Source organism: Paraburkholderia atlantica, from assembly GCF_000092885.1.
GTDB lineage: Bacteria > Pseudomonadota > Gammaproteobacteria > Burkholderiales > Burkholderiaceae > Paraburkholderia > Paraburkholderia atlantica.
The window spans coordinates 1-57,194 of the sequence record NC_014119.1 but is presented as its reverse complement, the minus strand read 5'-3'; the positions used below and the strand labels follow the sequence as shown (position 1 = coordinate 57,194).

Genomic DNA, 57,194 nt, shown 5'->3' with positions numbered 1-57,194 from the left:
GAGGAGGGCGCCTTCGTCTTCGTGTTCGGCCGCCGGCAGGATGCGCTCGACGCCGCTGTGGCCGCCCTCGGGCCCAATGCGCGCGCGGTGAAGGGCTCAGTCTCCGAGCTGGCCGACCTCGACCGACTCTACGCTGCGGTGAAGGCCGAGCGCGGAACCCTGGACATCGTCTTCGCCAATGCCGGGACGGGAAGCCCGCTTCCGCTCGGACAGATCACCGGCCAGCACATTGACGACACCTTCGACACCAATGTGAAGGGGACGATCTTTACGGTCCAGAAGGCGCTGCCGCTGATGGGCTCTGGCGGTTCGATCATCCTGACCGGATCGAGCGCGGGCACCACAGGAGCCCCGGGATTCACGGCCTACAGCGCGAGCAAGGCAGCGGTGCGCAATCTCGCGCGGACGTGGGCGGAGGACCTGAAGGGCACCGGCATCCGGGTAAACGTGCTGTCGCCCGGGGCGACGGCGACCGAACTGGCGAAGGAGGCGCTAGGCGAAGATGGCCAGAAGGCCTACGGTGCGATGACGCCGCTCCAGCGTATGGCCGATCCGGTGGAGATCGGAGCGGTCGCCGCCTTTCTCGCGTCGTCGGACAGCAGCTTCATGACTGCCAGCGAGGTCGCCGTTGACGGTGGCTTGGCACAACTCTGAGGAGAAAAATCAGATGACACAATCTCTAAAGGGCAAAACAGCTCTCGTTACCGGGGCATCACGAGGCATTGGCCGTGCCATCGCCGAGCGTCTTGCAAAAGATGGTGCGACAGTCGCGCTAACCTACAACGCCAGCAAATCCAGCGCGGACGAGGCGATCGCGGCAATCGAGAAAGCGCAAGGCAGCGCGTTCGCGATCCATGCGAATCTCGTTGATCCGGCGACCGTCCCGGCCTTGTTCGACAGACTCGACGACGAGTTCACCAAGCGGAACGGAAGCAAGGCCCTCGACATTCTGGTCAACAACGCTGGCAATTCCGGCTGGGTTGGCTTCAAGGACGCGACGCCGGACAGTTGGGACACCCTGATGGCGGTCTACGCCCGTGCGCCCTTCTTCATCATTCAGGCCGCTCTCGATCGTCTCGCCGATGGTGGACGCATCATCAACATTTCTTCGGCAGCCGCCACGAAGCCCGTGACGGCTGCGCCCGTCTACTCGATGGCGAAAGCGGCGATCAACACCCTGACCCATACGCTCGCAATCGAGCTCGGGCCGCGTGGCATCACAGCGAACGCCGTAGCGCCGGGCTTCACGCGAACGGATGCGAACGCCGATTTTCGGGCGAATCCCGAACTCGTCAAGGCGGTTGAGGCGCAAATCGCGCTGGGCCGCTTTGGCGAGCCTTCAGAAATCGCGGCTGTGGTGGCGTTCCTGGCCTCCGATGAAGGCCATTGGGTGACCGGCCAAACGATTGAAGCGAGCGGCGGTTACAAGCTCTGAGCACGCCGGGAAACGATGGAGAAACATATGAGTTACGCAATCATTGGCTTCGGCAAGATCGGCCACGCACTTGCCAGGGCGTTCGCCGGCAACGACATCGAAGTATCCGTTGCAACCACGCGCGACCCGGCAAGCTTTGCGTCCGATGCAGCAGCGATCGGACCTACGGTCATTCCCAAAACCCTGGCGGAAGCCGTCAAGGCGGACATCATCTTTTTGGCTGTCCGTTTCGAGTCGTACGCGGAGGTCGCGAAGGCGCTGCCCAACTGGAGCGGAAAGACCGTCGTCGACGTGATGAACACGTTCTCCCCGCCTGAGGAACTGGACGGTCTCCCGTCCTCGGCTTTCGTCGCGAACGCGTTCACCGGGGCCCGGCTGGTGAAAGGCTTCAATCACCTGGCTGCGGCCGTCCTCGGCCAAGACCCGGCCGTACAGGGTGGCAGGCGAGTCGTGTTCCTCGCGAGCGATGATGACGGCGCCGCAGCGGAGATTGGTGCGCTCGCGGAAAGACTCGGTTTCGCGCCAATCCAACTTGGCGGGCTTTCGGAGGGTGGACTGCTCGTGCACGCGCGCGGAAATAACTGGGGACGACTGATCTTCAAGGACTTCATCACGTTCGACTGATGACCGGCGGTTTCCGGATATTTCGCTAAATCGAGTGGCCGATTGCCGGGGCAAACCCGCGTCTGAGCGCCCGAACGGCAAAGCGCAGGAATGACCCATCATGGGGCCGGCTGTACTCATCCATCGAAGCCCGCGTGGTTTCCGTAACGGCGTCGCGTGGCGAGATTCGCGCGCCGATCGGGTCGGGGTCGTTGTCCACGTGGCCTGACCTCACATGTAAGCGCCGCTCAGCGCGGCCTCGGCTCGACGGGCGGATCGGCGCGAGAGCCGCCACCGAGCGCCTTCGTCAAGGCGATCTCCTGACTGATCATCTGACCGTCGAGCGTTAGCAGCGCGACGCGTTCGGCGATGACCGGCTGGCGCGCTTCGAGCGCGGTGAGCCGGCTCGCCAATCCTCGTCGGTAATGCGCTTCGGCGCTGTCCCTCGCGAACGCCACCGATTCGATCCGGCGCTTCTGCAACCCGGCTTCGGCGTCGAGCGACTGCAGACGGGTGCCCGTCAGGGCGACATCGCGCACCGCGTTGAGGACCGCCTGATTGTATTGCTCGATGAGCAGGTTGCTGGCCTCGCGCGCGCCGCTCAGGTTGGCGTTAAGCCGGCCGCCGTCGAAGATCGGCAGATAGAGGCCCGGAATCAGGTTGATCTACCATCGCATCGCCTGAAGATCGGGGCGCCGGGCGAGCAGCTCGTAGGAGAGTGTCGCGGGCAGCGCCGCGTCCCCGCGAAGCGCTGGTTCGCGTCGCTCATCAGGTAGACAGTGGGGGGCGTTCCCTTTCTGATGCCCTTCAATTCCGTCTCGCGGAAATTGGCGATCACGTACCAACGTCGTGTATCAATCAGCGTGAAGACCGGTTTGAGTGCCGTCGCAATCTGGCCGGTCGATGTTTTCAACCCGACGACGCGCCCGTCGAACGGCACGCGCACCGTCGCGTATTCGAGATTAAGTTCGGCGATCGCGATCTCCGCCTCGATGACGGCGCGTTGCGCGACGAGCGCATCGACGCCACTGACGGCCGCCACCGCCTGCTGCGCCTGCAACTGCGCGGCGCTCAGCTCGGCCTGCGTCGCGCGTTGCGCCGTGCGGGCGCGGTCGACGTCCTCCGCCGACACATAACCGTGCGACAGCAGCGGCTCCATGCGATGCAGCGTATCGGCGGCCTGATTCGCCGCGGCGCGCGCGCTCGACAGCCGCGCGCACGGACTGTGCGTTGTACTGCTGCGCGTTGACGGTGCGTTGCGTCAGGCCGATCTGACGATCGAGCGCGACGAGCGACGCCTTGCCTCGCGTGAGCGCATGCTGATACGGGCGCGGGTCGATGCGAAACAGCAGATCACCCTCTTTCACTGCCTGATTATCGCGCACGGCCAGCTCGACGACGCGCCCGTTCACCTCCGGCACGATATCGACGGTGTCCGCATAGACATAAGCGTCGTCGGTGCGCGGCGAGCGGTCGGCTTGCGAATCACGAGCAGCAGCAACAGCAGCGTCGCCATAATATAGGTCGCCGGGACAAGAGCGCCAGAAGCTCAAATAATGATCGACTCGCTTCCTCCCTATGAGCGACGCCTATACTTCCGAAAGCAATATCTTCGGCCTGGCAAACGTCGGTACCTATGAAAAAAAGACAGCTTCTCTGGTTCGTCGCACTTTGGTTGCTAGGCGTCGTGGGCACGGGTTTGCTTGTTCTGCCGTTTCACCTCCTTGTTACGGCTGCAATGCGACAATGAGCACTACGCATTCGCACTAGCAAAGAAGGAACAGATCGTCAGTGGTAGCCCGGGTCACGCCCGGTTACCTTTCCTCTGAACACCCGATACTGCATCGCGTTATAGACAAGAATAACGGGAAGCACGATGGCTGTGCCAATGAGCATGAAGAGCTGGCTCGAATGGGTGGACGAGGCTTCCCATATCGAAATCGAAGGAGGCACGATATTCGGCCAGATACTTATCACTAGTCCGCTGTAGCCAAGGAAGCAAATACCGAGAGTCAGCAAGAAAGGCGTTGCTTCATGCTCGAGGCGAACGGAGCGCAGGACGCCCAAAACACACGCCGCGACGAGTACAGGGACTGGAAGGAACCATACCAGGTTACCGCTCGCGAACCACCGATGCGCCACCGCGGGCAATCCGATGACCGTCCAGACGCTGACGATGCCGATCACCGCGGACAGCAGCCAGATCAAGCGCGTCATCAGGAACCGCATCTTCCGCTGCAGAACATCCTGGGTCTTCAATATCAGCCAGCCACAAGCCAACGTGGCGTATGTCACGAGTACGCCGATTCCGCAGAAGAGACTGAAGGGGGACAGCCATGCGAAAGCGCCGCCGACGAATTGACCGTTGAAGGTCTCAGTTCCTTGCAACAATGAACCCAATACGATTCCCTGACAGAACGACGCCAGAGCGGATCCACCCATGAATGCCAGATCCCAGGCGTGCTGGGTTCGCGTGGCCTTGCCTCGGATCTCAAAGGCGGCGCCGCGAAAGATCAGGCCAATGACCATCAGTATGAGTGGCATGTAATTCGCGGGGAGCAAGGTTGAATAGGCGATCGGGAACGCCCCATAGAGCCCTGCGCCACCCAGAACCAGGAAGGTCTCGTTACCATCCCAAACGGGAGCGACTGTGTTCATCATCACTTGCCGGTCCTGTGCGGCATCGAAGAAAGGAAAAAGAAGCCCGATGCCAAGATCGAAGCCGTCGAGCAGCACATAGATAAACACACCTAGGCCTATGATGCACGCCCAGACGATTGGAAGGTCGATCAACGTCACGTCAACTCTCCAGGTTTCATCGCATCGAGGGCACGATTGTTCAACGCGGGATGCTCGCGTGTTTCCTCCTGTTCGATGTGCGCCGACGGTCCACGCTTCAGCATCTGAAGCATGTAATAGACTCCGGTACCGAACACGAGCGTGTACACAAGAAGAAAAATCAGCAGCGACACGCCCACTTGCTGCGCGTTGACCGGGGAGGCGGAATCGGCTGTGCGAAGCACGCCATAGACAGTCCATGGCTGACGACCTACTTCGGTCGTGACCCAACCGGCCAGCAGCGCGACGATTCCCGACGGCCCCATCAGCAACATCACCCGTTGATACCATCGAGCTTCGTAGAGACGACCCTTGATGCGAAGCACGAGGCCGAGGAACGCCGTCAGCAACATGAGCATGCCTAATCCCGCCATGATTCGGAAGCTCCAGAATACGATCGGCGAGTAAGGACGGTCTTGTGGCGGAAATTCCTTGAGTCCAAGAATTTCGCCATCCCAACTGTGCGTGAGAATCAGACTGCCCAGATGAGGCACCTGCACCGTAAATCGCGTGACTTCGGCTTGCATATCCGGAAAACCGATCAGATTAAGAGGTGTACCGCCCCTTTCGGTTTCCCATAGTCCCTCGATGGCCGCGATTTTCGCTGGCTGATGCTTCCTCGTATTGAGCCCATGAGCGTCGCCCACCGCGATCTGCACCGGCGTGATTACAAGCAATATCCAAAGCGCCATCGAAAAGCTGGTCAGGATGGCCTTGTCTCGTCTTCCCTTCAGCAGATGCCATGCTCCGCACCCCGCAACGACAAATCCGGTGACGATGAATGCCGCGATCGTCATGTGCGCGAGCCGGAACGGAAACGATGGATTGAATATGACCTTCCACCAGTCGACTGGAACGATGCGGCCGTTCGCGATGACAAAGCCTTGGGGCGTTTGCATGAAGCTGTTGGACGCGAGAATCCAGAATGTCGAGACGAGCGTTCCGAGTGCGACCATCAGAGTGGCAAAAAAGTGTGCTCGTGGACTGACTCTGCGCCACCCGAAAAGCATTACTCCGAGGAAACCAGCCTCCAGGAAAAATGCAGTCAAAACTTCATAGGTCAGCAACGGACCCGTGACACTTCCGGCGAAGCTTGCGAACCTGCTCCAGTTCGTCCCGAACTGATAAGCCATGACGACACCGGAGACGACGCCCATGCCGAACCCAACCGCGAAGAAGCGCGACCAGAAGACGTAAAGCTCCTTGTACACGCTGTCGCGTGTGACGAGCCATCGCCACTCGAGCACGGCCAGGAAGCTGGCCATGCCGATACTGATTGCCGGGAAGACAATGTGAAAGGAGATCGTAAACGCAAATTGCAGGCGGGCGAGATGTAGGGCGTCGAGGATATTCATGGCAGAGTCGGCCGGATACCGTCTTGAGCCAGGACTCTTACGTTATAGGTACAAGCCTCGAAGTAGGCAACGACCGCCGAGGAGAACCCGGTGCGGACGCGCCTGCTCGGTAAACACGACGCCCGCGCCTTCGAGTGCATCGCGAAGCGGCGCCGTCGCATCTCCAACTCGTCGCGCGACAGACGTGCTTGCCCTGCGAGACAACGAACGTAAGTGATTCATTCAAGAAACCGTACTCGCCTGTCAGGGTGACCCGGGGCGGGCAATCGCCAGCCGCGGCAAGATGATCCGCAAAAGCCCAATGCAAGCCTTCCGAAACCAGGCACGGAAGCTGATGCCGAATGCCTCGGCAAAGCGACGATCCGAGGGCTCCTGGCGAGTTTGGCCGATCAGACTGCATCATGCTCACGTCTCACTCGCCGCTCTTCGACGTGCGCGGCATCCACGACGAGCTGCGCGAATTCCGACTGACCACGCCAACATTCACCAATACCGCCGCGGGCTTCTATAATCCACGTGGTGAGGGCGATGGTGACGGGTCTCATGATCCCGCGAGTCACGCGATGCCGACGAGCCCGCTGCCTGGCGAATCGCAGACTGGCGCCTACATCGGCATGATGCATGTGTTCTGAGTGCGGATTCGCGTCATTGCAGCCGGCATTCCTCGAGGAGGATTGCGATCATGACCAGTCCATCGAAACGGCCGGGCGTCATCGCCGTCATTTCACTGCTGTTCGCGCTGCTGACGGCGGTCTATCTGGTGATCGGCGGCGCGTGGCTGCTCTCGCTCGGCGGCTCGCCGTATTACGTGGTCACCGGCGTCGCGCTGCTAGTCTTCGCCTGGCTGCTGTGGCGCGCTAGCGCCTCGGCATTCGTGCTCTATGCGCTCGTGCTGATGGGCACGGTGTTCTGGGCGCTCTGGGAGTCCGGACCCGACTTCTGGGCGCTCGCACCGCGCGTGGACGTACTGGTGGTGTTCGGCGTGTGGCTGCTGTTGCTCACGCGCTGGCATCTCGAACGACCCTCGCAATTCGCCGTGGTTTCGCTCGTCATCGCGCTCGTCGTGAGTGGCGGTGTGCTCGTCTATGCGCACTTCAACGATCCGCAGCAGATCAACGGCACACTGGCGCGCTCCAGGGGCACGCCCGCGCCGAATCCGGACGGCATCCAGCCTTCCGAATGGCCCGCCTATGGCCGCGACGAGCAAGGCACGCGCTATTCGCCACTGCAGCAAATCACGCCTGCGAACGTGAAGAACCTCCAGATTGCCTGGACCCTCCGCACGGGCGACATGAAAGGGCCCAACGATCCGGTCGAGATCACCAACGAGGTCACACCGATCAAGATCGGTGATCTTGTTTACCTGTGCTCACCGCATCAGATCCTGTTCGCGCTCGACGCCAAGACGGGTGAACTCAAATGGAAGTTCGATCCCCGGCTCAAGGCCGATCCGTCATTCCAGCATGTCACTTGCCGGGGCGTGTCGTATATCGATCTTTCGGCGAGCGCGGCGAGCGCGAGCGACGCAGCGGCGCCTTCGGGCGCCGAGGCAGCTGCATCCTCGAGCGACCCTGCTTCTGCGACGCAAGCCGCGGCAGCGCCCGCGAGCGACACCACGGCCGCCGCGACACCATCCGCACCCAACGGCACCTGCATGCGCCGCATCCTGCTGCCCGTCAACGACGGCCACCTCTACGCGCTGGACGCGCTCACGGGCGAGCGGTGCACGGGCTTCGGCAACAACGGCGACCTCGACCTGCAGCACGCCATGCCTGTGACCACGCCGGGTATGTACGAACCCACCTCGCCGCCCGTCGTCACGAAAAAGCTGATCGTCATGGCAGGCGCGGTCGAGGACAACTTCTCGAACCGCGAGCCCTCCGGCGTGATCCGCGGTTTCGACGTGCGCACGGGCCAACTGGTGTGGGCGTTCGACCCGGGCGCGGCGGACCCCAACAAGATTCCGGGTCCGGGCGAGCACTATACGTGGAACTCGCCGAACTCGTGGGCGCCGGCAGCCTACGATGCGAAGCTCGACATCGTCTATCTGCCGATGGGTGTGAAGACACCGGACATCTGGGGCGGCGACCGCACGCCGGACATGGAGCGTTACGCGACCGGTCTGCTTGCGCTGCATGCGTCGACGGGCAAGCTCGCCTGGTTCTACCCGACCGTGCACCACGATCTCTGGGACATGGACCAGCCCTCACAGCCCACCCTTGCGGACATCACCGACAAGGATGGCAAGACGGTGGGCGTGGTGTACGCGCCCACGAAAACCGGCAGCCTGTTTGTGCTCGACCGTCGGACGGGCGCGCTCGTCGTGCCCGCACCTGAAATGCCGGTGCCGCAGGGCGCTGCGCCCGGTGACCATGTTTCGCCAACGCAGCCGTTCTCGCAGCTCACGTTCCGCCCGCTGAAAAACCTCACCGACGCCGACATGTGGGGCGCCACGATGTACGACCAGCTCGTGTGCCGCGTGATGTTCCACAAGCTGCGCTATGAAGGCACGTTCACGCCGCCTTCGCTTCAAGGCACGCTCGTGTTCCCGGGCAACCTTGGCATGTTCGAGTGGGGCGGTCTTGCGCTGGACACCGACCGCCAGATCGCCGTTGCGAACCCGATCGTATTGCCGTTCGTCTCGCGCCTGATTGCGCGCGGGCCGGGCAACCCGATGGAGCCGCAGGCGGGCGCGAAGGGTAGCGGCACGGAGGTGGGCATCCAGCCACAATACGGCGTGCCCTACGGCGTGACGCTCAACGCGTTCATGTCGCCATTGAGGCTGCCGTGCAAGCAGCCGGCATGGGGCTACATCTCGGCGATCGATCTCAAGACCAACCAGATCGTGTGGAAGAAACGCATTGGCACCGTGCGCGACAGCTCGCCGATTCCGTTGCCGTTCAGGATGGGCATGCCGATGCTGGGCGGCCCGATAGTGACGGCGGGCGGCGTGATCTTCATCGGTGCGACCGCGGACTACTATCTCCGCGCGTTCGACGTGAACGACGGCAAGCTGCTCTGGCAAGCCCGCCTGCCGGCTGGCGCACAGGCCACGCCCATGACGTACTCGGTCAACGGCCGCCAGTTCGTCGTTATCGCAGCGGGCGGGCACGGCTCGTTTGGTACGAAGCTCGGTGATTATGTGATCGCTTATGCGCTACCACAGTAAGTCCCCTGCGTTTGGGACATGTCGCACGGCAAGCACAGGGAAACTCACGACAGGACAAGTGATATTGAAAGGGGTTAAGCCGTTGTTCGAGGCGGCATAGGCATCCGGTTACTTTCGCATGTGCGTTCTTCGGCTACAAGGCGTTGCATGGACTTTCTAGCGGCCTCACGGCCTTCGAGGTTAGTCAGCCGGTGATCGCGGCACAGATCGCGCCACGCACGAAACCCGGACGCTCAGTGACGAAATCGTTTTGACGAAGGCGGTCGGTGTCGGCAAGCGCGCAAGCGCCTGTCGAACTCAGACCGCGCTGAAGCCATCACAAGCGTCTCATTCAGAACTGCTGGGCGCGCAGTGATTCGAATTCGGCCCGGCACGCGTCACTAAATTTCCCGAGAATGTCGATCGATCCATTCGCAAGCATCTCGCGAATCTCGAAGAAGGTTTTATCTGGCGCGAGGTAGGTGTCGACGATCTTGCGCCCGATCATATCCGCTTCATCCGCGACTTGACGGGACGATTGCAAGCGCATGCGGCTGATCTTCGCGTAGAGGTTCCGCAGCCCTGCGAGATCCGGCTCGTTGTGTTGCAGCGCATCGACATGGCACTTCGTCGCTTCTTCGATGAAATCCTTGTATAGGTCCTGCAGCCGCGCGCGCTCATCCACCCGCCACTCCGCGCGAACCTGTGTGCGTTGGGTCAGCCACGACGCGAGCACCGAAGTAAGCCCGCCTATTCCGGCGCCGACGAGTGCAGCGAGAGCGGATATAACCGACGCGTTCATGGAGCGACCTTTGTTCGGCTTGCGGAGCTCCCAATATATTGGCGCCGGTATTGCGGGTGCTCAGGCCCGGTCGCTCAAAGACGGTAGCTGACGCTGAGAAAGCCGAACGACGCGCTCGCGATCTGATCAAAACTGCTCCGGCTCGATCACCCACCGTCGGGGGAACAGTGCAAAACTCTTCTATCAAGTTCACATTCGCGTCTGCCGAGTTGAGAACGATGACGTTCTCAGCTCCCGGCACGCGACGGAACAGACATAGCCAAAGTCACCATAACAGCAGGAGGCGCATGCGACCCTCCCCTTTGCGCTTAAGGCGCGATGACGACTGGATGGAAGTTTGCCTGTTCGATTGCGTACGCAAGCTGCACCTGGTTCAACGATGGCGACTAGACCGTTACTGTTTTGGCTGCGACGTCAATTTGTACCTTCGCGGCCGGGTCCAGGCTCGCAATTGCCTTGCTGATCGCGCTCGCACATCCACCGCACGACATGTCCGCCACCTTGAATTCCATTTTCCTCTCCACGTGATAGATGTCTGTTTACAGCGTGAAGATTCCCACGGTGGGAATGTCAAGTAGACTCGCAACGGCCACACCGGAAATGTCCCTAGCCGAGAGCGTTGAGTCCGCCCGAGGCCAGCCTTCAGTTACGAAATGACGCCTTCGCACGCTTAACCAGGTCGTAAGCCCGTGCTAAACTTCGCGCCTATGTCCTACTGGCGCAAAATCATTCTCGTCGTGCTACTGACACTGAGCCTTCCGGTTCAGTCGTTTGCGACCGTCTCGATGATTTGTGCTGCTTCTGAAGCGGTCGGTGATGACACGACCGCCCCCCATGTCCATCGAGGCGACTCAGTCGACGGACACGCGCTGGTATCCGACGATGATGGCCATCATGGGCACGACCACACCGGCGTACACCATGCTCACGGGTGTTTAACCTGTGCCTCCTGCTGCGTCGGTGCCGCCATACCAGTCGTACCTGCAGCCTCCGCCTGGACTGACCAGGCGCACTTCCCCGTCCCTCCGTCTCCGGCTGCGCGTGTCGCGTCGTTCTTGACCAGCGGCATTGAACGTCCTCCCCGCCTGATTCTCGTCTAATCCTCGCACTCGCGGCCATTCGCTGCGACCAGCAAGCTCTTCCGGGGTCTTTCACAGACACCGGATGATTTATGACGAGAGCAATTCATGCGAACAATTTCTGCGGCGCTATTCGGCGCAAGCGCAGTACTGCCGTTGCTCGCGCACGCGACGGCTCTTTCCGACCCGACTGATGCGGCGATATCGGTGCCGGCCGTCACCGTGCGCTCCGCCTTTGACGGCTACCGGTCGTACTGGGACGGCGAAGCACCCAGTTGGCAGTCATTGAACCGCGCAGTTACACCCGGTCACGGCAGGGCCGGGATGCAGCAATGTCACCAATCAGGCGATGCTTCCGCCAGGAAGAAACACGAACACGGAGGCGAGTCGGAATGATGCGACTACTCGCGCACCGCCGCGCGACCTCTATCGCCCTCGCGACGCTGTTCATGGCCGGCTGCACGACCTTCTCGAAGGACGGTGGCTTTAACACCGTATCGTCAACAGCGTCGGAGCGCCTTGGCAAAGAGGTCGTCTACGTGAAAACCGACGAAGACCGCGAGGCGGTCTTCAGGCGCACACAGGAACTGCTGTCGAAGCCGCTCGGGATGGATGATGCCGTCCAGGTCGCGTTGCTGAACAACCGGGGACTTCAGGCATCGTACGGCGAGCTCGGCATTTCCGAGGCCGACCTTGTTCAGGCTGGCCGCCTGCCCAATCCGGGCTTTACGTTCAGCCGGACACACTGGAGCGATGGCTTCGGCATCAGCCGGACCTTTTCCATGGGCGTCTTAGGGATTCTCACGCTGCCGGTGGCGACACACATCGAGAGTCAACGGTTTGAACAGACCAGGCTCGAAACTGCCAACGCGATGCTCGCCGTCGCCGCCGACACCCGAAAGGCCTATGTGAGCGCTGTGGCTGCGGAGCAGGCAGCCCTTTACGCCGCTCAGGTCAAGGACTCCGCCGAGGCTGGGGCAGAACTCGCCCTACGGATGCGCCAGGCTGGCAACTTCAGCAAGCTCGACTATGCGCGCGAGCAGGCCTTCTACGCGGAGTCGGTCGCGGAAGTGGCAAAGGCAAGGCAGCAGTCAGTCATCGCTCGCGAAAAGCTCACCCGCATGATGGGCCTTTGGGGTTCAGGAACCCAGTTCAAGTTGCCCGAACGCCTGCCCGACCTGCCAAACGACAGGCCGCAACTCAACGACCTCGAGGGCTTCGCGATGCAGAACCGCCTGGACATTCAGGCGGCGAAGCAGCGCACGCAAAGCGTCGCCAGCTCTCTGGGGCTCAGCAAGGCAACCCGGTTTATCAATGCGCTCGACGTCGGCTATCTCAACAATTTCGAGACCGACAAGGGACATGAGCGCGGCTACGAAATCAGCGTCGAGATTCCAATCTTCGATTGGGGCAGCGCAAAGGTCGCGCGTGCTGAGGCCATCTACATGCAGTCCGCAAACCGCCTCGCCCAGACGGCGATTGATGCGCGCTCCGAAGTACGCGAGTCGTATTCCGCCTACGTGACGAGCTATGACGTCGCCAGGCACTACCGCGACGAGGTGGTGCCCGTGCGCAAAACCATCTCGGATGAAATGCTGCTGCGTTACAACGGCATGCTCGCAAGCGTGTTCGAGCTGCTTGCCGACTCACGCGAACAGGTCACTGCCGTCAACGGGTACATCGACGCGCTGAAAGACTTCTGGCTCGCGGAAACGGACCTGCAGCAGTCGCTTGGGGGGCGTCTTCCGCCGCTCGCCATGACGCGGGCATCGGACGCCCCGCGTAGCGACGCATCAGATTCCCCTGCCCCACAAACGCCATCGGCCCCGGCGCAGGAGTCGCCATTGTCGGCACCAACCATGCAACCGGCGTCGCCGACGAATTCAAAAGGTGAATGAAGATGGTTTCACGTCGAAGTTTTCTCGGCGGCTCGGGCGCAGCGCTGCTCGGCGCAGCGTTGGTCAGCAAGGGTGGCGCAGCGTCACTTCCAGAAGCGCCCACGATGGAAAAGACCGCCACACAGCCACCGCTGGTACCGCCCAATGGACGCCCCTATACGCCCGTGGCGACACTGAACGGCTGGACGCTGCCGTGGCGCATGAAGAACGGCTGGAAGGAATTTCACCTGACTGCCGAGCCGGTGGTCCGTGAAATGGCACCCGGCATGAAGGCGAATCTTTGGGGATACAACGGCCAGGCGCCAGGCCCGACCATCGAAGCGGTCGAAGGCGACAAGGTCCGCATCTTCGTGACCAACAAACTGCCTGAACACACCACGGTTCACTGGCACGGGATGCTGGTGCCATCAGGGATGGATGGCGTTGGCGGGCTGACGCAGCCTCACATTCCGCCAGGCAAGACGTTCGTCTATGAGTTCCAGCTTGAGAAGCACGGCACGTTCATGTATCACCCGCACGCGGATGAGATGGTGCAGATGGCGATGGGGATGATGGGTACGTTCATCGTGCATCCCAAGGACCGAAGTGTCATGCCGGTAGACCGCGACTTCGTGTTCCTGATGTCCGCCTACGACATCGACCCGGGCAGCTTCACGCCACGAGTCAACGAAATGACCGACTTCAACATGTGGACGTGGAACGCACGGGTCTTTCCCGGCATCGCCCCACTGCCGGTACGAGCAGGAGACCGTGTACGCATCCGCTTCGGCAACCTGACGATGACCAATCACCCCATCCATCTTCATGGGTACAGCTTCGAGGTCGCAGGAACCGATGGCGGGTGGATTCCGCCTTCCGCACGCTGGCCGGAAGTAACCGCCGATGTTGCAGTCGGTCAGATGCGCGCCATCGAGTTCACCGCGAACCGCCCCGGCGACTGGGCGTTTCACTGTCACAAGTCGCATCACACGATGAATGCGATGGGCCACCAGGTACCGAATTTCATTGGCGTACCGCAGAAAGACCTCGCGAAGCGCATCAACAAGCTCGTGCCGGACTACATGGCGATGGGCAGCGCAGGCGGCTCAATGGGGGACATGGAAATGCCGCTACCCGACAACACGTTGCCGATGATGACCGGAACAGGACCGTTCGGCGCGCTGGAAATGGGCGGCATGTTCAGCGTCGTCAAGGTGCGCGAAGGTCTCGGCCGGAACGACTACCGCGACCCGGGCTGGTTCAAACATCCGAAGGGGACGGTCGCCTACGAGTACACCGCTGAACTGCCGGATAGCTGATTTCCTGGCGAGCCGGACATGGCTCCGGCCGATATTTGTAAATCCAACTGTGGGAGAGAACATGATGAAGAAGGCGATTGCTTCTATTTTGCTGGGCTGTGCCGTCGCGGTGTCCGCGACCGCCTTTGCCGCAGATGACGCGGGCAACACGAACACGGCCAGCGGCGCACAACAGGACGCAGAAGCGACGAGCAGCATGTCGCATGGCGAGGTGAAGAAGGTGGATACCTCCGCCGGAAAGCTGACCATCAAACACGGACCGCTCAAAAACCTGGATATGGAAGCCATGACTATGGTGTTCAGGGTCAAAGACCCAGTCATGCTTTCCCAGGTGAAAGTGGGCGACAAGATTGACTTCGTGGCCGAAGAAATCGATGGCGCGCTCACCGTGACGAAGCTGCAGAAACAGTGAACATTTCAATGGGGGTGTCAGCGACGCAATACAGGCTACGCCCCGATCTGCTCTTGAGAGGAAACAATCGTGAATACCAATTTACGGAAACTGCTGGTCACTGCAGCAGCGACCACCGTCGTGCTTTCACCCGCTCTCGCGTTTGCCCACGGCAAGCTGGAGAGTGCCACGCCAGCGGCCGGCAGCGCAATCGACACATCGCCTGAAATGCTGCGTCTGACTTTCAACGAAGACCTCGAGTCGTCGTTCAGCACAATCAAGGTGGTCGATGCGTCCGGGGCGCCTGCGACAAAGGAGAAGGCCAACGTCGATTCGTCGAACCCACGCGAGCTCATCGTTGCGGTCCCGAAGCTTGCTTCCGGCTCGTACACCGTCCAATGGGCGGTCATGACGCATGATGCTCACAAGACAAAAGGCACCTACACATTCGCGGTGAAGTGATGAACGATGGTTTCCTCGGCATTTTGCGGCTCGCGTTGGTAGCGTTGCAGAACATCGGTTTCGCTGTTCTTGTCGGTGCCCTGCTGAGTGACAGATGGCTGTCCCGCAGCACTTCGCGATGGCAGAGCAGCGTCAGTGGCCGCCTGCTTGTCACCGTGCGCATCGCTTCCTTTAGCACGCTGATGTCCAGTGCGTTCGCATTCTGGATTCATTGCGCGCTGATGAGCGAATCGACGCTCGCAGAGGCAGGTCCCGCTATCCGTTCAATGCTGGTGGAAACCGACTTTGGCCATGCCTGGTTGGCAGGCGCAGGGTTGATGCTCGTGGTGGTGATTCTGTCGTTCGCACAACGTCGTCGCCCGATTCATTCAAGGCCCGCTCTCTGGCTGGCCATCGCCGGCGTTGCTCTGGCGCGCAGTCACGGCGGACACCCTGTGGATGCTGGCGTCTTTAGTTTGCCGGTGTGGGTGGACTGGGTGCATCTGCTTGCCATCAGCGTGTGGGTGGGCCTCGTCCTCGTTACAACGTACATCGTGGTGCCCCGCGTATTTATCGCGCCCACCGCCGAGCGTGCCAAAGCCGCGACGTTCGTTCAGTCGCTTTCTGACGCCGCAACGTTCGCGCTGGTCATCCTGCTTATCACCGGCGCGTACAGCGGCTGGCGCGGAGTCACTGCACTTGAGCACCTGTGGGCGTCCACATACGGACAAGTCCTGCTGGTTAAGCTTGCTCTCGTAGTTACTGCCGCCGCGCTTGGGGGGCACAACCGGTTCTTCGAAATGCCCGGGCTACTCTCGTCCCTGAAAGACAAGCGAACTGAATTCACAGCAAAGCCGTTGAAGCGGTTCGCAGTCATCCTGCATGTCGAGTCAGTTGTTCTGGCAGGCGCGCTGGTGGCCGCTGCGGTCCTTGTTTCCAGCCCGCTTCCCGGGACAACGTAGACTCCCCGGCGGGTCCCGTGGCGCATCGTTAAGCTTGCTGCGCCGTTGACTTCGCGCGCTCAAAAAGCTCGTAGACGGCCATGCCCGCAACCATGGCAGCTACAAAACCAACGGCCTTGGGGTAGCCCGCGCTCAACGCAACCGGCGCAGGTCCCGGGCAAACCAGCCAGACCCCAGCCGATACCAAAGTCGGCGCTACCCAAGACGAGCCGCAGCATGATGGTCTTGCTGGCTGGAGGCTGCATCGGCAACCCGAGGAACGCGCTCCATAAATGTTCAACAGTATCCCGAAGGACCGCCATCAAGCTTCAACTGTGCAATCGCGATAGGCAGCGAACTTCGAAGTCTTTCCGATGCCCGGATTCAAACAATTGCACGGGTCGAGCTTCCTGTAGAACTCTGCGAGTTGCGGCTTGGCCTCGTACAGATGCCCCACGTTGTGCTCGGCGGGATACTCGGCACCGCGAATATCGAGCAACTCGAGCATCTCGTGTTCGAGTGCGAGACAGTCGTTGCCTTTGGCGACAATGTAGTCCTGGTGAAAGACGTGACACAGGAAGTGCCCGTAATACAGCTTCAGCACAATCGCGCGCTCGGTTTCATTCGGCAGCCGCTCGAACCAGTCCCGATCGTTGCGTCGTAGCGCGATATCGAGCGCGACGATATCCTCGACCTCGCGATGATGAACCGCGCGGTATCGCACCGCCGCGCTCGCCGCCGCGAAGCGATGCAGAAATGCCTTGCGGCCTTCTTCTTCGGTACATTCGAAATACGCGCCGCCGGATTGCGCGAAGCGTTTCGACAGGAAGGCGCGCGCTTCCTCGATGCCCGCCGCCGGCACCTTCAGCATCAGATGATGCTCGTACTGCTCGCGATATGCGTTGAGCCGTGCGGGCAGATGATCCGGCAGACGTTCGCTGATCCATTGCAGCACGCGATCGGTCAGATGCTTCGGTATGAAACCGAGGCGCTCGAACAACGCGTCGCAGCGCGTTTTCAGATTGAAGAACGTCGGCAACCGGTCCGTGCCGAACCTGTCGATGATGACGAACAGATCCTTCCCGTACTTTCGCGCAACATCGAACGCATCACGATGCAGATATTCGCCGGCAATCGGCAGGTGCGCGAAATTCGCGAGCGCATGGCGTCGGATGTCGGTCAGCACGCTCGTGTCGTTGGTGCCGATGTAGAACACCTTCGCGCCCTGCTCCGCCGCAAACGTGTCGAGACGCACCGCGAATACCATCAGCTTGCCAGCGCAACCGGAAGCTTCGAACAGGCGTCGCGGATCGGCGTTAAAGCGCGCAGGCGTGGGCGCATCGACATTGCGCACATGAGTGGCGTACTCATGATCCGAAGCCGCCGCATCGTTGCGAATGTCCGCGTCGGTGAACGTGCCGTCTTCGACGCGCGACAGAATCTCTTCGGGTGTGTTGCCGAGTTCGATTCCCAGATGGTTGACGAGCCGCAGCTTGCCCGAGGCATCGACGGCGGCAAACACCGCCATCTCTGTATATGCCGGTCCGCGATGCACCAGCGAGCCGCCCGAATTGTTGCTGATGCCGCCGAGCACCGACGCGCCGATGCACGACGAGCCGATCACCGAATGCGGCTCGCGTCCGAGCGGTTTCAGTGTGCGTTCAAGTTGATCGAGCGTCGTGCCGCCGATGCAGACAACCTGACGCCCGCCGCCGATCAGATGCACGCGGCGGATACGCGTCGTGCTGACGATGACAACGTCGCGGTCGTAGTCGTCGCCGTCAGGCGTCGAACCCCCGGTCAGTCCGGTATTCGACGCCTGCGTGATGACGATCGCCCGCGCCGCGACACATGCGGCTAGCACCTGCCATTGTTCGACCAGCGTGCCGGGGCGCGCCACCGCCAGCACGCGGCCGTTCCCAAAACGGTAGCCGGTGCGATAGCGGCGCGTTTGCGCATCACTGGTGAGCACGTTGCGCGCGCCGACGATATCGCCGAGCGACGCAAGCAATGTTCTACGCGTATCCCTTGGGGAAATCGCGGAATAGGCTGTATCGGACATAACGGCCTTCGATCACATGTCAACGCAAGAGTGGCATCAGGCCCGGCTCGGCTGCGCCGCCGGTGTCGTTACGGACGGCGCGCGCTGAGTCAGCGCCAGCACCGCACCGACGAACAGCGCCCCCGCGACGACCATCAGACCGGCGTTGGTGCTGTGCGTCACGTCCTTCATCCATCCGATAATCGACGGGCTGACGAATCCGGCGAGATTGCCGATCGAATTGATCATCGCGATTCCGGCGGCGGCGGCCGTGCCGGTCAGCACGCTGCTCGGATACGTCCAGAAGACCGGCATCATCGACAACACGCCAGCGGTGCCGAGCGACAGCGTGAACAATACGAGCGCGAGATTGCCCGCATGGAGCGTACTTGCGTAAAAGCCCGCTGCCGCGGCAACGGCCGCCATCGCGAGATGCCAGCGGCGCTCGTTGCGACGGTCGGAACTGCGCGCGACCAGAATCATCGACACGATCGCGACCGCATAAGGCACCGCAGTCAGCATGCCGACATCCAGCGCTTCCTTGACGCCCGCCGCCTTGATGAGCGTCGGCAGATAAAAGCTCACGCCGTAAAGACCCATCATGCAACAGAAGTAAATCGCCGCGAGCCGCCAGACACGGCCATTCGACACGATGCTCCTCAGCGACGCCTCAGCGCCTGCGTGTCCGTCGCGTGCAATGTTGTCCTCGAGAAGCTGCTTTTGCCGTTCGTCGAGCCAGGACGCGGCGCGGATGCCGTTTGGCAGCACGAACAGCGTGACGATGCCGAGCACCAGTGACGGAAGCGCTTCGATCAGGAATAGCCATTGCCAGTTGGACAAACCACGCACGCCGTTGAACGCCTGCATGATCCCGCCCGACAGCGGGCCGCCGAGTACGCCAGCCACCGGAATGCCGATCATGAAAAGCGCGTTCATGCGGCCACGACGCACCGACGGATACCAGTACGTCAGATAAAGCACGATACCCGGAAAGAACCCCGCCTCGGCGACGCCGAGGAGAAAGCGCATCGTATAGAACATGGCGGGCGTCTTCACGAACAACGACGCCGCCGACACCAACGCCCATGTCACCATGATCCGGCTGATCCACACGCGTGCACCCACGCGATGCAGCAGAATGTTGCTCGGCACCTCGAACGCGAAATAGCCGATGAAGAAAATCCCTGCGCCAAGCCCGTACACCGACTCACTGAACTTCAGGTCGCTGAGCATTTGCAGCTTGGCGAATCCCACGTTGACGCGATCCAGATAGGCCGCGACATAGCAGATGAAGAGAAACGGCAGCAGACGCCAGGTCACTTTCGCGTAAGTCGCGCTTTCGAACTCGGTCGTTGTGGTTGAAGCGAGGGTACGGGATCGATCCGTAGCGGGCCGGCGGGACGCGCCTGTCGGGTTGTGCGAGGGCATCGCGAGTCTCCAATTCGTGTGCGGCTTGCCGCCGCAACTGAGTTTGCTAGCGCGCATTGTTTCGCGCCAGTACGAGACTGTCGAGACGTTTTGGCACTGGTCCTACCAGTTATTTTGGTCGTGCCGGGCGCGGTTTCACGCGCGAATCAATGCCGACGCGGGTGTCCGGACGGACGCACACTCGTGCTCCCGCTCGCGGCCCGCGTCATTCCCAGCCCTTGAGACGCAGCGTGGCCCGCACCAGACGCTGCTCCTCCGCTTCGATTTCTCTCAGACAGGTGATAGTGGTGGCGATATGAGTAGCGGCAGCCTTGCGTGCCGGCTCCGGCTGTTTGCCGATGACGGCCTTGTAGAGACGGGCATGCTGCCTGTCGATTACACGCTTTTCCGCCTCGCGATGGTAGAGGTTATTGACGGAGGCGAAGACGGAACTCAGCAACAGATCGGTGAGCGAACTCAGCGTGTGCACGAGCACCGGGTTGTGCGAGGCCTCGCAGATCGCGAGATGAAACGAATAGTCGAGCCGCGCACGTGTCGACTCGTCCACGTCGCTTTGGTTCGCGGCGAGCATCTCCTCGTAGCGGCGGGTGATCAGCGCGAAATCCGCCTGCGTTCCCCGAAGCGCGGCAAGACGCGCCGATTCAGCCTCAAGCATCTCGCGTACTTCGAAAATGTCGTAGAGGGTCCTCGGCTGTGAGCCGAGAAGATGCATCATCGGCGTGAGGGCGGGTTGCGAGGTAAGCGCCGCGACGAACGACCCGCGTCCGTGCGCAGTGTCGATGATTCGGCGCGCCCGCAACACCTTCAACCCTTCTCGCAAGGCGGACCGCGACACACCCAGTTTGACCATCAGACGCCGCTCGGACGGTAACGCTTGACCCGGTTTCAGGACGCCGTCGACGATCAGGCTTTCTATGCGTTCGGCGACCACATCCGCGATTTGGGACGGGTATTCTGGTTTGACTTCCTGCATGGCATTTCTCACTGGTCCGACCACTTCGAAGAGACTCTAGCTGATGGCAATCCTAGCACTGTTGCCACAAGACGCTCCGCCAATTGCATCGCACACAGACCGGCGCCAGATTTTGCAGCGCTACAGGTGCGTGGAGGTCAGAAGGCTCCATAGGGAAAGTTGGCGCGCGAAGAGAGGCGCTTCAACGAAATACTGCAAGTGCCCTCAAGCACGGTTTTCTTGGGACAAAACCGGCGGACCTGTGCCGGCGTCGCCGCTGCGGGACACCATCCTCGAGACCGCTTCAGTCCGAAAAGCTGCCGGACAGCCTATGCGGTCGACTCGGCCGTACCGGACGGTCACCGGTCGCACGCCGTGTGGCTGCTGCATGTCCCTTTTCTGACGTTGACGATCCGGTTCAGCGTAGTCGCTAAACCTCGCTAGCCATGGTCTTGGGACTCTCGGCCGTTCGATTCTTCTTTGATCGGCGATCGCGCCGGTTTTACCGCCTCACTTTTGATCGCCTCCGAAAGTAGTTGTCCCAGTCCTTGATGAGGACCAAAAAACCAATATCGAATCAAAATATCGTAGGCGGGTATCGGGCGGAGCCCGGGATTTCCGTCGGTCAGTCCTTCGGCCAAACGCTCGGTGACGTAGCCCGCGTGTCGGCCGGTCGCTATCGCTGCATAAACCGCAACCAGTGAACGTAGCCGAAGACCATCATGGCGAATCCGCTGCTCACGCAATCGGTGTTTCTCGAACGCGTGAAGGACAAACGGTTCGAGGTCTCCCCCGTGCTCCCATAGTATTGGACCGATGTTTTCCAGCGCGCTCCACGACGGTTGCGGGCCAAGGCGACGTTCGCAGCGTCGAACTCGTCCTTCCACCAGCCGCTCTTGATGTTGACCGTTACGCGCCGGCCCGCTATCAAGGACACGGTTCCGATCATGCGCGCGGCAACAAGCGGCGAGCGCAATCCAGGCTTGATCGCCCCGCATAGACCAATGCGGCGGGTTACGGCTGCGAGCGACGAAAGCAGACTCCACGCGTCCAAGACCGGGGCACATGGCCCATGCACGCTGTTCAGCACATCCTCGGACGCATACAGAAAGTCATAGCCCAAACCGTCAGCGAGCCGGCCGACCTCGATACAGGACCGTATGTCCGGAGCAACCGAGGACTCCCGGGTGCGCAGCCACTTTCCGTAAATAGGCAACCAGACACCAAAGCCAATTGGTCTATGCGCTGTTTCCGCGGCTCAAGTCGAAACGGAAGACATTGGCCGGTTTCACGTCGGGCGGCGAGCAGCAAATGACCGCGATTGGTCGCGGGCTGATGGCACGTCCGAAATTGTTCGTGCTCGACGAGCCCTCAATGGGTCTCGCACCACTCATCGTCGAGGAGATCTTTGCCGCGCTCAAACGGCTCAACAAACTCGAGGGCCTGTCCATTCTCGTTGCCGAACGGAACTCGGCCGTCGCGCTTCAGTGCGCCGATCGAGCGACAGTCGTCGAGCACGGCGTGAATGTACTGGAAGGCCGCGCGGATGAGCTGCGCGCGCGTGACGACAGTCAGCGCTTCTATCTAGATGGCGCGTAATCCCGCGCGCACCTTCGCGGGACAAATGCAAAGAGGAAAACAACATGACTGCACTGCATGCAGGTTGGGGTGGCATCTCGAATCCGAAGTTCGATGCCGTGTTGGCGAAGTTCCGGCCTATCTTCGCCGACATCGCGTCAGGGGCGGTTACGCGCGAGGTTGCGCACGAACTGCCGTTCGAGCAGATCGCGTGGCTAAAAGCGGAAAAGTTCGGATCGCTGCGCGTCCCTGAAGACGAAGGCGGCTACGGCCTTGACTTGCCTGAGCTTTTTTTCACTGCTTTTCCACGCGCATCTCCGAACGCGACGGCAAGCTTTGGCTCAACGGTGAAAAGTACTACACGACAGGCTCGCTGTTCGCGGATTGGCTTGATGTAGGTGCCGCGGATCAGCAAGCGCGCGGGGTATGCGTGTCGGTGCGACGCGAGTCGCCGGGGTTGAATATCGTCGACGATTGGGACGGCATCGGTCAAACGCTCACTGCAAGCGGCACGTCTACGTTCACAGAGGTCGAGGTGTTCCCGGAGGACATCGTGTTTGACGAAGAGCGCTTTCAATACGCAACGGGCCTGTATCAGACGGTCCATCTAGCGACGCTCGCCGGCATCGGGCGGGCCCTCGCCGGCGACGGCGCGCGAGCCGTTGCCGCGCGGCGGCGTACCTACGATCATGCGTCAGCAAGCCGTTCCAGCGCCGATCCCCAGGTGCTGCAAATCGTTGGGAAAGTGCGCAGCGCGGCCTACGCCGCGCCAGCCATCACGATCACCTCGGCACGTGCGTTGCAGCGCGCGTTCGACGCGAGATTCGCGAACGAAGAGGAGCGGGTACAGATTAATGCGGAAACTGAGGTCGAAACCGCGCAAGCGCCCATTGCCCCTTTTTTCGGCATCTGATATTCGACTTTGTGCCTCATGGGGGCGACGCCTGCTCGTATCGCCATGGCGTCTTTACGGTCTTCGCGGTGGGCGCGATGCGGCCTGCAGTGGCGAGTATTCCCGCGCGTATGGTGGGTCAAGCACTGCGCCTATGTCACCCAGGCAGGTCACGGTGGCATAGGCGCTGAGCGGCAGATAAGGCATCCGCCGCGGCCGCTAACCAGATAGTGTTTTAATGCTCGCTCGGCCGGAACGTTGGGTCGCTTTCTACTCCCTCCTGGGTCGCGGACCAGTACGGCTTCCTGTTGTAGTAGCTGTACGTTGTCTCTCCCCACTTCGCGTCTGCCATCGCGGGCCAGTGGTCCTTGTCGAACCCCGGGTCGTCCTTGAGGCGCTGCGCCGCAATATCAACAAAAAAGCATTTCTGGTCCGTATCGAGAGTGAGCGCGCTCCACGGGATGGCGTGCAGGTTGGAACCCATGCCAAGGAAGCCGCCCTCGGAGAGCACTGCGTAGGCGATGCGACCGTTGCGGACATCGAGCATGATGTCTGAAATCTTCCCGACGTGTTCGCCGTCTGAAGACATAACCTTGGTCCCGTCGAGCGTCGCTGCCGCCATGACATCCGGTCCCGGGCCTTCGCCGACGCCTCCGCCGACGATGTTAGCTCCGCTTCGAGTGCCGCCTTGCGGGTTAATTGAGCCCATCATTCACCTCCATCAAGGAATGGTGTTTCATCAGCACGCAAGGCACGTGCCCAACAGAGAGTATTTGTTCTTCAACCTGAAGAAGCGGTCGCAGGGCCGCCGGCACAAACAGCGAGGAATAGATGTAATTCTGGGTGTGCCAGCAGACTCAGACTGCCAATTCATGAGACAGATAGCCCACCGATCGCCACGCTGCAATGCGGAACGCTGCGTAGCGCCGGGCATTGCGACGGACGGTCATCATAGTGACATTTTTCGAGACATTACGCGCTGCCTCACCGTTAGTTGTCGATTTCATGGCCAACTTGCCTTGGCAACAGCGACGAATCGGCGAAACAGGCATGACCCTTGCGGCGCTCATTCACGTGAACGGCATGAGTTATCTTCTCTTGAGTGAGCCATGAAACATCTAACTAAGACGTTTTTCGCTTCGGCTCTGGTGATGGCAATGTCGGCAATAACATACGCACAGGTCGGCGGCAGCGCTGACAGGACGGCAACACCCCGTGCCGGCGCCGGTTGGACGAAGACTCCCAGCGGGAGGGGAAACGATTCACCGGATGTCACGGGCAGTGGCGTCGGCAAGGCGGGTAGTAGCCGTTCGACGGGACCTTCCAGGCGCGGCAAGGCCAATGGTCTGAATATGGGTACCCGTGACGGCGCGAACAGCGACGTCAACAGGCCACGGAACGGCCCAAGGCAAGACGGCCAGTAGCGATACAGCGCGTTGCACGTGGCGTCAACATCGCTAGAGGCTCACGTCGACGCGACACAGCCGCCTTTTGACTACGCAGCTAGCGATTCGCTGCCTTCGTCTCCCGAGTAACATCGCGAGCTTCGCTTTTGAAACGACAGGGCTCAGCGTTCCCGCGATTCGGTGTCGCCCTATGAGTCGGCGGGCGGCGTGTTTTCGGGCAATCTCGATCATGCTTCGATCTTGCAACCGCTGGCTGAAAAGTTTGCTTCGAACAAAATCTACTCATCGACTGTTTCAGCGGGCAATGAGTACCTTGCCAAGTCCCGGTGAATCAGAGCTTTCATGCGGTCGCACTGCCGATCGCTAGCGATCGGTCAGTCAGGTCTCTTTGACGTACGACGCTACGCTTGGCATTGGCGATAACCGGCTCAGTGAGCGTCCGCTTTCATGAAGTGCGAGTGGCGACTTAGGGTCGAGAGCACTCGCCAATAAGGAAAGCTGACACGCGCCGGCACCGGGTCGAGAATGTCGGTGAAGCGATCCAGAACCGCCACATGTTCCTGATCGGCCACCGTCGGCTTCGGCCGAATTGTGTGCGCAGCGCTTCCATCAGGCTTCGGAGTAATGCAGCCAATCCAACGGCAGGTTTCCCAGCCACTGCAGTTGGGGGTGGGCCGAACTGTTGTCTTTGAACCGCCCCGATAATGATTTCGCGGTCAAAGTGACGGTGGGCGAAAAGTTCCTCCCGGCTCTTCGGCTCACTCATCGTCGACTCTTTTATTCGTTCAGCCCAAAACGCCAACCGATTCGCTGGCGCGGGTTGCAGCAGAGGCGTCCGATTGGCCTCTCGGCGCGCCAGAACGCATACAACCGGGGGTTCCGCTGAACGGACTGACACAAAATTTTGCGCTGCACACAAAAACTGAGCAAAAAGTACAGACAAACTGCCCCGTTTTGGTGTGGATGGCACTCCGGCCAGGTGCTAACTTGTGCTCGCTATCTGCCGGCAGGCAAACCTCGCCGCCCGATAACGCGGATTCGAACGAAAACCTACAAGGAGACAGCGGTGAAAAGGTTCCCCTATTGCACACTGTGCGCGCTGCTGAGCGCGACCGTGCCGATCGTGTCGGTCGCGCAAACGTGCGACGTACCAGTCCTCAAAGTGCTTGCGCAGAAGAGTCTCGGCCTCACCGTGATGGAAAAGTCCTTGCCGGACTATCAGAAGAAGACCGGCACGAAGATCGAAATCAGCTACTTCGGAGAGAACGACCGCCGCGCGAAATCACGACTGGACGCATCAACCGGTGCCGGGTCCTACCAGATCTATTACGTGGATGAAGCGAACGTCTCCGAGTTCTCGACGGCGGGCTGGATCGTGCCCTTGCTGAAGTACTACCCCAAGGATGCCGATTACAACGATTTCCTCCCCGGACGCCGCGCGGTAGCGAGCTACAAGGGCGTCGCGTATTTCGCGCCGCTGATTGGCGGCTCCGACTTCCTTTTTTATCGCCGGGATATCCTCGACAAGGCACACATGCCCGTGCCGCGCACGCTCGACGAACTCGTTGCCGACATAAAGAAGCTGAACGCGCCGCCGAACCTTTACGGCTGGGTTGCGCGAGGCCAGCGCGGCTCTGGCATGAACGTCTGGCGCTGGGCGCCGTTCATGCTGGCTGAAGGCGGAACATGGACCGACAAGGAGCAGCAACCCGCGTTCAATTCGCCGTCGGCCGTCAAGGCCACGCAGCTTTACACGGACCTCTTCAAGTACGCACCGCCCGGCTCGGCCACCTACGACTGGAGCAACGCACTCGAGGCATTTCGCTCCGGCAAGGTGGCGTTCATGATCGAGTCAACTCCGTTCGCCGACTGGATGGAAGACCCCACAAAGTCGAGTGTCGCTGACAAGGTCGGCTACGTCCGGCCGCCGGCACCCCTGCCCTCCGCTGCTTACGGGCATGGTCTGGCCATCTCCGCGGTCGGCGCGAAAGACGAATGCACCCGGCAGGCCGCCGGCAAGTTCATCGCGTGGGCGACGAGCAAGGAACAGGAGCAGGCGCGTTTGCGCGACAACGTATTCAGCGACTACAACCGCACCAGCACGATCGAAAGCGACTACTTCCAGAAGCACGTCAAACCGCAGATCCTCGCCGGGTTGAAGGATACGACGCCCGTGTCGAAGGTCACGTTCTGGCCAAGCCCGCAATGGCCCGATATCGGCGACAACCTCGGCGTGGCGCTCGAGGAGATCTTTACGGGCACCCAGAAGGACATTCAGGGTGCGCTCAACGATTCGACCCAGTACGCGCAGGATGCCATGGAGCATGCGCGCAAGTGAGCAGCAGCACGGGGATGAGCGCGAGGCGCGCGAATCCCCTCTGCAAACGGGAGCGGCGGCATACGCTACTGAGTGGTTCGATGCTGGAGAGCTGAATGTTCAATCGCGGAAAGACTAGCCTTCCGTTCGTGTTTCTTGTACCGCCTCTCGTTGCGATGGCGGTGCTGGGATTCGTCCCGACCGTCGCTGCAATCAACCTCGCGCTCAGGAATCGCGTGTTGCGCTACCCGGATAGCGAGCTGGTGTGGTTTCGCAATTTCGTGCGCCTTGCCGCCGACCGGCGCTTTATCAACTCCATTGAAGTTTCAGTAATCTGGGAGATCGTCACGGTGCTCGGTGCGGTCGCGCTCGGCATCGTCGTTGCAATTTATCTGTTCGAGCACGTGCACGGCCGGTTGCGCAATGCCATCAGTGTTTTGTTGATCATTCCCGTGCTGTTGCCACGCGTTTCCGCGGCGTTTATCTGGAAGTTCATGTACTCGCCGCTCAACGGCATCCTCAGCTGGCTGGCCGGTCTGTTCGGTTTCACGAACACGGCCTTTCTTTCGGACCCTGGGCTCGCGCTCTATGCGGTCGCACTGGTCGATGTCTGGCAATGGGGGCTGTTCTTCTCGGTGGTCGTGCTAAAGCTGCTCGAAACGCTGCCGCCCGAGCCGCTCGAGGCGGCACGGCTCGACTATGCGAGCACCTGGCAGGTCTACGCGTACATCGCGCTGCCAATGCTCAAGGCGCCGATCATGAGTCTCGTGTTCATCAAGATGGTGGAATCGCTGCGCTCGTTCGACCTGATTTACGTAATGACCAAAGGCGGCCCGGGCGTCTCCACCGAAACGCTGGACCTGTATGCGTACTCCCAGGGGATCGGTCTCGCGGGAAAGGTGTCGTACGCATCGAGCATGGCGGTGTTGATGATGGCCGCAACAACCTTGATTTTCACGCTTATCTGGAAGCGGGTGAACAAATGGGAAGACTGATCTCCCGCAGTACGATCCTGTTGCTTGGCGTGGCGCTCGCCGTGGTGGCGGTGTTTCCCGTCCTTTGGGCGGTACTCAATTCGCTGAAAAACCTGCTCGATATCGTCACACCCACGCCGCGTTTCATCTTTACGCCGACTCTGGACAATTACCGGCAGGTCATTTCAAGCCCGGAGGTGCTGATCGCGCTGGAGAACAGTTCCGTGATCGTGGGCACCGCGGTCGTGCTGGGTACGCTGCTCGGCGTGCCGGCGGCCTATGTCATCGCGCGTTTTCACGTTCCCGCAAAACGCGACATCCAGTTCTTTCTGTTGTCGCTGCGTTTCCTGCCGCCCGTGGCAATCGCGATTCCGCTCATTGCAATCTGGGTAGACCTGGGTCTGTATGACACGCGGTTTTCGATGATCGTCACCTATCTGCTGACGACGTTGTCCACCATCACATGGCTGTCGATACCCGTATTCCAGCGTATGCCGCGCGAGATCGAAGAGGCCGCCACGCTCGACGGCTATGGACCTTACGCGGTGTTCTGGCGCATTGCGTTGCCGACCTGTGGCAACACGCTGCTGGGCGGCATCATATTCAGTTTCGTGCTGGTGTGGAACGAACTGATGATGGGCCTCGCATTGACGTCCTCGCGCAGCGCCACCCTGCCCGTCGTGGCGTCTGCCTTTACGTCGCTCGGACAGGAAGTGCCGTGGGGCGTGATCAATGCGTCGACGGTCCTGCTCGCGCTGCCACCGATCATCTTCGTGGGCGTGCTGATCCGCTTGCTGAACTCAATGCTCAAAGGAAAATGAGGAGAATGTTGTGAAGGCACTTGTACTGGAAGAAGCTCGACGCCTGAGCCTGCGGGACATCGATTTACCGCTCGCCGTCGGGCCGCGCGACGTCAAGGTCCGCATTCATACCGTTGGCGTGTGCGGCAGTGACGTGCACTACTTCACGCACGGACGCATTGGGCCGTTCAAGGTCGAGCAACCTATGGTGCTCGGTCATGAAGCATCGGGCACGATCGTCGAGGTGGGTAGCGAAGTGGGCCACCTGAAGGTAGGCGACCGGGTTTGCATGGAGCCCGGCGTGCCGCAGTTCGACTCGCGTGCGGCCATGCGCGGACTCTATAACCTTGACCCTGCGGTGCGATTCTGGGCCACTCCGCCGGTGCATGGCTGCCTGACACCCTACGTGGTTCACCCAGCCGCGTTCACCTACCGCCTGCCCGACAATGTTTCGTTCGCGCAAGGGGCGATCGTCGAGCCGCTGTCGATCGGACTGCAAGCGGCCACGAAGGCCGCCATGAAGCCCGGTGACGTGGCGGTCGTGATCGGCGCGGGCACCATCGGCGCAATGACGGCCCTGGCGGCGCTCGCGGGCGGCGCGTCGCGCGTGATCCTGGCCGACGTCGTGAAAGAGAAATTGCGCCATTTCGCGGGCAATCCTGCGGTGACCACCGTGAATGCCGCCGAGCAATCGCTCGTCGACGTGGTCCGCCGGGTGACCGAAGACTGGGGCGCCGATGTCGTGTTCGAAGCGTCAGGCAACGCGAAGGTCTTCGAAACACTGCTGGACCTGGTGTGTCCAGGCGGTTGCGCGGTGCTGGTGGGCATGCCGCCAGGGCCGGTCGCGCTGGACGTGGTAGCCATGCAAGCGAAGGAAATCCGGCTCGAATCCGTCTTCCGCTACGCGAATATATTCCCGCGGGCGCTGGCCCTGATCAGTTCGGGAATGATCGACGTCGATCCATTCATCTCCCGCAAATTCGCCTTTTCAGAAGGCATCAAGGCGTTCGAGGAAGCCGCAGCCGGTCGGCCCGAGGACGTGAAGATCCAGATCGAGATGGACTGAATCATGGCGAATATTGTCTGCGAAGGGCTGACGAAGCAGTACGACGGCGGGCAGCCGGTGTTGCATCCTCTCGACCTGCACATCGACGAAGGCGAGTTCGTCGTGCTGCTGGGGCCGTCGGGATGCGGCAAATCGACGATGCTGCGCATGATCGCGGGGCTGGAGGAAATCTCCGGAGGCAGCCTGTCGATCGGCGGCCGGGTAGTGAATGATGTGCCTGCACGCGAGCGCAATGTTGCAATGGTGTTTCAGAACTATGCTCTTTATCCGCACATGAGCGTGTACGAGAACATTGCCTTCGGCCTGCGGCGCCTCAAAACGCCCACGGCGGAGATCGACCGCCGCGTGCGCGAAGTGGCCGCCATGCTCAATCTTGACGCCCTGCTCGAACGCAAGCCGCGCGCCATGTCGGGTGGCCAGCAGCAGCGCGCCGCCATCGCCCGCGCGATGATCAAGACGCCCTCTGTCTTCCTGTTCGACGAGCCGTTGTCCAACCTCGACGCCAAGCTGCGGGCCCAGTTGCGCACTGACATCAAGCGCTTGCATCAGCGCCTTAAAACGACCACCGTCTATGTGACGCACGACCAACTCGAGGCGATGACGCTAGCCGACCGCGTCATTCTGATGCGAGGCGGTCACATCGAGCAGGAAGGCACGCCGACCGAGCTTTACCGGTATCCGCGCACGATTTTTGGCGCGGGTTTTATCGGCACGCCCGCGATGAACTTTCTCGATGGCTCGGTGCAATGCACAAGCGAGCGAGTGACTGTCTCGTCGGCCGCCGGTCACTGGCAGCTACGCGCGAACCGCTTTCGGCGCTTGCAGGACGGGCAGACGATCAAACTGGCAGTCCGGCCTAATTTCGTGCGGATTCCAGAATCCGGGACAACGGACGGAGATCTCGTGCTCAACGGTGCGGCGGAGCTGGTTGAAGTATTGGGCGCGGAAGCGCTCATTACCGTTGACTGCTCGGGTGAACGTGTAACCGCGCTGGTTCCGGCGAGTGCCGCGCCTCATACGGGAGATCACGTCAAGCTCGCGTTCAGCGAACGCGATCTGCATGTGTTCGACGTCGCGACCGGAGAAAATGTTTCGCTTGAGGCGGCAGATGAGGCGGCGGCGCCCATACCCGCCCCGCGCCTGCACGCGGCGTCCGGCCTCGGAGTACATTAGCGTGCAAGCGCGCGTATGTCACGCGAAGTGAGAGTTGCTGTGGAGACGAGAACAATGAATCCGGATCTCGAGTTGGTCCATACCCGTCAGGACGAGTCCTTTCGGGCTTGGGTGCACGACTATCCGCATACGGTCGCGAAATGGCACTTTCACCCGGAATACGAAGTGCACGTAATCCGTGCCTCCTCGGGGAAGTTCTTTGTGGGGGACCACATAGGGGACTTCCAACCCGGCAATATCGTGTTGACTGGCCCGAATCTGCCGCATAACTGGGTGACGGACAGCGACGGCGGTGCCAGCGTTCCGTCCCGCGACCTCGTGCTGCAGTTCTCACGCGATGCTGTCGACAGGATGGTCGCGGCGTTTGCCGAACTCAGTCCTGTTATGGCGCTGATTGACCAGGCGTCGCAAGGCATGCAGTTTCCGGACGCACTCGGCCTCGCCATCGCCCCTGTCATGCAGGAACTCTCCAGTGCGCACGGTGCGCGCCGCGTCATGCTGCTGATGTCGATCTTCGATCAGTTAATCGCCTGCAGCAGCAGGAAGCTGCTCGCCGGACCGGCGTACAACGTCAGTGCGCAGCGCTATATGTCGTCGACCATCAACCAGGTGCTGTCTTATATCCAGCAGAATCTCGCCGGAAACCTGCGCGAAGTCGACGTCGCAGAAATGGCGGGCATGAGCGTCAGCAGTTTTACGCGTTTCTTCAAACGTCACACCGGCTGCACGTTCATCCAGTATCAGAATCGGCTGCGCTTGAATGAAGCCTGTGAGCTGCTCATGTGTTCGGATCTCGGTGTGACCGATATCTGCTACCGCGTTGGGTTCAATAACGTATCAAACTTCAACCGGCAGTTTCTCACGCAAAAAGGGATTCCGCCTTCGAGGTTTCGCGCGTTGCACCGACTCAACGACGCTCCGTCACGCGAACACAAGGCTGCGGCCTGAGACCATGCCAGGCGGCGCGGCCGCCTACTCACCGTTGGGAATACACCTTGAGTTATCTGGGAATCGACCTCGGTACGTCCGAGGTGAAGGTAGTGCTCACCGATGCCGAATCGAACGTCATCGCCAGCAGCCGGGCTGGACTGCGCGTCGACAATCCTCACCCCCTCTGGTCGGAGCAAAGCCCTCAGGACTGGTGGAACGCAACGCTCGACGCCATAGCGGCAATCCGCAGCGAGCACCCTCGCGTGTTCGGGGCGCTGCGCGGTATTGGCCTCTCCGGTCAGATGCACGGTGCAACGCTACTCGATCGCAGTGGGAATGTTCTGCGTCCGGCGATCCTCTGGAATGACACACGCGCCTACGCGGAGTGCGTGGAGCTCGAGGCGCTCGTGCCCGATTCGCGGAATATCACCGGGAATCAGGCCATGCCGGGCTTCACGGCGCCCAAGCTGCTTTGGCTCTCGAAGTACGAGCCCGCTGTCTTTCGTGCCGTGCACAAGGTGCTGCTTCCCAAAGACTACATTGCATGGCGCCTGACTGGCGAGTTTACCTCCGACATGTCCGACGCCTCGGGAACACTCTGGCTCGACGTCGCAAAACGGGACTGGTCGGACCGCATGCTCTCCGCGATCGGTATGTCGAGGGAGAACATGCCTCGGCTGGTTGAAGGCAGCGAGCCTGCAGCCCAACTGCGGGGAGAACTTCAGCGCGAGTGGTGCCTCGACGGCAGCGTGACGGTTTGTGGCGGCGCAGGTGACAACGCCGCGAGCGCAATTGGCATTGGTGTTGCCCGGCCAGGCGATGCGTTTCTGTCGCTGGGGACATCAGGCGTGCTTTTCGCCGCGACCCAGGGCTATGCACCGAACCCCGGGCAGGCGGTCCATGCGTTTTGCCATTGCGTGCCGCAGCAATGGCATCAGATGAGCGTGATCCTCAGCGCAGCGGCGAGCCTGCACTGGCTGTCCGGTTTGCTTAAGAGCAGCGTTGCCGAGCTGATCGAGATCGCACCTTCGGGACAAAGCGCCACAGCGCCAATTTTTCTGCCCTATTTGAACGGAGAACGCACGCCGCACAACGATGCCACTGCAAAGGGCATCTTCTATGGCATGACGTCAGCGCACGGTGCTCAGCATCTCGCCTACAGCGTGATGGAAGGTGTCGCGTTCGCGATGGCGGATGGGTACGCCGCGTTGCAGGCTGCGGGAACGACGCTCAGCGCCGCCTCGTTTGTGGGCGGTGGCTCGCGCAGCGCATTCTGGGGGAAACTCTGCGCTTCCGCACTGGGCTTCGAACTCAATCGGAATGAAGGCAGCGAACTCGGCGCGGCACTTGGAGCAGGTCGCCTCGCTCGTCTTGCATGTGAACGGGAAACACTTGCTGCCGTGGTTAAAGCGCCGGCCGTCGTTGAAAGATATGAACCGGAGGCGGCGCTTCGGAGCGTGCTGCGAGACCGTTTCGCACGGTATCGGCGGCTTTATCAGGCATTGAAATCCGAGTTTCGTACCTGACCGGCTGCAGGACATCAGGCGCGAAGCGGTCGCGTGGCCATCCGCTGCCGCTTCAAGAAACGCTTGCTGACCACCTGGTTGACAGCCGACTCGACGCAGCTCGAGAGGATCGGCTGGCCATGGTGGTGGGCATTTCCGGTCACACTTCCCTATTTCTTTCTTCTGTGCCGGTGCCTGGTTGTGTCCGCCATGACCGCCGCTGTGGCCCCCGCCCTGCTCGAACTGAGCGCTGCGACCGTGGAACCCACGGTGAAAGCCGTCGTCATGATCAAAGTCGTGGAAGCGGCGACCGCCTTGTGGACCCGTGTCTTGTCCTTCCAAGCCCAGCAGCGCGCGCCGACGTCTGCCGCGCGGGCGACGAGCACATATCCCCGATAGTGTCTTTGTCGTCTCCCCGCTGATTCGGTCCTAAATTCGTTACCGGTAACCAACCGCATTGCACGCGCCAAAACCAGTCGCTATACTGGCTCCGCGATCAATTGGCCTGACCAGAATAATTGGCCTGACCGCGGCAGAGATCAATACAGACCGATAGCGGCGCACTGTCAGTAAAGCCGCGTCATGTCTCGAAGAAAAACCATAGGAGACGACAGTGTTCCGTAGAGGAATAGATGTCAGGGCCGCGCTGGTGCTCGCAGCGTGCATGTTCGGCAGCGCGGCGCACGCACAGGTCGCCGCCGGCGATACGTCGCAAAAGAAAATCGCGCTATCCAACAGCTTCGCGGGCAACGCGTGGCGCCAGTCGATGCTCAAGAGCTGGAACACGGTCGCGCAACAGGCGGTGAGCGACAAGAAGATCGCCGCCGCGCCCGCGTTCACGACCGCTGAAAACCAGGTGACCGAGCAGGCGCAGCAGGTGCAAAACCTGGTCCTGCAAGGCTACAACGCGATCGTGATCGACGCCGTGTCGCCCACCGCCCTCAACGGTACGATCAAGAAGGCGTGCGCGGCGGGCATCGTCGTCGTATCGTTCGACGGTGTGGTCGACGAACCGTGCGCGTATCGCGTCAATTTTGATTTCAAGGGCTGGGCCGAACAGGGCGTCGACTACCTGGCGACCCGCTTGAACGGCAAAGGCAACGTCCTGGAAGTGCGGGGCGTGGCCGGCATTTCCGTCGACAACCTGATGCATGAGGGCGTGCTCGAAGGGCTGAAGAAGCATCCGGGCCTGAAGCTCGTCGGCTCGGTGCACGGCGACTGGACGCAGTCGGTCGCGCAGAAGGCCGTCGCGGGCATTCTTCCGACGCTGCCGGAAGTCGACGGCGTCGCGACCGAAGGTGAGATGTCGTTCGGCATCGCGCAGGCGTTCAAGGCGGCCAATCGACCCACGCCGCCGATGATCATCGGCAGCACCTACCCCGAACTCCAGTGGTGGAACGAGCAGGCGAAGACCGGCTACCAGTCGCGCTCGCTGTCGAACCCGCCGGGCGCTGTGTCGTTCGCGTTCTGGGTCGCGCAGCAGGTGCTCGCAGGCAAGCACATTCCGAAGGACGTAACGATCAACGTGCCGCTGCTCGCAATCTCCGAACAGGAGTTGCCGGCGAAGCTTGCGGCGACGCCGCCCGGCGGCCTCGCCGACGTGACCTACACGTTACCGCAGACCGTGGCCTTGCTCGACAAGAAGTAAGCGCGTCCGGTCACATCCCAGCAAGCAGTTCGAGCAAGCAGTTCGAGCAAGCAGTTCGCGTCGCCAGGCATGGAGGCATGTGAATGGGAGCAACATCAAGCAACGAGCAGCACAGCGCGCTGATTCGCTTCGAAGGCATCGGCAAGGTCTTCGGCCGGGTACGCGCGCTCGCCGACATCGACTTCGCGTTCCAGCGCGGAGAATGCGTAGGCATCGCGGGACACAACGGCGCCGGCAAGTCCACGCTGATGGCCGTGCTGGCCGGCGTCTATCCGCCGACGCAGGGGCGCATCGTCGTCGACGGCCAGCCCGCGCCGCATTACGACGCGAACGCCGCGCGCGATGCGGGCGTGCGCTGCGTGTTCCAGGAGTTGTCGCTATGCGCGAACCTGACGGTCGCCGAGAACATGACGATCGTGCATCCGCAATTGCGCGGGCGCGGCTGGCGCCGCGAGGCGACCGCGCTGATGCGCGAGAAGCTCGATGAAATTTTCCCCGGCAACGGGCTGAAGGGCAACGAGCTGGTTTCCGACCTGACGCTCACGCAACAGCAGATGGTGGAGATCGCGCGCGGCTTCACGGTGACAGACACACCGGTGCGGCTCGTGATTCTCGACGAGCCGACCTCGTCGCTCGACGCGCATACCGCCGATCAATTGCTCGCGTTCGTGCGACGCGCCGCGCAACGCGGTATCACGTGTGTACTGATCACGCACATGCTCGGCGAGATCGAGCGTGTCGCGGATCGCGTGGCCGTGATGCGCGACGGCGGCATCGTCGGCGTGTTGCCGCGCGAGGCGTCGAGCCGCGCGGCGATCATTCAGGCGATGGGCCAGCAGCTCGAAGCGGACAAGACGCCCACGGCCGCGCGCTCGAGCAACGCAAGCGGCGGCGAGCGCGCGTTCCGCTGGAACGTCGGCGCACATAAGCGCACGTCGATAGAGGCATCGCGCGGCGAGATCGTCGGCTTTGCGGGACTTGCGGGACAAGGGCAGACGGAGGCGCTGCTCGCGATCTACGAGGCCGCGACGCGTCACGGCGCCGCCCGCGTGAAGGCCGCGTTCGTCGCGGGCGACCGCGGCCGCGACGGCGTGTTTCCGGTCTGGTCGATTGCGCAGAATCTGGATCTGCGGTGGCTTCTCGGCGGCGCCAAAGCGCGGCGCGGTCTGGTCGATCGCACCGCGGCGCGCGCGCTCGTCGAAGCGTGGCGCACGAAGATCGGCATACGCGGCGCACCGATGAACGCGGGCATTCTGTCGCTGTCCGGCGGCAATCAGCAGAAGGTGCTGTTCGCGCGCGCGCTCGCGTCGGACGCGGAGTTGATCCTGATGGACGATCCCACGCGCGGCGTCGACGTCGGCACGAAGCGCGATATCTATCAGCTCGTGCACGATGAAGCGCACAAGGGCCGCACCTTCCTCTGGTACACGACCGAAAACGAAGAGCTGTCGCATTGCGACCGCACGTATGTATTCCGCTCCGCCGCGGTCACGCGTGTGCTCTCTGCCGACCAATGCACGGAAGAAGCGCTGCTTGCGGCGAGCTTCGAGGAGCAGGCCGCATGACGCCCGCGCGCTTTACAGTCGAACGCTTCACTGTCCAAAACACTCAGGCGCGCCTGCGCGCACTGCTTCCGGCGATCTCGCTGATCGCGGTGCTGGTGCCGATCGTGATCATGCAGCCTGCGGTGATGAGCTACTTCGGCAGCAGCCTGCTGCTCAATCTCGCGGTGCCGATCGTGCTCGCGACGCTCGCGCAGCTCGCGATCATCACCGTCAACGATCTCGACCTGTCGATCGGTTCGTTCGTGAGTCTGGTTGCTTGCATCGGCGCGACGCTGCTCGCGAAAGAGCCATGGCTCGGCGTGCTCGCGCTCGTCGGCTGCGTGCTGGCGTATGCGGCCGTCGGCGCGCTGATCGAGCTGCGGCAGATCCCGTCGATCGTCGTGACGCTCGGGCTTTCGTTCGTGTGGAGCGGCCTCGCGATCGTGCTGCTGCCTTCGCCTGGCGGCACGAGCCCCGGCTGGCTCGGCACCGCGATGAACTACCAGACGCCGTTGATCGCGGCGCCGATCGTGTGGTCGGTGGTGATCGCGATCATCGGCCATGTGCTGCTTATGCGTACCTCGGCCGGCGTGCGGATTCGGGGCGCCGGGGGCAATCCCCGCGCGATGCGCCGCTTCGGCTGGTCGCTCGTGCGCAGCAAGGCGACGCTATACGGGATCGCGGGCATCTTCGGCGTGCTGTCAGGGCTGTCGTTGCTCGGCCTCACGACCTCCGCCGACGCGAATCTCGCGCTGCGCTACACGCTGCTGTCGATCGCGGCGGTGATCCTGGGCGGCGGCGAATTCATCGGCGGACGCGTGTCGGTGATCGGTGCGGTGCTCGGCGCGACAACGCTGACGCTTGCGGCATCGTTCCTCGCCTTCCTGAACATTTCGGCTGACTGGCAGGTCGGCATGCAAGGAGCGATTCTGATCATCGTGCTGTCGCTGCGCGTGCTGCTTCAACGCGGGGAGCGTCAATGAAATCGCAGACCTCGGACAGTGGGATCGGTGCCGGCGACGGTGTCTTCACGCGCTTGAGGGACCTTCAGGCGCCGTGGGCGTGGTCGTTCGCCGGCGCGGTGCTGGTGTGGTTCGGCATCGTCGGCGTGTTCGGCTTCGGCATCGCCAGCAATGTCGCGCAAACGGCGCTCACGTACGGCGTGTTCATGGTGTTGGTCGGTCTCGGGCAGATGCTCGTGATCACGTCGGGTGTCGGCAACATCGATCTCTCGGTGCCGTCGACGATCGCCCTCGCCGGCGTGATCGGCATGCACGTGATGGGCGGATCGGACGCGCGCGTCGTGCTCGGCGTCGCGGCCGCGCTCGGCGTCGGCGTCGCGGTGGGCCTCGCGAACTATGTGCTGATCCGGCTGCTGCGCATTCCGCCGATCATCGCGACGCTGTCGTCGAGCTTCATCATCCAGTCGATCGCGATCACGCAAGGCCGGCAGCTGCCGCCGCCGCCGCCCGCGCTCGGCGCGTTCGCGACCGGCCGGTTCGTCGGCGTGCCGTACATCGCGCTTTTTGCGCTCGCGTTGTCGGCGGCGCTCGCGGTGCTGTTGCATCGCGCGGTGTATGGCCGCAGGCTGTCGGCGATCGGGCAGAACGCGCGGGCCGCGTGGCTCGCCGGTGTCGACGTGCACCGCACGCGCTGCGTCGCGTACGTGTTGTGCTCGATGATCGCCGCGCTCACCGCGCTGCTGCTCGCGGCGAGTTCGGGCGGCGCGTCGCTCGACATGGGCGTCGAGTACATGCTGATCTCGATCGCCGTGGTCGTGATCGGCGGCACGCTGGTCGCCGGAGGCAAGGCGACGATCGTCGGCGTGTGGGGTGCGTCGATGTTCCTGTACCTCACCAACGCCGCGCTCAATGCGCTCGGCGCCGACGCGGGCGTGCGCGCGATCGTCTACGGCGTGCTGATCGTCGCGGTGACGGTCGCGGCCGGCGGAAAGATCGTGCGGTGAAGCCGCGTGAACCCGCATGAACTACTTTGCGAATCTACACAAAGAACGAGAGGGGACATGAAATCCAGCGACTACGAAGTGCATGACCCGCGTTTCAGGCGGCTGCTTCAGCCCAACGCGTTCCTGACGCGCGTCACCGATCAGAGCCTGTGGGCCGAAGGACCGGTGTATTTCCCGGCGACCGACCTGCTCGTCTGGAGCGACATACCGAACAACCGGATGCTGCGCTGGGCGCCGGGCATGGGCGTCGGCGTGTTTCGCGCGCCGTCGAACTACAGCAATGGCAACACGCGCGACCGCGAAGGCCGGCTCGTCACCTGCGAGCACGGCACGCGGCGCGTGACGCGCACCGAACATGACGGCAGCGTGACCGTGCTCGCGTCGCACTACGAAGGCAAGCGGCTCAATTCACCGAACGATGTCGTTGTCGATTCGAGCGGCAACATCTGGTTCACAGATCCGGACTACGGAATCCTGAGCGACTACGAAGGGTATCGCGCTGAGAGCGAGATCGGCCGGTGCAACGTGTATCGTGTGTCGGCGGACAGCGCACGAGTGGAACTGGTCAGCGACGAGTTCGTGAAGCCGAACGGTCTCGCATTCTCGCCGGACGAATCGCGGCTCTATATCGCGGATTCCGCCGCGTCGCACGACGACGACGCGCCGCGTCATATCCGTGTGTTCGACCTGGCGGGCGGCGGACGTTTGCGCAACGGACGGGTGCTGGTCGGGATGAAAAGCGGCGTCCCGGACGGCATGCGCGTCGACGAGCACGGCAACGTGTGGACCAGCGCGGAGGACGGCGTGCACTGCTATGCGCCGGACGGCACGCTGCTCGGTAAGATGCTGATTCCCGAGGTAGTCGCAAACCTCACGTTCGGCGGCATCAACCGGAATTGCTTGTTCATCGCGGCGACCTCGTCGATTTATTCGCTTTACGTCGGGGTGCGCGGCGCGGAGCGTTGAAGCGTTACACCATCAAAACAACCGGAGACAAAAATGAAGATGACAACAATCGCCGTGGCGCTGTGCATCGCCGCGGCATCGGCGGGTGCCTCGGCTCAGGTCGCGACGGGCGACACCTCGTCGCAGAAGCTCGCGCTGTCGAACAACTACGCGGGCAACAGCTGGCGCCAGCAGATGCTCAAGAGCTGGGCTAACGTCGCGGACCCCGCGGTCAAGCAAAAGATCGTCGCGGCCGCGCCGAGCTTCACGACTGCCGAAAGCCAGGCGACCGAGCAGGTCCAGCAGATCCAGAACCTGGTTTTGCAGGGCTACAAGGCGATCGTCGTCGACGCAGTTTCGCCGACTGCGCTCAATGGCGTGATCAAGCAGGCTTGCGGCGCGGGCGTGACGGTCGTGTCGTTCGACGGAATCGCGACCGAGCCCTGCGCGTACCGAATCGCGGTCGACTTCCAGGGCATGGGCCGCATGCAGGTCGATTACCTTGCGAAGCGTTTGAACGGCAAGGGCAATCTGCTGGAGATCCGCGGACTCGCGGGCGTGTCGGTGGACGACGAGATCCACCAGGGCGTCGTCGAGCAGTTGAAGAAGTATCCCGGGCTGAAGATCGTCGGCTCGGTACACGGCGACTGGACGCAGACGGTCGCGCAAAAGCAGGTCGCGGGCATTCTGCCGACCTTGCCGCAGATCGACGGCGTCGTGACCCAAGGCGGTGACGGCTTCGGCGCCGCGCAGGCGATCAAGACGGCGGGACGGCCGACGCCGATCATCATCCTCGGCAACCGTCAGGAAGAACTCGCGTGGTGGGCCGATCAGAAGAAGAGCGGCTACGAGACTATGTCGGTGACGATTCCGCCCGGCGCGTCGACGTTCGCGTTCTGGGTGACGCAGCAGATTCTGGCCGGCAAGAAGGTGCCGCACGATATCCGGATGCCGGTGCTCGAAGTGAAGCCGGAAGAACTCGATGCGGTGCTCGCGAAGACGCCGGCCGGTGCGCTGGCGAACAAGGAGTACACGCGCGGCGAGGTGGTCGCCGTGATTGATGGGAAGAAGTGAGCTGGCGGCGCCTCGAGCACCCACACGGCCATCGGTCTGAGCCACAGACGACGCCCGAATCGTAGGAGCCGCACCGGTGTCTTTGACGGCTAGCGGCTATGCGAGCGTCGTTTTGGGCGACGCTTCAACCGCGCGACGGCACGGCTGGGCGTTTGCTGGCCGGGCCGTTCGTTGGAGACCCGCCCTAGGGCTGGATCGCTCTCGGCAAGCAGCGGGTCACGGTATTGCCAGCAGCGATGAATGCTGAGCTGCTACCTGATGTGAGCCGCCCTATGCGCCGGACGTTTAGCGCCGGGCTCCTGGCCCTAGGCCCACGGCGCTGCAGCCCCGCCACTTCGCCCTCCAGCCCCGCTGTCATCGGGCTTCGCAAACTGGGCGGCGAATCCGGTCCAGCCGGGTCGGCTCCGATCTAGAGTTGACGCATGAAAAATACCCGATAAATTACAAACCCCCAACCGGAGGAGTTTCGCAGGATGAACAATAAGTTTGCCTTTTCCCGTGTTTCGATGATCGTCGCAGCTGCGGCGCTGGCCTTCAGCACGATGTCGGCTGAAGCGCGCGTGTTCCGCGTTGCCGAGGTGCACGGCGACACCTTCCCGACCAATGTGGCGGTGAAGCATATGGGCGAAGAAATCAGCAAGGCGACCAACGGCAAGGATACCGTGAAGGTGTTCGGCAACAGCGCACTCGGTTCGGAGAAGGACACGATCGACCAGGTCCGCATCGGCGCACTCGACATGACGCGTGCCAACGGTGCTTCATTCACCGAGATCGTGCCGGAAATCATGATCCCGTCGCTGCCGTTCCTGTTCCGGGACATCGACCATTTCCGCAAGGTCATGTACGGCCCGGAAGGCCAGAAGATCCTCGACGCGTTCACGGCGAAGGGCATGATCGCTTTGACGTTCTACGAGAGCGGCGCGCGCTCGATGTACGCGAAGAAGGCGATCAAGTCGCCGGCGGACATGAAGGGCCTGAAGGTCCGCGTCCAGCCCTCCGAGCTGGTTGTCGACGAAATCAAGGCGATGGGTGGCATCCCGACGCCGATGCCGACCGCGGAGGTGTACACGGGCCTGAAGACCGGCATCGTGGATAGCGCAGAAAACAACTTCCCGACTTATGAAGAAGGCAAGCACTTCGAAGTCGCCACGGTCTACTCGGAAACCCAGCATACGATGACGCCAGAAGTGCTGGTGTTCTCGAAGAAGGTGTGGGACACGCTGACGCCGCAGGAGCAGCAGATCATCAAGAAGGCCGCGGCCGACTCGGTGCCGGTGTATCAGCAGTTGTGGACCGCACGTGAAGCCGAAGCGCAGAAAACCGTCACCGCAGGTGGCGCAACGATCATCCCGGCAGCTCAGATCGACCGTGCAGCGTTTGTGAAGGCGACCCAGCCGGTGTGGGCGAAATACGAAAAGACCCCGGAGATGAAGCAGATCGTCGACGAGATCCAGGCGATCAAGTAAGTCTCGCTCCCTGGCGGCAATGGTCCCGCGAGATTCTTCGCGGGACCTGTAGCGCAACAATAGAGACGGCTGCCAATCGTAACGACGTCACCCAACTGGTTCCGCTGATCGAGCCCATCGTGCCGACCGGCGGCAGGCTCGGGCGGCCTTTGAGCCGTCCTGGCCGCGTCTCTTCCGGCTGCCGCATACCAGCTTGAAACATCTCATTGAGGATAGAACCAGCCGCGGAACAGGCACCGCGCGAGCCACTGCCTGAACATCTGTCACGCGAGATCCGGACGCACTTGCCTGAATCCGCCGACATGTAGGTAAGGCACTCTTCAAACCATCGGGGGGCAGTCAGGTCAAGACAACTTTGCCGTCTTTCACGGTGCCGGTTTTCGTCGTCACTCCGTCGGAAACCATGCCGGTGAGGGCCCCGTCAGGCTTGGTGCTCCCGTCCACGCTGAGTTCAATCTGTTCCGTAAGCGTTGGGCCGCCCGTCGCATAAGCTGTCACGAGGCTCCAGCCACTGGGAGATGCCACGCGATCCCAGACGCTGAGCACACCGTAGCTGCCTTGGACTTCGAGTTCCAGGGCGTCGAAAAAGCTGGATAGCTGGGGAAATGCGATGGGGTTCGACGATCGCAGCGCTTGCGTAGAGCCGTGGTGCAGCGTTTCCAGGGCAATCTGTAGAGATTTGCGCGCTTGCGCCGAGCTGAATGGACAACCATCCATCACCTGTTTGAAGGTTGCGCGTCGCTCGAATGCCTCCAGCAGCCAGCGGGCCTCTTCTTCGGATCGGGGCGTTGCCGTTTTAGGGAGAGTGAAGCCCAAGCCAAGCAGGGGACCGGGGCCTTTCACTGTCAAGGCAACACGCCGAACGCCGTGGAATGCTGTCGAAGTACCCTTTTTCCGCTGCGCACGTGTCCAAACTCCCCAAGCCTTCAGTTTGGTCTTGCTGGAGGTCATCGCCAGGTGCTGGGCCATGGGCGAAATGAAGTGACCTGCGGATGCTCCCTTAGGGGGAGCTGCCGTATCAGGCAGGGGCGTGAAGGTGGGTTGAACCGGTGCCACTACGCGACGACCATCGGCACCGAGTCCGTAGCGTCCGATCACCAGACCAGCGGGGTCTGCGATCATGACTCGACCCCAGGTACGAATCTCGGGATTGCAGCCAAAGGGATCAAAGGCTTGATCTGGTGTTTTTCCCGCAACCGCGCGCACCATCTGCGCCTGCCATCCCGTCTGCCAGCCGTGCCGTGCATAGGCATGCTGCCCGCCTCCTGCCGCCACTTTGGACAATTCATCCTTCAGGTCAGCCTCATGCTGCTTCACGGCTGCGGCTACGTTACCAATGTGCGCCTCCAGGTGCTTGAACTGCAATCCCCAGTCTTTTGTCTTGACAGTGACCATGCTTCCCTCGGGTTGAAATGGTGCTCAATATCGCAGAGCCTGTGCCCCGTGGCAACCGGGGGGCGAGGTGATTTAAGGAACTCCGGCAGTTGCTCAAACCCTACAGGCGATAAATCGCCGACGAAACCGTGTCGGCGAATCGGGTTATAGAACATTTCAATGTAATCGAATACGTCCGAGGTGGCCATTGCCCGGGCTCGGATAGATATGCCGTTTGATTCGCTCCTTCTTCAACGCACTGGCGAAACTCTCGGCCACGGCATTGTCATGGCAGTTTCCGCGACGACTCATGCTTGGCACCATGTGGTGAGCCTTCAGAAATGACTGCCAGTCATCGCTGGTGAACTGGCTGCCCTGGTCCGAATTATCGAGATCAGTTTCGGCAACGGAGAGGTTCGGATGACGCGGCGTCAAACTGCCTCGCTAGCGACACTTAACTTTCGCTTCTCGCTACCTTTATGGTTCAGTGCTGGGCCGATCCGGGCACGCGTCCCACGCGGCGAATCGAGAAATTACCGCCGCAAAATGATATTTGGAACGTTGTACGTCAGTATCCCGTTGCTCTGCGCGCCCCTGCTTCGCCGGCCAGTTGCCTGGCGCGCGCGATGGTCATTTCGATGGACGTCGCGTACGCCGCAAGGTCGCCGCCGTTGCCTGAGCCATACGAAGCTCGCACACGTCTGCTCTCGGCATCCCGAAACGCGCCGAAGTCGCGGGCAGCCTCGTCAAAGGCAAGCACGGGATGTACAGCACGGCTCCCCTCGCTGATACTTTCGAGCTCCACCAGGTCGGCCCGCGCCTCATTCCCGGCAGCCGCCAGTTCGATTTCGGCCTGCCTGAGCACGGCAGGATAGCAATCGCGCTGTCGGGCAGTCGACTGTTGGCTGCGACATTGCTGGTACATGGTCTCCGCTTTTTCGGTGGCCATTGCTGACTGAATTGTCGGGCAGAACAGCCACGTGCCGACGAGCGCGGCGCTGCGCGACATGCGCAGGAGTAGTTCAATTGTCGGATTAGATAGCATGAGCCGATTCATGACTGTCGGTATGTGACTAAACAAGCTGTTCTATGCGGGGTCTGCCGGACGCTTCTGTACGACCGTCTGTTGGTGTCACCGGCCACCTTCGGCTGCCATCTAGACACCTGTCGTCTGGATCGCCGGCGTCGCTCAGGTTCGATTCCCCCAGTTTGCATCAGAATTCCATGTGGTTAAATAGCTGGCGATGTGCTGCAACAACCCTCCTCTACACCAGCGCTCCCAAATCAACGCTTTCTGGCTTTCGCTGCAATACATCCTGGGGGCCGCTGTTTTATTTGCAATACTCCCGCCACTCATGAGGCGTTCATTGTGTTGCATCCTCCGGTCGAATCCGCAAGCCATAAGCGGACAAGTCAAGGTCAAAACACGAACCACAGCTGTGGCCGGTTCCGGACGAATATCGTGATTAGCGTATACAAGGCATGCGCGAACCGCATCTTGCGGGCTTCATCGGCGCGCCCTACCCTGACACGGACTCACAACAATAAATGCCCGGGCCATCTGCATTGTGTTGGGTTGCACCGGTAGCTTCCCGCTCATATCAGATTCGTACCGGAGGAGTCATGCACGAAAAAATGCTTGCTGCCGTTGTGACACGAAAGTGGCAACTTGCGCAGGGGTACCTCGCGATCGAGATAGAGACAAAATACCCCACCCAATTGCCGCCATTTGACGACGGTGCAATCGTCGACCTTGTCCGGCACACCAGTAGCAACATTGTTCCCATCCCCTGTGGCGCGTTCCTGCTCGTGACGACGCGTTCATCCTCGGTGTCAGGCAACGGATCGCGAAAGAGTCAGAGTTCCCGCAATCGGGATTTTCCTGGAACGAGGGAGATGAGATTCGCGTCGGAAAGCCGAGAAGTACCGCTATCGTGATGGACAGCACTCCCCGTTATATATTGTTCTCGGCGGGCGTTGGATCGATTGCCATCGCCGGCACTGCAAAGCGGCTTGCTTCATCCGGCAGATGTCTCGAGATTTACAATTTCGCTCGAACACTTCAGCGAGCCGTCTTCAGGAAAGAGCTGGACGACTTCCTGGGACACGCTCGGGTTTGCCACAAAATTGGTTTAAGCGACGCAGAGATCTTGAACGCTATATCTCACGCCGTGAGCCCCGCACAGGCCAACACACAAATAATCTGTAGCGGTCCGCCGTGCTTCATGAATCTTGTCGAACACCAGGCACTCGATTGGGTGTATCCATCCAACATTCACAAAATCATTCTCGGAGAAAGGCTGGCGAAGGATCGAAAACGACCCTGACATCAAATGCGGCAGTAGTGCGAACGCCGCTACGTCGATCTGGCTGGAGGTTCAGTCGGATTCCCCGTGGTTTCCATTGACTATCTCCATGTGCCGAATTCAATTCGGCATTATTAGAAAATGATTCGAAAAATGCGTTGCCGCACTTGATTCGCTGAATTCGGTCACACCGCTAGTCTGTGCTCGCCGTGCAGATGCATTTCCAGACGCTCATGCATCTCGCGTCCGTTGGACGCGTTCGAAACCTGCATGCGGTTTCGCTGGAGATAAGCGGCGACCAGTTCGTGCGTGTCATGGTCGTCGTCGTTTGCGACGAAATGAGGACCTACCCGCCGCTGCTCTTACCCCCGACGCCGACCTTGCCGCGCCCGACCTTGCGATGCGGCGCGCAGCGGCGCAACCTTTTCCTGGAACTGGCTGTCAACGTGACGTGCTCCGCAGGGTAGCGGGTCGTCTTGTCCAGTGGGGCCTGATAGCCGCGATGGCGTGGATCGATGCGCCTGGTAGCGGACATGACTGGCACCTCCTCAGAGGATTCTAGCCGAAACGGCACGGCGGTTATGCCGCTTTCCTGAACACGCCGCATTCGAACCCGCGACAGTTGCGCGCGGGTGTGACCGTAGTGCGACTGGGCAGACCGGAACGGCGGTTGGCAGGACCTCAATAGTATTTTTCATCTCACTCATCGACGGATACGAAACGTGAAAGTCCAGCAGATCAAACAAAGCATCGCATTACAGGGACTGGAAGACTGGAGCACGGCCGGTCTTGCCAGGACGCCCGAGATCAGAGTTTCAGAGCCCGGCATCTATCGGCGCTCTGTCAGGCAGTCTGAAGTGATGCACTTTCTGAGCGGCCGTGGCCGCTTCACGCCCGATGGCGAAGACGCGATCCACTTTACGGGCGGTGATACGTTGTTCTTCGAAGCCCACACGGAAGGCACGTGGGAAGTCGAAGAAACGATGCGCAAGGTCTATGTCATTTTCTAGCGATCCTCATGGTCAACCGTCGTTACGCTCGCCCCGCGTACTGAGACCGCTCAGATGTTCATGATTTGATCGGAACGAGCGCCGCGATGCGATACTATCGGCGCACGGAGCATACTTCGCGAGTCCCAGATGAAATGGCCATCGAAATGGATGCGCGCGGTCCTGGCAGTCATCGCGGTCGCTGCACTGCTTGTAGTCCCGTTGCCTGCGTCGGTCAATCTGACGACGAAGATTGCCACCGTGATCTCGATCGAGCGACCGGTTGCGGTGGTTTTCGACTACGTAACGACGCCCGCTCACTGGCCCGATTGGCACCCGTCTTCGCTATCGGTAACAGGGGCGATCGGCCACTCGTTAAACGTTGGTGAACAGGTTACGGAAGAATTTCGCGTGGCGGGTCGTCGGGGAAGCGTACTCTGGACGGTTGCCGTACGAGACCGTCCTCACAAATGGGTGATTGTCGGCGCGATAGACGGGAAGCCCGCAGGCACGGTGAGCTACGCTCTAACACCCGTAGCGTCCCGGACACGATTCGAGCGTGAGTTCGTGTACCGCGCACCGACACTATGGTTTGCGCTGGTCAATGTCTTATTCGTTCGCACGCGAATCCAGCAGGAGTCCGAGGAGGCAGTCGCGCGACTGAAGAAAGCGTTGGAAACGATGCCGTAGCCTGGATTTCGCGTGTCGTGGACGTGGAGTGCAAGCGCCGGGCGAAGCAGTTGCTGCCATCGCATGCGGCATCATCGGGCAAAGGGTCCGGTATGGAGCGATGAGACCAGGAAAGCAACAGGCACAACACAAAGTCCCGGCTCGCAGCCCATTGCCGATGCCTGTGGTTCGCTGATCCAATATTGCTGCCGCGCCGCGTCATACTGAACATTGCCGCGCAACACCTGCCGCCCCAACCATTCGAGCACTGCCTGCCGATCGGTGCCGGTCCTCTTCGCGAGTTGCTGCGCGCAGAGCGGATTGTCAGCCAGTGCTTCATACAGCCGGAGCGCGTCCACTTCCGCCGACGTTGTTTCCAATCTCGAGGCTCCGCCTCGATGCACCAGTGCGCCGAGGCATGCAAAGAGCTTGCCCTGATAGTTAGCCACGTTGACCTCCATTGATTTCCAGTAGCACCGCGTTTCGCTCTGGTAGTAATCTGCGCGTAAGCGGCGATCCGATGTTTTTGCCATTTGACGAGAGCAGCGTGCACCTGGAAGGTTGTATTCAGCGTTGGAGCCATCGTGGGAAACGTCGAAATTACTGACGCTTCGTGCGGACCACTGTGCATTCGCCTGCTTGGCGAACTCGAACTGACGCGCGGCGGCGCGCGGGTTACGTTGCCCGCTTCGCGACGCACGCGCGCGCTGCTGGGCTATCTCGTTCTGTCCGGCGCCCCGGTATCGAGACCGGCGCTGTGCGACATGCTCTGGGAGGGTCCCGACGATCCGCGCGCCGCCCTTCGCTGGAGCCTGTCCAAGCTCCGCCCTCTGCTCGACGACGCATCGCACGAGCGCATCGTGGCGAGCCGCACGCACGTCGCTTTTGAAGCCGCCGGCGCAGTTGTCGATGTAACCAGGCTTCAGGCGCTGCTCGCAGGGGGAGCGGAGCGGACACCGGTTGCCGCGCTGCAGGAAGCAGCGCAGATGCTGCGTGGTGACTTTCTTGGCGGGCTCGAACTGCCCGGCTGCTACCGCTTCTACAACTGGTGTATTGGCCAGCGTGAACGATTCGGCCGCATTCGCGGCACGGTCCTGCGCGCGCTGGTCGCGACGCTGGCGACGGACGTGCCGCGCGCGTTGCAGTACGGGCACGAGCTGATCGACGCCGATCCGCTCGATGAGACGGGCCACGCAGCGCTCATCGCATTGCTGGAAGCCGCGGACCGTCATGCGGATGCGCAGGAACATCACCGGTATGCGCGCGAGCTGCTCCACCGCGAGGTCGGGGCGCGCGCCTGTGCGAGCCTCGACGACGCGGTTCAGCGCATGCGAGACGATACACGCCGAAGTCGCGCGAATCACGGTGGCGATCGTATGCCGCGCGATGAACACCGCACGCCTGAAGACCGTCTTCGGACGGCCGTGCAAAACGCGCATGCGAGCGGCGGCGACCAGCAACCGGTCTCGCGTTTGCCTCTGGTCGGGCGCGAAGTGGAACGCGCACGACTCGACGATCTGTTGGCGTCGTCGTCGGGCGCCGGAACATTGACGCTGTTGACGGGCGAGCCCGGCATTGGCAAGACGCGTCTGCTCGAATATTTCAGCGAATGCGCGTCGAATGCCGCGTATCGCGTGCTTCGCGCGCGCTGCTACGAAGCCGAGGCAATCCGCCCGTACGGCATCTGGATAGATGCATTGCGCGACCTCGCGAGCGACGCAGCGCCGCCCGTCGACGAAGCTCTGGCCCCGCTCGTGCGTGCGACAGTCAACAGCGCGTCCGGCATTCAGCGCGACGAGGGTGGCCGCGAGCGGCTTTTCGAAGCGGTCGTCGCGCTGCTCGGCCGTCTGTCGGTCGAACAGCAACTGGCTTTCGTCCTCGACGATCTGCAGTGGCTCGACGAAGCATCGGCGGCATTGCTGCACTTCGTGCTGCGACGCCTCGCGCCCGGCCTGCCGGTCGTCTTCGTCGCGGCCGCACGGCCCGCCGAAACCGAGGACAACCGGTTTGCAGCGAAATTGTTGCAGTCGCTCGCGCACGACTCCAAGATGACGCGCGTCGAGTTGGCGCCACTTTCCGCCGACGAAGTTGCAGCACTTCTGGGCGCATCCAGAAGCGATCTCCGGGTCGAGCAGGCCGTCAAAGGCAGTGGTGGCAATCCACTCTATGTGCTCGAATTAGCGCGCTCGACGCAAGCGCCACCTGAAACCGCGACCCTCACGATCGAGGCCTTGATCGCCGATCGGCTCACACCGCTCGATGCGCGCACACGCGACCTGCTTTCGTTCGCGGCTTGTATCGGGCGCGAATTTGCCCCCGAGCAGTTCGCGCAACTGCTCGACCGACCACTCGTTGACGTTCTATCGAGCCTGGCTGAACTGGAACGTCGAGGCGTCCTGACCGCAGCCTCGCAAACCGGGTTCGATTTCACCCATGATCTGCTGCGACAGACCGTCTATCGGATGCTTTCGCAGCCCCACCGGCGGGCGATTCACCATCAGATCGCGCAGCAACTGCTGGCGTCGAGCACCCACGACTCGCGACTGCACGGTGAAGTCGTTCATCATGCAACGTTAGCGGGAGACTCGCGGATGACGGCGCTAGCGTGCGTCGAAGCCAGTCAACACTGCGTGGCAGTGTTCGCGGCCAGCGAGGCTCGCGCTGTCGCCGATCGCGGTCTGGCCCATGCCCGTTCACTGCCGCGGGGGAGCGAGCGGGTGCGGCTCGAAATCCAGTTGCTCACCGCGCGGCTCGTCGCTCTGGCGAGTTCGGGCAGAACATGTCCCGCGTCGATGGAACAGGAATTCGAGGACGCCATCCAGCAAGCCGAAGCGCTGTCGCTTCAGGCCGAGGTGGTGCAAGGTCTCCATAGCCTGTCGTGGCTCACACAACAGGCGAACGACGTCGAACGGACGCGTGAAGTCACGATCCGCGCAGCAGCCGCGGCGCGCAAGGCCGATGCGACGACCCGCTGCAAGCAGCTTGCCAATACGGGCCGGTGTCTGCTCGAACTGGAGCGCGAACTGCCGCGGGCACGCAGCCTTTTGCTGGAAGCGCAAGCGCTGGCTGAACTCCTGGACCTGCGCGTCGTGGAACTGATGTGGGGCGCGGCGCTGCTTGCGCGAGCCGACGGAGCACTGGACACCGGGTCCGCACAGTTGAACGACGCGGTGCGGCAGGCGCGAGCGATCGGGGACCACTGGCGTGAGTATCAGTGTCTCGTCTGGCTCGCGACCGTCGATTTCGAGCGCGGCGCTTACTTGCAAGTCACGCAGTTGGCCGGCGCGATCGTCGTGGCCGCGAGGCGCATGGGCTACTCGGGCGCGCCTTACGCGAACGTCCTCAGCGCGATTGCGTCGCTTCGTCTGACGGGCGGCGACGTGCGCGACTGTCGGTTCGAAGGGCTCGACACATTGCGCGAGGCGGACGACAAGCGGCATCTCTGCTATGTCCTCAACGAGGTGGCGCTGATCTGTCTGGACCGTCGAGCAAGCGAGCATGCCATTGTCCACGCGCGTGAAGCGCTCGAAGCAGCGGAAATCCTCAATTCGCCGACCGGGAGAATCGTTGCGACAGCCGTGCTGGTCGAGGCAGCGCTCGCGCGAAGCGAGATGGAATCCGCCGAGTCCCTTCTCGCTTCATTACGTGAGTTGCTCGGAGGCGAGCCGATTTCGCCCCGGAGTCACGCAGCACTACAACGGCTCCATCAGCGCTACCCCTCGATTACAACGATCGTTCAAACACCGGCGGACTAAATTGCAGCGGAGGCAATTTCTGTCGCCCAACGGAGCATTGACATGTCGCACGTCGTCGTTGAAAGGAGCTTTCCGACGCCACAGTCGGATGCGGAGCTGTCCGTGGTGGAAGACCGCCTCGCACCGTGCAGTGAACTGTACGGCGTCGTCTGGAAGCGCAGTGTCGTTTCTGTCGATCGCAGACATATGATCTGCGAATACGACGCCCCCGACGCGGAAACCGTCCGCAAGGTGCAACGGGAGGCCGGCGCTACGTTCGATCACATCTGGTCGGGCGAGGTCATAGAAAGCTGACCCGCATGCGTCCCTGCATGACGGTGGCGGGAGCGTGGGCTGATGCCTTCGCCTCGAGCGTTGCCCGCCCTTTTCCACCCGATACGCGCGCGGCACGCATCTTGCGCATCGTTCCGGCAATGTGACCGCGAACATGCCATGCAAGACCCTCTATATCCAAGTGATGCTGCGCGTATCGTTCCCATCTATGAATCGTTCTTCGAGCCGGGACGCAACTGCGAGAGCGTGCGCCATGCGAATCGCTTCACGCTGCTGATCGACGGGGCCGATTATTTCCGCGTGCTGCGCGAGGCGATCACGCGCGCTGAGCGCACGGTGTTCATCCTCGGCTGGGATATCGACAGCCGCATGAGGCTCACGCCCGAAGGATCGAACGACGGCTTTCCTGAAGCGCTCGGCGACTTTCTGCACGCAGTCGCCGCAAAAAAGCACCTGCTGCACGTCTACATTCTCGCGTGGGACTTCGCGATGCTCTATGCATTCGAGCGCGAATGGCTACCGGTGTTCAAGATGGGTTGGCGCACGCACCGGCGCATCGCGTTTCAGATGGACGGCAAGCATCCGTTGGGCGGCTCGCACCACCAGAAGATCGTCGTAATCGATGATTGTCTCGCGTTCGTCGGCGGTCTCGATCTCACGCGTTCGCGCTGGGACACGCAGCAGCATCATGCCGACGATCCCCTGCGCCGCGATGCAAACGGCGCACGGTATCAGCCGTGTCACGATGTCCATTCGATGTTCGATGGCGAGGCCGCACGTGAGATCGGCATACTCGCGCGCGAGCGGTGGGCACGCGCGTGCAAGAGCAAGCCCGCAATCCGCGCGCAACCCGTGCCGCCGACGCAGGACCCGTGGCCGCCGTCGCGCGGCGTCGAGCTGGAAAATGTCGACATTGCCATCTCGCTCACGGAGCCCGCATACATGGGTCGCGAGAGTAAGCAGCAAATCCGCACCCAGTACCTCGATGCCATCGCGCGGGCGCGCCGCAGCATTTACATCGAGAACCAGTACTTCACGTCGGCACCGATTGGCGCGGCGCTGAGCGAATCGCTCGCGCGGGAGAATGGCCCGGAGCTGACGATCGTCGTGCCTCGCAATCAGACCGGCTGGCTGCAGAAAGTGACGATGGGCGTGCTCCGTGCGCGCCTGCACGGGATGCTCAAGGAGGCCGACAAGTACGGCCATTATCGCCTGCTGAGTCCCGACGTCCCCGGCTTGGGCGAATCCATCGTCAACGTGCACAGCAAGCTGATGATCGTCGACGACGAATTGCTGATCGTCGGTTCCGCGAATCTGAACAATCGCTCGATGATGCTCGACAGCGAGTGCAATGTGTCGATCGATGCCGGCGCCGATGCACGCATCCGCCGCGCGATCGCGAAGATGCGCGATACCTTGCTCGCCGAGCATCTCGGCTGCGAAGTCGCGGACATCGTGCGCGAGCGCGATGCGCGCGGCAGCGTGACGGCGGCGATTCGTGCCTTGCAGCGCGACCGCGACGAGCATCGAACGCTCGTCGATCTCGATCCGCAGGTCTCACCCGAGCTCGATCGACTTATTCCGCCCGATGCGCTCATCGACCCCGAAACGCCCATCGCCGCGAAGGAACTCATCGATCAGTTCGTGCCCGCCGAGAAGGCGCGGCCGCTGATTGGACGATATGCGCTGCTCGGCGTGCTCGCGCTGCTCGTCGTCGGGTTCGCGGCGGCGTGGCACTGGTCGCCGCTCGCCGGCTATCTCAACCTCAAATCCCTCGCGAATGCGGTGCGGCAGATCGAGGCGCTGCCGCTCGCGCCGCTGTGGATCGTGCTCGCCTATATCGCGGCGGCCGTTGTCTGCGCGCCCGTGACCTTGCTGATCGCGACGATGGGAGTCGTCTTTGGCGCGGCGTGGGGCGGGTTGTATGCGTTCATCGGCACCACGGTGGCCGCCGCGACGTCGTTCTGGATAGGCAACCGGCTCGGGCGCGATGCGGTGCGCAAACTCGCGGGCGCACGCGTGAACCGGCTTTCGGAGCGTGTCGCCAAGCGCGGAATCGTCGCGGTCGTCGTGTTGCGACTCCTGCCCGTCGCGCCGTTCGCCATCGTCAATCTCGTTGCAGGTGCATCACACGTCCGCATGCGCGATTTCATCATCGGCACGATGCTCGGCATGGGTCCGGGTATCTTCCTGACGGTGGCATTCGCGCATCAGTTGGTTGCTTCGTTGCGGCGCCCGACGGCCGGCTCGTTCGCCGTGCTGATCGGCATTGGCGCGGTGCTGATCGGGTTGTCGATGCTGTTGCAGCGTTTTCTCGGCAGATCGACCAGGAGCGACCCGCACGAAGGCGCGCCGAGCGATGATGACAAGCCGCGCGCCAGCGATGAAGCCGAACGCGCGCAGCGTTTGCGCGACCACAGCGGGATGCCTCGCGATGCCTCGGGCAAAACATCAACGCAATGTCAGGACGAGGCCAGCTGATGACACTGATGCACGACCCCGGCATCGATCAGCCGCGCATGACGTTTGCCCGCGAACGCGAACTGCGCATCGGGACTTACAACCTCCATGGCGCGGTGGGGATCGACGGCAAGTTCGCGCCGAAGCGCATTGGCGATGTGCTGACTGAGATCGACGCGGATATTTTCGCGCTGCAGGAAGTGCCATTGGGCGGCGCGAGTTCGCCCGATGTGCTTGCACTGCTCCAACGCATGACGGGCCTGGACGCCGTCGCGGGTCCAACGTTCGACACGCCCGCGCGACGCTTTGGCAACGCCGTGCTGACGCGCTATCCGGTGCGCGCGGTGCGCACGCTGGACCTGTCTTTCAAGAGCCGCGAGCCGCGCGGCGCGCTGGACGCCGATATCGATTGCAACGGCGAGCTGTGGCGCGTCGTAGCGACGCATCTGGGGCTTGCATCCAGCGAACGGCGCGCCCAAGTGGAGCAGGTATTGCAGCGCTTCGACACGCCCGCGCTGCCCGTCATCCTGCTCGGCGATCTGAACGAGTGGTTCGTTTACGGACGTACGCTCAGGCGGCTCGTCACGCATTTTCGTCGCGCGACCGCGCTGCGTACGTTTCCTACGCGCTTTCCGTTGTTCGCGCTGGATCGCATCTGGGTGCATCCGGGCGAACGGCTGTTGCGTGTCGATGTGCATCGCACGGCGCTTTCGCGAGTCGCGTCGGATCACTATCCGTTGATCGCGCATATCAGCGCGTCGGTTAATGGATGATCCGCGCGCGGCTCGCCTGCTATTTGTGCAACTCGCTGCGCAACGTCGCGACGTCGTTGGCGGTCACGGGCTGCGCGTTGTTGCCCCAGGCGCCGCGGATGTACGTCAACACCTGAGCGATCTCGACGTCGGCGAGGGTCGTCGCAAACGCCGGCATCGACTGACGCGGCGGGCCGCTTTGCGTCGTCGGGCTGTTGCCGCCTTCGATTAGCAGCCGGATCAGCGAAGTCGTATCTTCCGCGATCACCGAAGGATTGCCGGCGAGCGCGGGAAACGCGTTCGGCACGCCACGTCCGTCCGCGCGATGGCAGCTCGCGCAGAACGACTGGTAGACGTTGAAGCCGACGCTCAGCGAGTCGGCCACGCGGTTGCCGTTCACGCTCGAACGCGCGGGATCGGCGCCGCCCGTATAGGTGCCGGACGGCTGCTGGGCGGGCAGCGACTTCAGATAATGCGCGATCGCGTGCAGGTCCTCGTCAGTCAGATATTGCGAGCTGTCCTCGACCTGTTCGACCATGCTGCCGTACGCGACGACGCCCGCGCCGTGGCCGGTCTTCAGAAATGCGGCAATGTCCGCGGCGGTGAGACGGCCCAGTCCCGAACCCATGTCGCCGGTCAGGTTGGGCGCGAACCAGTGATCGTTGACGCCGCCCACCAGATAGTCGCTCGACGACTCGTCAAGGCCGCTTTCCTGGTAGAACATTCCGCGCGGCGTATGACATGCGCCGCAATGTCCTGCACCTTGCACCAGATAAGCGCCGCGATTCCAGATCGCGTCGCTTTGCGGGCGCGGCACGTATGGCTGCGACGGCACGAACAGCATCTGCCAGAAGCGCAGCGCCCAGCGCTGGTTGAACGGAAACGCGACGTCCGAGCGCGGCGTCGGTTTCGCGATCGGCGCGACGCCGTGCAGCATGAACTCATAGAGCGCGTGCACGTCCTCGTCGCTGAGCTTCGAGAAAGACACGTATGGCATCGCCGGATAGAGCCGCTTGCCGCCGCGTGCGACACCCTCTCGCAGCGCGCGCTCGAACTCTTCGTAGGTGTAGCGGCCGATGCCGTACTGCGGGTCCGGCGTGATATTGCTCGACACGATCGTGCCGAACGGCGAACCCATGCCAAGCCCGCCCGCGTATGGCGCGCCGCCTTGCGGCGCGGTGTGACAGCCGGCGCAATCGGCGGCTTTCGCCAGGTACTCGCCACGCGCTAGCCGGGACGGATCGAAGCTCGCCGCGCCGCCCCGAGCCTGTGCGTCCGTGCTTGCCGCCGCGCTATCCGTCGCGGTCGCCCCGCCGCTGAACGCGATCGCCAGCAGCCCAACGCACACCGAGAGCAACGCACCCGCCGCCGCCGCTCGCACCACCGTGCGCCTTCGCATCATCGCGCGCCCTCCCCGCGGGCCCTCGCCGCGTCTTGCGTGAAAGCCGGCTGCCGGTCCGCGCGGCTCAGCCAGCGCGACGCGACGAGCAGCCCGCCGGTCAGATAGGCCAGCGCGCCCGGCACCCACATGATCAGTCCGCCCAATTGCTGGTCGTGCAGAGGATCGATGCCCAACGCCGCGCACGGCTCGACGTACGACGGATACCAGAGGCCCGGAGCCAGCGTGATCAGCGCGCCGAGCGCACTCGTGTGAACCATCGTCGTGAACAGCGACAGCATCGCGTGTCCGCCGTTGCCGCGGCGCGCGCCGTCGCCCGTCACGGTCCACCAGAAGAGCAGCGCACTCAGCAAAAAGCTGGCGTGCTGCAACGTATGCACGGATGGATGCGCAAGCGCGGCGTCGAACAACGTCGGCGCATGCCACGCCCACAAAGCGACGGCGTGCAGCGCCCACGCGACGAGCGGCGCGCTCAGGCAGCGCCATGCACGCGCGAACGGGCGAGCGCGCACCGCCCGCCCGAGCGCCATACGCGCACGCCGGGGCAGCGCCCACATCCATACGGCGAGCGGACGCCCAGCCACGCACAGAGGCGCCGCGATCAGCATCATCGATTCGTGCTGCACCATATGCGCGGAAAACAGCGCGCCGGACAACGTATCGAGCGGCGACATCAACGCGAGCCCGAGCGCGCTCCAGCCGCCGGCGAAGGCCAGCAGATGCAGCCTGCGCGAGCCGGCGCCGCGCCTCTGAGCGCGCGAGCGGCGCCGCAGCCGCGCAAAGCCGATCAGATACCCGCCAATGCTGAGTGCCATCAACGCGACGATCCACGGCTCGAAGCTCCAGCCGAACGACAGGGCCGCGCGATCGGCGACCGACAGCCCATGCGCGGCAGCCGTCGCGCCGGGCAGCCAGGCCGCGCATGCGAACCAGCGAATGTGCCTTCTCATCGGCAAGCGGGCAGCAGCCATTGCGGAAACCACATCGCGAGTTGCAGGAGCGCGGACAGCGCACCGACGATCATCGCCATCAGCGCGAAAAAGCCGGCGCGCGCGGCGCGCGCAGCATACGCCGGCGTGCCGCGCGATCGTTCGGCACGCCAGCGGCCGTAGGCGAGCCACGTGGCAAACGCGCAGAACGCGAACGCGGCCGCGCTGACCGCATGCATCGGCCACGCGGCGCCGCTCGCGCACGCGAGCCGGATCAGCGCATAGTCGACGCTCTGTGTGGCGAGCACCGCCGTGGGTGCCGCGAGCAAACCTAGCCAGATATCCATCGGCACC

The 57,194-nt window shown here is 62.1% G+C and carries 50 protein-coding genes and 6 pseudogenes (1 of these 56 running past the window's edge); 36 read left to right on the top strand and 20 right to left on the bottom strand.

Features of this window, described 5'->3' with window-relative positions; all coding sequences use genetic code 11:
- The 3 genes in view from BC1002_RS27835 to BC1002_RS27825 are tightly spaced (at most 27 nt apart) and all read left to right on the top strand, a layout consistent with a single transcriptional unit that may run on beyond the window.
- Nucleotides 1-654, top strand: partial view of an SDR family NAD(P)-dependent oxidoreductase gene (locus BC1002_RS27835; RefSeq protein ID WP_041735558.1) — the 3' portion only. The gene continues 93 nt to the left of window position 1, outside the view; 654 of the gene's 747 nt are visible here — the last part of the coding sequence; the start codon falls outside the window, past its left edge; it ends in the stop codon at nucleotides 652-654.
- Between the two features lie 13 nt (nucleotides 655-667).
- Nucleotides 668-1,435 carry an SDR family NAD(P)-dependent oxidoreductase gene (locus BC1002_RS27830; protein WP_013093325.1) on the top strand — a complete coding sequence of 256 codons (768 nt, stop codon included), beginning with the start codon at nucleotides 668-670 and terminating at the stop codon, nucleotides 1,433-1,435.
- Between the two features lie 27 nt (nucleotides 1,436-1,462).
- The gene (locus BC1002_RS27825) at nucleotides 1,463-2,059 is read left to right on the top strand and encodes an NADPH-dependent F420 reductase (protein ID WP_013093324.1); all 597 of its coding nucleotides are present in this window, start codon (nucleotides 1,463-1,465) and stop codon (nucleotides 2,057-2,059) included.
- 227 nt (nucleotides 2,060-2,286) lie between these two features.
- Here the strand turns inward: BC1002_RS27825 and BC1002_RS36780 are convergent, their stop codons facing one another.
- The 4 genes and pseudogenes from BC1002_RS36780 to BC1002_RS27805 form a co-directional block, all read right to left on the bottom strand.
- Complete coding sequence (locus BC1002_RS36780; RefSeq protein ID WP_337999526.1) at nucleotides 2,287-2,643, bottom strand: TolC family protein; 357 nt, start codon at nucleotides 2,641-2,643, stop codon at nucleotides 2,287-2,289.
- 131 nt (nucleotides 2,644-2,774) lie between these two features.
- Nucleotides 2,775-3,554: pseudogene (locus BC1002_RS27815) on the bottom strand (multidrug transporter subunit MdtN); the annotation flags it as partial.
- Nucleotides 3,555-3,826: 272 nt separating this feature from the next.
- The gene (cydB, locus tag BC1002_RS27810; protein ID WP_013093323.1) at nucleotides 3,827-4,837 is read right to left on the bottom strand and encodes a cytochrome d ubiquinol oxidase subunit II; all 1,011 of its coding nucleotides are present in this window, start codon (nucleotides 4,835-4,837) and stop codon (nucleotides 3,827-3,829) included.
- Nucleotides 4,834-6,231 (bottom strand): cytochrome ubiquinol oxidase subunit I, encoded by a 1,398-nt coding sequence (locus tag BC1002_RS27805; protein ID WP_013093322.1) that lies wholly within the window; start codon nucleotides 6,229-6,231, stop codon nucleotides 4,834-4,836. The genes cydB and BC1002_RS27805 overlap by 4 nt, the downstream gene beginning before the upstream one ends.
- 368 nt (nucleotides 6,232-6,599) lie before the next feature.
- Here BC1002_RS27805 and BC1002_RS27800 point away from each other — a divergent pair.
- Nucleotides 6,600-6,863, top strand: a pseudogene (locus BC1002_RS27800) (hypothetical protein); the annotation flags it as partial.
- A 50-nt stretch (nucleotides 6,864-6,913) separates the two neighbouring features.
- The gene (locus BC1002_RS27795) at nucleotides 6,914-9,400 is read left to right on the top strand and encodes a glucose/quinate/shikimate family membrane-bound PQQ-dependent dehydrogenase (protein ID WP_013093320.1); all 2,487 of its coding nucleotides are present in this window, start codon (nucleotides 6,914-6,916) and stop codon (nucleotides 9,398-9,400) included.
- A gap of 331 nt (nucleotides 9,401-9,731) precedes the next feature.
- On the opposite strand, the gene BC1002_RS27790 is transcribed toward BC1002_RS27795, so the two are convergent.
- Together BC1002_RS27790 and BC1002_RS37500 are read right to left on the bottom strand one after the other, a co-directional pair.
- Entirely contained in the window at nucleotides 9,732-10,181 is a 450-nt protein-coding gene (locus BC1002_RS27790) for a hypothetical protein (RefSeq protein WP_013093319.1), read from the bottom strand.
- Nucleotides 10,182-10,570: 389 nt separating this feature from the next.
- Nucleotides 10,571-10,693: pseudogene (locus BC1002_RS37500) on the bottom strand (heavy-metal-associated domain-containing protein); the annotation flags it as partial.
- A gap of 195 nt (nucleotides 10,694-10,888) precedes the next feature.
- Between BC1002_RS37500 and BC1002_RS39825 the strand changes: the two are divergent.
- From BC1002_RS39825 to BC1002_RS27760, 6 genes are all read left to right on the top strand, one after another.
- Nucleotides 10,889-11,281 (top strand): hypothetical protein, encoded by a 393-nt coding sequence (locus BC1002_RS39825; protein WP_238538052.1) that lies wholly within the window; start codon nucleotides 10,889-10,891, stop codon nucleotides 11,279-11,281.
- 371 nt (nucleotides 11,282-11,652) lie between these two features.
- Nucleotides 11,653-13,158, top strand: a complete 1,506-nt coding sequence (locus BC1002_RS27780; protein ID WP_013093316.1) for a TolC family protein — start codon at nucleotides 11,653-11,655, stop codon at nucleotides 13,156-13,158.
- A 2-nt stretch (nucleotides 13,159-13,160) separates the two neighbouring features.
- On the top strand, nucleotides 13,161-14,456 hold the full coding sequence (locus BC1002_RS27775; protein ID WP_013093315.1) for a copper oxidase: 1,296 nt from the start codon (nucleotides 13,161-13,163) through the stop codon (nucleotides 14,454-14,456).
- A gap of 64 nt (nucleotides 14,457-14,520) precedes the next feature.
- The gene (locus BC1002_RS27770; RefSeq protein WP_041735824.1) at nucleotides 14,521-14,868 is read left to right on the top strand and encodes a copper-binding protein; all 348 of its coding nucleotides are present in this window, start codon (nucleotides 14,521-14,523) and stop codon (nucleotides 14,866-14,868) included.
- A gap of 69 nt (nucleotides 14,869-14,937) precedes the next feature.
- Nucleotides 14,938-15,309 (top strand): copper homeostasis periplasmic binding protein CopC, encoded by a 372-nt coding sequence (gene copC, locus BC1002_RS27765; protein ID WP_013093313.1) that lies wholly within the window; start codon nucleotides 14,938-14,940, stop codon nucleotides 15,307-15,309.
- Complete coding sequence (locus BC1002_RS27760) at nucleotides 15,309-16,250, top strand: copper resistance D family protein (protein ID WP_013093312.1); 942 nt, start codon at nucleotides 15,309-15,311, stop codon at nucleotides 16,248-16,250. Before copC ends, BC1002_RS27760 begins: the two co-directional genes overlap by 1 nt.
- Nucleotides 16,251-16,278: 28 nt before the next feature.
- Here the strand turns inward: BC1002_RS27760 and BC1002_RS39110 are convergent.
- The 5 genes and pseudogenes from BC1002_RS39110 to BC1002_RS39820 form a co-directional block, all read right to left on the bottom strand.
- Nucleotides 16,279-16,513 (bottom strand): annotated as a pseudogene (locus BC1002_RS39110) (DUF6691 family protein); the annotation flags it as partial.
- Between the two features lie 38 nt (nucleotides 16,514-16,551).
- A complete protein-coding gene (gene dld, locus BC1002_RS27750) occupies nucleotides 16,552-18,291 on the bottom strand; it encodes a D-lactate dehydrogenase (protein WP_013093311.1) in 1,740 nt (579 codons plus the stop codon).
- 36 nt (nucleotides 18,292-18,327) lie between these two features.
- Nucleotides 18,328-19,698 (bottom strand): MFS transporter, encoded by a 1,371-nt coding sequence (locus BC1002_RS27745; protein ID WP_013093310.1) that lies wholly within the window; start codon nucleotides 19,696-19,698, stop codon nucleotides 18,328-18,330.
- A gap of 205 nt (nucleotides 19,699-19,903) precedes the next feature.
- Nucleotides 19,904-20,671: a transcriptional regulator GlcC gene (glcC, locus tag BC1002_RS27740; RefSeq protein WP_013093309.1), complete on the bottom strand. Its 768-nt coding sequence runs from the start codon at nucleotides 20,669-20,671 to the stop codon at nucleotides 19,904-19,906.
- 655 nt (nucleotides 20,672-21,326) lie between these two features.
- The gene (locus BC1002_RS39820; RefSeq protein ID WP_157874801.1) at nucleotides 21,327-21,866 is read right to left on the bottom strand and encodes an LLM class flavin-dependent oxidoreductase; all 540 of its coding nucleotides are present in this window, start codon (nucleotides 21,864-21,866) and stop codon (nucleotides 21,327-21,329) included.
- Between the two features lie 17 nt (nucleotides 21,867-21,883).
- Here BC1002_RS39820 and BC1002_RS27730 point away from each other — a divergent pair, with 17 nt between their 5' ends.
- Genes BC1002_RS27730 through BC1002_RS35730 form a run of 3 tightly spaced genes read left to right on the top strand, consistent with a single transcriptional unit; the run spans nucleotide 21,884 to nucleotide 23,141 of the window.
- A complete protein-coding gene (locus BC1002_RS27730; RefSeq protein ID WP_202945597.1) occupies nucleotides 21,884-22,249 on the top strand; it encodes an ATP-binding cassette domain-containing protein in 366 nt (121 codons plus the stop codon).
- A gap of 44 nt (nucleotides 22,250-22,293) precedes the next feature.
- Nucleotides 22,294-22,626, top strand: coding sequence for a hypothetical protein (locus BC1002_RS35735; RefSeq protein ID WP_049870295.1), 333 nt, complete (start codon nucleotides 22,294-22,296; stop codon nucleotides 22,624-22,626).
- 32 nt (nucleotides 22,627-22,658) lie between these two features.
- Nucleotides 22,659-23,141 (top strand): acyl-CoA dehydrogenase family protein, encoded by a 483-nt coding sequence (locus tag BC1002_RS35730; protein ID WP_049870294.1) that lies wholly within the window; start codon nucleotides 22,659-22,661, stop codon nucleotides 23,139-23,141.
- A 214-nt stretch (nucleotides 23,142-23,355) separates the two neighbouring features.
- Here the strand turns inward: BC1002_RS35730 and BC1002_RS27720 are convergent, their stop codons facing one another.
- Nucleotides 23,356-23,829 carry a PRC-barrel domain-containing protein gene (locus BC1002_RS27720; protein WP_013093307.1) on the bottom strand — a complete coding sequence of 158 codons (474 nt, stop codon included), beginning with the start codon at nucleotides 23,827-23,829 and terminating at the stop codon, nucleotides 23,356-23,358.
- A 1,763-nt stretch (nucleotides 23,830-25,592) separates the two neighbouring features.
- On the opposite strand from BC1002_RS27720, the gene BC1002_RS27715 reads away from it, so the two are divergent.
- The 15 genes from BC1002_RS27715 to BC1002_RS27645 all read left to right on the top strand — a co-directional run bounded on the left by BC1002_RS27715 (nucleotide 25,593) and on the right by BC1002_RS27645 (nucleotide 41,934).
- Nucleotides 25,593-26,864, top strand: coding sequence for an ABC transporter substrate-binding protein (locus tag BC1002_RS27715; RefSeq protein WP_013093305.1), 1,272 nt, complete (start codon nucleotides 25,593-25,595; stop codon nucleotides 26,862-26,864).
- A 95-nt stretch (nucleotides 26,865-26,959) separates the two neighbouring features.
- Entirely contained in the window at nucleotides 26,960-27,838 is an 879-nt protein-coding gene (locus BC1002_RS27710) for a carbohydrate ABC transporter permease (RefSeq protein ID WP_013093304.1), read from the top strand.
- On the top strand, nucleotides 27,826-28,638 hold the full coding sequence (locus BC1002_RS27705) for a carbohydrate ABC transporter permease (protein ID WP_013093303.1): 813 nt from the start codon (nucleotides 27,826-27,828) through the stop codon (nucleotides 28,636-28,638). Before BC1002_RS27710 ends, BC1002_RS27705 begins: the two co-directional genes overlap by 13 nt.
- Before the next feature lie 10 nt (nucleotides 28,639-28,648).
- Nucleotides 28,649-29,683 carry an NAD(P)-dependent alcohol dehydrogenase gene (locus tag BC1002_RS27700; protein ID WP_013093302.1) on the top strand — a complete coding sequence of 345 codons (1,035 nt, stop codon included), beginning with the start codon at nucleotides 28,649-28,651 and terminating at the stop codon, nucleotides 29,681-29,683.
- Between the two features lie 3 nt (nucleotides 29,684-29,686).
- A complete protein-coding gene (locus tag BC1002_RS27695) occupies nucleotides 29,687-30,856 on the top strand; it encodes an ABC transporter ATP-binding protein (protein WP_013093301.1) in 1,170 nt (389 codons plus the stop codon).
- A 54-nt stretch (nucleotides 30,857-30,910) separates the two neighbouring features.
- Entirely contained in the window at nucleotides 30,911-31,804 is an 894-nt protein-coding gene (locus BC1002_RS27690; protein ID WP_013093300.1) for an AraC family transcriptional regulator, read from the top strand.
- A gap of 47 nt (nucleotides 31,805-31,851) precedes the next feature.
- Complete coding sequence (xylB, locus tag BC1002_RS27685; RefSeq protein WP_013093299.1) at nucleotides 31,852-33,312, top strand: xylulokinase; 1,461 nt, start codon at nucleotides 31,852-31,854, stop codon at nucleotides 33,310-33,312.
- Between the two features lie 33 nt (nucleotides 33,313-33,345).
- Nucleotides 33,346-33,690, top strand: coding sequence for a hypothetical protein (locus BC1002_RS38295; RefSeq protein ID WP_162094071.1), 345 nt, complete (start codon nucleotides 33,346-33,348; stop codon nucleotides 33,688-33,690).
- A 214-nt stretch (nucleotides 33,691-33,904) separates the two neighbouring features.
- The gene (locus tag BC1002_RS27675) at nucleotides 33,905-34,939 is read left to right on the top strand and encodes an ABC transporter substrate-binding protein (protein WP_013093298.1); all 1,035 of its coding nucleotides are present in this window, start codon (nucleotides 33,905-33,907) and stop codon (nucleotides 34,937-34,939) included.
- 83 nt (nucleotides 34,940-35,022) lie between these two features.
- The gene (locus BC1002_RS27670) at nucleotides 35,023-36,504 is read left to right on the top strand and encodes a sugar ABC transporter ATP-binding protein (protein WP_013093297.1); all 1,482 of its coding nucleotides are present in this window, start codon (nucleotides 35,023-35,025) and stop codon (nucleotides 36,502-36,504) included.
- Nucleotides 36,501-37,466: an ABC transporter permease gene (locus BC1002_RS27665; RefSeq protein WP_013093296.1), complete on the top strand. Its 966-nt coding sequence runs from the start codon at nucleotides 36,501-36,503 to the stop codon at nucleotides 37,464-37,466. Before BC1002_RS27670 ends, BC1002_RS27665 begins: the two co-directional genes overlap by 4 nt.
- Nucleotides 37,463-38,449 carry an ABC transporter permease gene (locus tag BC1002_RS27660; RefSeq protein WP_013093295.1) on the top strand — a complete coding sequence of 329 codons (987 nt, stop codon included), beginning with the start codon at nucleotides 37,463-37,465 and terminating at the stop codon, nucleotides 38,447-38,449. The genes BC1002_RS27665 and BC1002_RS27660 overlap by 4 nt, the downstream gene beginning before the upstream one ends.
- Before the next feature lie 57 nt (nucleotides 38,450-38,506).
- A complete protein-coding gene (locus BC1002_RS27655) occupies nucleotides 38,507-39,415 on the top strand; it encodes an SMP-30/gluconolactonase/LRE family protein (RefSeq protein WP_013093294.1) in 909 nt (302 codons plus the stop codon).
- A gap of 33 nt (nucleotides 39,416-39,448) precedes the next feature.
- Nucleotides 39,449-40,468: an ABC transporter substrate-binding protein gene (locus tag BC1002_RS27650; protein WP_013093293.1), complete on the top strand. Its 1,020-nt coding sequence runs from the start codon at nucleotides 39,449-39,451 to the stop codon at nucleotides 40,466-40,468.
- A 473-nt stretch (nucleotides 40,469-40,941) separates the two neighbouring features.
- Nucleotides 40,942-41,934 carry a TRAP transporter substrate-binding protein gene (locus BC1002_RS27645; protein WP_013093292.1) on the top strand — a complete coding sequence of 331 codons (993 nt, stop codon included), beginning with the start codon at nucleotides 40,942-40,944 and terminating at the stop codon, nucleotides 41,932-41,934.
- Nucleotides 41,935-42,273: 339 nt separating this feature from the next.
- Here BC1002_RS27645 and BC1002_RS27640 read toward each other — a convergent pair whose 3' ends face one another.
- From BC1002_RS27640 to BC1002_RS36745, 4 genes and pseudogenes are all read right to left on the bottom strand, one after another.
- On the bottom strand, nucleotides 42,274-43,329 hold the full coding sequence (locus BC1002_RS27640; protein ID WP_013093291.1) for a hypothetical protein: 1,056 nt from the start codon (nucleotides 43,327-43,329) through the stop codon (nucleotides 42,274-42,276).
- An 89-nt stretch (nucleotides 43,330-43,418) separates the two neighbouring features.
- Nucleotides 43,419-43,695, bottom strand: a pseudogene (locus tag BC1002_RS36755) (IS3 family transposase); the annotation flags it as partial.
- A gap of 181 nt (nucleotides 43,696-43,876) precedes the next feature.
- Entirely contained in the window at nucleotides 43,877-44,365 is a 489-nt protein-coding gene (locus BC1002_RS27635) for a lysozyme inhibitor LprI family protein (RefSeq protein ID WP_013093290.1), read from the bottom strand.
- Between the two features lie 1,595 nt (nucleotides 44,366-45,960).
- On the bottom strand, nucleotides 45,961-46,149 hold the full coding sequence (locus BC1002_RS36745) for a hypothetical protein (RefSeq protein WP_013093289.1): 189 nt from the start codon (nucleotides 46,147-46,149) through the stop codon (nucleotides 45,961-45,963).
- 187 nt (nucleotides 46,150-46,336) lie between these two features.
- Between BC1002_RS36745 and BC1002_RS27620 the strand changes: the two genes are divergently transcribed.
- Together BC1002_RS27620 and BC1002_RS27615 are read left to right on the top strand one after the other, a co-directional pair.
- The gene (locus BC1002_RS27620) at nucleotides 46,337-46,624 is read left to right on the top strand and encodes a cupin domain-containing protein (RefSeq protein WP_013093288.1); all 288 of its coding nucleotides are present in this window, start codon (nucleotides 46,337-46,339) and stop codon (nucleotides 46,622-46,624) included.
- A 129-nt stretch (nucleotides 46,625-46,753) separates the two neighbouring features.
- On the top strand, nucleotides 46,754-47,293 hold the full coding sequence (locus BC1002_RS27615) for an SRPBCC family protein (RefSeq protein WP_013093287.1): 540 nt from the start codon (nucleotides 46,754-46,756) through the stop codon (nucleotides 47,291-47,293).
- 71 nt (nucleotides 47,294-47,364) lie between these two features.
- On the opposite strand, the gene BC1002_RS35720 is transcribed toward BC1002_RS27615, so the two are convergent.
- Nucleotides 47,365-47,733, bottom strand: a complete 369-nt coding sequence (locus BC1002_RS35720; RefSeq protein WP_049870292.1) for a helix-turn-helix domain-containing protein — start codon at nucleotides 47,731-47,733, stop codon at nucleotides 47,365-47,367.
- Between the two features lie 303 nt (nucleotides 47,734-48,036).
- On the opposite strand from BC1002_RS35720, the pseudogene BC1002_RS39095 reads away from it, so the two are divergent.
- From BC1002_RS39095 to BC1002_RS27590, 5 genes and pseudogenes are all read left to right on the top strand, one after another.
- Nucleotides 48,037-49,182, top strand: a pseudogene (locus tag BC1002_RS39095) (AAA family ATPase); the annotation flags it as partial.
- Nucleotides 49,183-49,320: 138 nt separating this feature from the next.
- A complete protein-coding gene (locus BC1002_RS39090; RefSeq protein WP_238538096.1) occupies nucleotides 49,321-51,027 on the top strand; it encodes an ATP-binding protein in 1,707 nt (568 codons plus the stop codon).
- 42 nt (nucleotides 51,028-51,069) lie between these two features.
- A complete protein-coding gene (locus BC1002_RS27600; protein WP_013093285.1) occupies nucleotides 51,070-51,321 on the top strand; it encodes a nickel-binding protein in 252 nt (83 codons plus the stop codon).
- A gap of 138 nt (nucleotides 51,322-51,459) precedes the next feature.
- Nucleotides 51,460-53,781 (top strand): VTT domain-containing protein, encoded by a 2,322-nt coding sequence (locus BC1002_RS27595; RefSeq protein WP_013093284.1) that lies wholly within the window; start codon nucleotides 51,460-51,462, stop codon nucleotides 53,779-53,781.
- The gene (locus BC1002_RS27590; protein WP_013093283.1) at nucleotides 53,781-54,533 is read left to right on the top strand and encodes an endonuclease/exonuclease/phosphatase family protein; all 753 of its coding nucleotides are present in this window, start codon (nucleotides 53,781-53,783) and stop codon (nucleotides 54,531-54,533) included. Before BC1002_RS27595 ends, BC1002_RS27590 begins: the two co-directional genes overlap by 1 nt.
- A 19-nt stretch (nucleotides 54,534-54,552) precedes the next feature.
- Here BC1002_RS27590 and BC1002_RS27585 read toward each other — a convergent pair whose 3' ends face one another.
- The 3 genes from BC1002_RS27585 to BC1002_RS27575 are packed head-to-tail and all read right to left on the bottom strand — an operon-like array spanning nucleotide 54,553 to nucleotide 57,187.
- Nucleotides 54,553-55,914, bottom strand: coding sequence for a cytochrome c (locus BC1002_RS27585; RefSeq protein WP_013093282.1), 1,362 nt, complete (start codon nucleotides 55,912-55,914; stop codon nucleotides 54,553-54,555).
- Nucleotides 55,911-56,861, bottom strand: a complete 951-nt coding sequence (locus BC1002_RS27580; RefSeq protein WP_013093281.1) for a cytochrome c oxidase assembly protein — start codon at nucleotides 56,859-56,861, stop codon at nucleotides 55,911-55,913. The genes BC1002_RS27585 and BC1002_RS27580 overlap by 4 nt, the downstream gene beginning before the upstream one ends.
- Nucleotides 56,858-57,187: a hypothetical protein gene (locus tag BC1002_RS27575; protein WP_013093280.1), complete on the bottom strand. Its 330-nt coding sequence runs from the start codon at nucleotides 57,185-57,187 to the stop codon at nucleotides 56,858-56,860. Before BC1002_RS27575 ends, BC1002_RS27580 begins: the two co-directional genes overlap by 4 nt.
- Nucleotides 57,188-57,194 lie beyond the last annotated feature (7 nt).

Coding starts and splice junctions, on each gene's coding strand:
- BC1002_RS27830 (WP_013093325.1), top strand. CDS start 668: ATGACACAATCTCTAAAGGGCAAAACAGCTCTCGTTACCGGGGCATCA.
- BC1002_RS27825 (WP_013093324.1), top strand. CDS start 1,463: ATGAGTTACGCAATCATTGGCTTCGGCAAGATCGGCCACGCACTTGCC.
- BC1002_RS27805 (WP_013093322.1), bottom strand. CDS start 6,231: ATGAATATCCTCGACGCCCTACATCTCGCCCGCCTGCAATTTGCGTTT.
- BC1002_RS27795 (WP_013093320.1), top strand. CDS start 6,914: ATGACCAGTCCATCGAAACGGCCGGGCGTCATCGCCGTCATTTCACTG.
- BC1002_RS27790 (WP_013093319.1), bottom strand. CDS start 10,181: ATGAACGCGTCGGTTATATCCGCTCTCGCTGCACTCGTCGGCGCCGGA.
- BC1002_RS39825 (WP_238538052.1), top strand. CDS start 10,889: ATGTCCTACTGGCGCAAAATCATTCTCGTCGTGCTACTGACACTGAGC.
- BC1002_RS27780 (WP_013093316.1), top strand. CDS start 11,653: ATGATGCGACTACTCGCGCACCGCCGCGCGACCTCTATCGCCCTCGCG.
- BC1002_RS27775 (WP_013093315.1), top strand. CDS start 13,161: ATGGTTTCACGTCGAAGTTTTCTCGGCGGCTCGGGCGCAGCGCTGCTC.
- BC1002_RS27770 (WP_041735824.1), top strand. CDS start 14,521: ATGAAGAAGGCGATTGCTTCTATTTTGCTGGGCTGTGCCGTCGCGGTG.
- BC1002_RS27760 (WP_013093312.1), top strand. CDS start 15,309: ATGAACGATGGTTTCCTCGGCATTTTGCGGCTCGCGTTGGTAGCGTTG.
- dld (WP_013093311.1), bottom strand. CDS start 18,291: ATGTCCGATACAGCCTATTCCGCGATTTCCCCAAGGGATACGCGTAGA.
- BC1002_RS27745 (WP_013093310.1), bottom strand. CDS start 19,698: ATGCCCTCGCACAACCCGACAGGCGCGTCCCGCCGGCCCGCTACGGAT.
- glcC (WP_013093309.1), bottom strand. CDS start 20,671: ATGCAGGAAGTCAAACCAGAATACCCGTCCCAAATCGCGGATGTGGTC.
- BC1002_RS35735 (WP_049870295.1), top strand. CDS start 22,294: ATGACTGCACTGCATGCAGGTTGGGGTGGCATCTCGAATCCGAAGTTC.
- BC1002_RS27720 (WP_013093307.1), bottom strand. CDS start 23,829: ATGGGCTCAATTAACCCGCAAGGCGGCACTCGAAGCGGAGCTAACATC.
- BC1002_RS27710 (WP_013093304.1), top strand. CDS start 26,960: ATGTTCAATCGCGGAAAGACTAGCCTTCCGTTCGTGTTTCTTGTACCG.
- BC1002_RS27705 (WP_013093303.1), top strand. CDS start 27,826: ATGGGAAGACTGATCTCCCGCAGTACGATCCTGTTGCTTGGCGTGGCG.
- BC1002_RS27695 (WP_013093301.1), top strand. CDS start 29,687: ATGGCGAATATTGTCTGCGAAGGGCTGACGAAGCAGTACGACGGCGGG.
- BC1002_RS27690 (WP_013093300.1), top strand. CDS start 30,911: ATGAATCCGGATCTCGAGTTGGTCCATACCCGTCAGGACGAGTCCTTT.
- BC1002_RS27670 (WP_013093297.1), top strand. CDS start 35,023: ATGGGAGCAACATCAAGCAACGAGCAGCACAGCGCGCTGATTCGCTTC.
- BC1002_RS27665 (WP_013093296.1), top strand. CDS start 36,501: ATGACGCCCGCGCGCTTTACAGTCGAACGCTTCACTGTCCAAAACACT.
- BC1002_RS27660 (WP_013093295.1), top strand. CDS start 37,463: ATGAAATCGCAGACCTCGGACAGTGGGATCGGTGCCGGCGACGGTGTC.
- BC1002_RS27655 (WP_013093294.1), top strand. CDS start 38,507: ATGAAATCCAGCGACTACGAAGTGCATGACCCGCGTTTCAGGCGGCTG.
- BC1002_RS27650 (WP_013093293.1), top strand. CDS start 39,449: ATGAAGATGACAACAATCGCCGTGGCGCTGTGCATCGCCGCGGCATCG.
- BC1002_RS27645 (WP_013093292.1), top strand. CDS start 40,942: ATGAACAATAAGTTTGCCTTTTCCCGTGTTTCGATGATCGTCGCAGCT.
- BC1002_RS27640 (WP_013093291.1), bottom strand. CDS start 43,329: ATGGTCACTGTCAAGACAAAAGACTGGGGATTGCAGTTCAAGCACCTG.
- BC1002_RS27635 (WP_013093290.1), bottom strand. CDS start 44,365: ATGAATCGGCTCATGCTATCTAATCCGACAATTGAACTACTCCTGCGC.
- BC1002_RS36745 (WP_013093289.1), bottom strand. CDS start 46,149: ATGTCCGCTACCAGGCGCATCGATCCACGCCATCGCGGCTATCAGGCC.
- BC1002_RS27615 (WP_013093287.1), top strand. CDS start 46,754: ATGAAATGGCCATCGAAATGGATGCGCGCGGTCCTGGCAGTCATCGCG.
- BC1002_RS35720 (WP_049870292.1), bottom strand. CDS start 47,733: ATGGAGGTCAACGTGGCTAACTATCAGGGCAAGCTCTTTGCATGCCTC.
- BC1002_RS39090 (WP_238538096.1), top strand. CDS start 49,321: ATGACGCGCGTCGAGTTGGCGCCACTTTCCGCCGACGAAGTTGCAGCA.
- BC1002_RS27600 (WP_013093285.1), top strand. CDS start 51,070: ATGTCGCACGTCGTCGTTGAAAGGAGCTTTCCGACGCCACAGTCGGAT.
- BC1002_RS27595 (WP_013093284.1), top strand. CDS start 51,460: ATGCAAGACCCTCTATATCCAAGTGATGCTGCGCGTATCGTTCCCATC.
- BC1002_RS27590 (WP_013093283.1), top strand. CDS start 53,781: ATGACACTGATGCACGACCCCGGCATCGATCAGCCGCGCATGACGTTT.
- BC1002_RS27585 (WP_013093282.1), bottom strand. CDS start 55,914: ATGATGCGAAGGCGCACGGTGGTGCGAGCGGCGGCGGCGGGTGCGTTG.
- BC1002_RS27580 (WP_013093281.1), bottom strand. CDS start 56,861: ATGAGAAGGCACATTCGCTGGTTCGCATGCGCGGCCTGGCTGCCCGGC.
- BC1002_RS27575 (WP_013093280.1), bottom strand. CDS start 57,187: ATGGATATCTGGCTAGGTTTGCTCGCGGCACCCACGGCGGTGCTCGCC.